This window comes from Novosphingobium sp. 63-713, assembly GCF_001898925.1.
Classification (GTDB): Bacteria; Pseudomonadota; Alphaproteobacteria; order Sphingomonadales; family Sphingomonadaceae; genus Novosphingobium.
This window is the reverse complement of record NZ_MKVS01000027.1, coordinates 168,989-224,624: the sequence shown is the minus strand read 5'-3', so window position 1 is coordinate 224,624 and position 55,636 is coordinate 168,989. Positions and strand designations below refer to the sequence as shown.

Annotated in this window: 53 protein-coding genes and 3 tRNA genes (2 of these 56 cut by a window edge); 30 read left to right on the top strand and 26 right to left on the bottom strand. The window is 64.0% G+C overall.

Annotated elements, in window-relative coordinates; genetic code table 11:
* Positions 1–422: the 3' end of a methyltransferase gene (locus tag BGP00_RS15090; protein ID WP_349237687.1), read on the top strand. The gene continues 856 nt to the left of window position 1, outside the view; the window shows 422 of its 1,278 coding nt (coding positions 857–1,278); its start codon lies beyond the left edge, outside the window; the stop codon is at positions 420–422.
* Here the strand turns inward: BGP00_RS15090 and BGP00_RS15085 are convergent.
* Positions 419–1,789, bottom strand: coding sequence for a glutamate--cysteine ligase (locus BGP00_RS15085; RefSeq protein ID WP_292690995.1), 1,371 nt, complete (start codon positions 1,787–1,789; stop codon positions 419–421). The genes BGP00_RS15090 and BGP00_RS15085 overlap by 4 nt on opposite strands.
* Positions 1,790–1,869: 80 nt before the next feature.
* A complete protein-coding gene (locus BGP00_RS15080; protein WP_292690997.1) occupies positions 1,870–2,631 on the bottom strand; it encodes a 16S rRNA (uracil(1498)-N(3))-methyltransferase in 762 nt (253 codons plus the stop codon).
* Positions 2,632–2,678: 47 nt separating this feature from the next.
* On the opposite strand from BGP00_RS15080, the gene ubiA reads away from it, so the two are divergent.
* On the top strand, positions 2,679–3,590 hold the full coding sequence (gene ubiA, locus BGP00_RS15075) for a 4-hydroxybenzoate octaprenyltransferase (protein WP_292690999.1): 912 nt from the start codon (positions 2,679–2,681) through the stop codon (positions 3,588–3,590).
* 9 nt (positions 3,591–3,599) lie between these two features.
* Here the strand turns inward: ubiA and BGP00_RS15070 are convergent, their stop codons facing one another.
* From BGP00_RS15070 to BGP00_RS15055, 4 genes are read right to left on the bottom strand one after another with little or no spacing between them, the layout of a single operon-like run.
* Positions 3,600–7,016, bottom strand: coding sequence for an AAA family ATPase (locus tag BGP00_RS15070; protein ID WP_292691001.1), 3,417 nt, complete (start codon positions 7,014–7,016; stop codon positions 3,600–3,602).
* A gap of 9 nt (positions 7,017–7,025) precedes the next feature.
* Positions 7,026–7,781, bottom strand: coding sequence for a thioredoxin domain-containing protein (locus tag BGP00_RS15065; protein WP_168603782.1), 756 nt, complete (start codon positions 7,779–7,781; stop codon positions 7,026–7,028).
* 37 nt (positions 7,782–7,818) lie between these two features.
* Complete coding sequence (locus BGP00_RS15060) at positions 7,819–8,538, bottom strand: thioredoxin domain-containing protein (protein WP_292691002.1); 720 nt, start codon at positions 8,536–8,538, stop codon at positions 7,819–7,821.
* 29 nt (positions 8,539–8,567) lie between these two features.
* Positions 8,568–9,149 (bottom strand): DciA family protein, encoded by a 582-nt coding sequence (locus BGP00_RS15055; RefSeq protein WP_292691004.1) that lies wholly within the window; start codon positions 9,147–9,149, stop codon positions 8,568–8,570.
* Positions 9,150–9,177: 28 nt separating this feature from the next.
* Here BGP00_RS15055 and BGP00_RS15050 point away from each other — a divergent pair, with 28 nt between their 5' ends.
* Genes BGP00_RS15050 through BGP00_RS15040 form a run of 3 tightly spaced genes read left to right on the top strand, consistent with a single transcriptional unit; the run spans position 9,178 to position 11,510 of the window.
* A complete protein-coding gene (locus BGP00_RS15050) occupies positions 9,178–10,263 on the top strand; it encodes an A/G-specific adenine glycosylase (RefSeq protein WP_292691005.1) in 1,086 nt (361 codons plus the stop codon).
* Between the two features lie 2 nt (positions 10,264–10,265).
* Complete coding sequence (nudC, locus tag BGP00_RS15045) at positions 10,266–11,147, top strand: NAD(+) diphosphatase (RefSeq protein WP_292691007.1); 882 nt, start codon at positions 10,266–10,268, stop codon at positions 11,145–11,147.
* A 3-nt stretch (positions 11,148–11,150) separates the two neighbouring features.
* Positions 11,151–11,510, top strand: coding sequence for a YciI family protein (locus BGP00_RS15040; RefSeq protein ID WP_292691009.1), 360 nt, complete (start codon positions 11,151–11,153; stop codon positions 11,508–11,510).
* 3 nt (positions 11,511–11,513) lie between these two features.
* Here BGP00_RS15040 and BGP00_RS15035 read toward each other — a convergent pair whose 3' ends face one another.
* Positions 11,514–11,921 carry a DUF1489 domain-containing protein gene (locus BGP00_RS15035; RefSeq protein ID WP_168603776.1) on the bottom strand — a complete coding sequence of 136 codons (408 nt, stop codon included), beginning with the start codon at positions 11,919–11,921 and terminating at the stop codon, positions 11,514–11,516.
* The gene (gene mgtE, locus BGP00_RS15030) at positions 11,921–13,360 is read right to left on the bottom strand and encodes a magnesium transporter (RefSeq protein ID WP_292691011.1); all 1,440 of its coding nucleotides are present in this window, start codon (positions 13,358–13,360) and stop codon (positions 11,921–11,923) included. The genes BGP00_RS15035 and mgtE overlap by 1 nt, the downstream gene beginning before the upstream one ends.
* Positions 13,361–13,527: 167 nt before the next feature.
* Here mgtE and BGP00_RS15025 point away from each other — a divergent pair, with 167 nt between their 5' ends.
* Positions 13,528–13,995 carry a peptidylprolyl isomerase gene (locus BGP00_RS15025; RefSeq protein WP_292691012.1) on the top strand — a complete coding sequence of 156 codons (468 nt, stop codon included), beginning with the start codon at positions 13,528–13,530 and terminating at the stop codon, positions 13,993–13,995.
* 161 nt (positions 13,996–14,156) lie between these two features.
* Complete coding sequence (locus BGP00_RS15020) at positions 14,157–15,917, top strand: methyl-accepting chemotaxis protein (protein WP_292691013.1); 1,761 nt, start codon at positions 14,157–14,159, stop codon at positions 15,915–15,917.
* Here BGP00_RS15020 and BGP00_RS15015 read toward each other — a convergent pair.
* From BGP00_RS15015 to BGP00_RS15000, 4 genes are read right to left on the bottom strand one after another with little or no spacing between them, the layout of a single operon-like run.
* The gene (locus BGP00_RS15015; protein ID WP_168603772.1) at positions 15,914–16,801 is read right to left on the bottom strand and encodes a LysR substrate-binding domain-containing protein; all 888 of its coding nucleotides are present in this window, start codon (positions 16,799–16,801) and stop codon (positions 15,914–15,916) included. The genes BGP00_RS15020 and BGP00_RS15015 overlap by 4 nt on opposite strands.
* Before the next feature lie 6 nt (positions 16,802–16,807).
* On the bottom strand, positions 16,808–17,725 hold the full coding sequence (locus BGP00_RS15010; RefSeq protein ID WP_292691284.1) for a hemolysin family protein: 918 nt from the start codon (positions 17,723–17,725) through the stop codon (positions 16,808–16,810).
* Positions 17,726–17,753: 28 nt separating this feature from the next.
* Positions 17,754–18,248, bottom strand: a complete 495-nt coding sequence (ybeY, locus tag BGP00_RS15005) for an rRNA maturation RNase YbeY (RefSeq protein ID WP_168604089.1) — start codon at positions 18,246–18,248, stop codon at positions 17,754–17,756.
* 44 nt (positions 18,249–18,292) lie between these two features.
* On the bottom strand, positions 18,293–19,345 hold the full coding sequence (locus BGP00_RS15000; RefSeq protein ID WP_168603771.1) for a PhoH family protein: 1,053 nt from the start codon (positions 19,343–19,345) through the stop codon (positions 18,293–18,295).
* A 264-nt stretch (positions 19,346–19,609) separates the two neighbouring features.
* Here BGP00_RS15000 and BGP00_RS14995 point away from each other — a divergent pair, with 264 nt between their 5' ends.
* Entirely contained in the window at positions 19,610–20,086 is a 477-nt protein-coding gene (locus BGP00_RS14995) for an RcnB family protein (protein WP_168603770.1), read from the top strand.
* A 72-nt stretch (positions 20,087–20,158) separates the two neighbouring features.
* On the opposite strand, the gene miaB is transcribed toward BGP00_RS14995, so the two are convergent.
* Positions 20,159–21,517, bottom strand: a complete 1,359-nt coding sequence (miaB, locus tag BGP00_RS14990; protein ID WP_292691016.1) for a tRNA (N6-isopentenyl adenosine(37)-C2)-methylthiotransferase MiaB — start codon at positions 21,515–21,517, stop codon at positions 20,159–20,161.
* Positions 21,518–21,659: 142 nt separating this feature from the next.
* Here miaB and BGP00_RS14985 point away from each other — a divergent pair, with 142 nt between their 5' ends.
* The 9 genes from BGP00_RS14985 (at position 21,660) to BGP00_RS14945 (ending at position 29,419) form a co-directional block, all read left to right on the top strand.
* Positions 21,660–22,640, top strand: coding sequence for an SPFH domain-containing protein (locus BGP00_RS14985; RefSeq protein WP_292691018.1), 981 nt, complete (start codon positions 21,660–21,662; stop codon positions 22,638–22,640).
* Between the two features lie 10 nt (positions 22,641–22,650).
* Positions 22,651–23,304 carry a DUF4178 domain-containing protein gene (locus tag BGP00_RS14980; RefSeq protein WP_292691020.1) on the top strand — a complete coding sequence of 218 codons (654 nt, stop codon included), beginning with the start codon at positions 22,651–22,653 and terminating at the stop codon, positions 23,302–23,304.
* On the top strand, positions 23,301–24,662 hold the full coding sequence (locus BGP00_RS14975) for a DUF4178 domain-containing protein (RefSeq protein ID WP_292691022.1): 1,362 nt from the start codon (positions 23,301–23,303) through the stop codon (positions 24,660–24,662). The genes BGP00_RS14980 and BGP00_RS14975 overlap by 4 nt, the downstream gene beginning before the upstream one ends.
* A complete protein-coding gene (locus tag BGP00_RS14970; protein WP_292691024.1) occupies positions 24,659–24,844 on the top strand; it encodes a hypothetical protein in 186 nt (61 codons plus the stop codon). The genes BGP00_RS14975 and BGP00_RS14970 overlap by 4 nt, the downstream gene beginning before the upstream one ends.
* A 13-nt stretch (positions 24,845–24,857) precedes the next feature.
* Positions 24,858–25,067, top strand: coding sequence for a DUF350 domain-containing protein (locus tag BGP00_RS14965; protein WP_292691026.1), 210 nt, complete (start codon positions 24,858–24,860; stop codon positions 25,065–25,067).
* Positions 25,067–26,599, top strand: a complete 1,533-nt coding sequence (locus BGP00_RS14960) for a polyamine aminopropyltransferase (protein ID WP_292691028.1) — start codon at positions 25,067–25,069, stop codon at positions 26,597–26,599. Before BGP00_RS14965 ends, BGP00_RS14960 begins: the two co-directional genes overlap by 1 nt.
* A complete protein-coding gene (locus BGP00_RS14955; protein WP_292691030.1) occupies positions 26,589–28,223 on the top strand; it encodes an NAD(P)-binding protein in 1,635 nt (544 codons plus the stop codon). Before BGP00_RS14960 ends, BGP00_RS14955 begins: the two co-directional genes overlap by 11 nt.
* Positions 28,220–28,597, top strand: a complete 378-nt coding sequence (speD, locus tag BGP00_RS14950; RefSeq protein WP_292691032.1) for an adenosylmethionine decarboxylase — start codon at positions 28,220–28,222, stop codon at positions 28,595–28,597. The genes BGP00_RS14955 and speD overlap by 4 nt, the downstream gene beginning before the upstream one ends.
* Positions 28,598–28,693: 96 nt before the next feature.
* Positions 28,694–29,419 carry a lysophospholipid acyltransferase family protein gene (locus BGP00_RS14945; protein WP_292922021.1) on the top strand — a complete coding sequence of 242 codons (726 nt, stop codon included), beginning with the start codon at positions 28,694–28,696 and terminating at the stop codon, positions 29,417–29,419.
* Between the two features lie 5 nt (positions 29,420–29,424).
* Here BGP00_RS14945 and BGP00_RS14940 read toward each other — a convergent pair whose 3' ends face one another.
* Complete coding sequence (locus BGP00_RS14940) at positions 29,425–30,249, bottom strand: GNAT family N-acyltransferase (protein WP_292691036.1); 825 nt, start codon at positions 30,247–30,249, stop codon at positions 29,425–29,427.
* A 138-nt stretch (positions 30,250–30,387) separates the two neighbouring features.
* A complete protein-coding gene (locus BGP00_RS14935) occupies positions 30,388–32,766 on the bottom strand; it encodes an autotransporter domain-containing protein (RefSeq protein WP_292691038.1) in 2,379 nt (792 codons plus the stop codon).
* 281 nt (positions 32,767–33,047) lie between these two features.
* Between BGP00_RS14935 and fghA the strand changes: the two genes are divergently transcribed.
* A complete protein-coding gene (gene fghA / locus BGP00_RS14930; RefSeq protein ID WP_292691040.1) occupies positions 33,048–33,887 on the top strand; it encodes an S-formylglutathione hydrolase in 840 nt (279 codons plus the stop codon).
* A 169-nt stretch (positions 33,888–34,056) separates the two neighbouring features.
* Here the strand turns inward: fghA and BGP00_RS14925 are convergent.
* From BGP00_RS14925 to BGP00_RS14915, 3 genes are all read right to left on the bottom strand, one after another.
* Positions 34,057–34,131, bottom strand: a tRNA-Gly gene (locus BGP00_RS14925).
* A 35-nt stretch (positions 34,132–34,166) separates the two neighbouring features.
* A tRNA-Gly gene (locus BGP00_RS14920) sits at positions 34,167–34,241 on the bottom strand.
* A 42-nt stretch (positions 34,242–34,283) separates the two neighbouring features.
* Positions 34,284–34,358 (bottom strand) — tRNA-Gly (locus BGP00_RS14915).
* A gap of 248 nt (positions 34,359–34,606) precedes the next feature.
* Between BGP00_RS14915 and BGP00_RS14910 the strand changes: the two genes are divergently transcribed.
* Positions 34,607–35,515 (top strand): tetratricopeptide repeat protein, encoded by a 909-nt coding sequence (locus tag BGP00_RS14910; protein WP_292691042.1) that lies wholly within the window; start codon positions 34,607–34,609, stop codon positions 35,513–35,515.
* 3 nt (positions 35,516–35,518) lie between these two features.
* Positions 35,519–36,124 carry an LON peptidase substrate-binding domain-containing protein gene (locus BGP00_RS14905; protein ID WP_292691044.1) on the top strand — a complete coding sequence of 202 codons (606 nt, stop codon included), beginning with the start codon at positions 35,519–35,521 and terminating at the stop codon, positions 36,122–36,124.
* Between the two features lie 182 nt (positions 36,125–36,306).
* Here BGP00_RS14905 and BGP00_RS14900 read toward each other — a convergent pair whose 3' ends face one another.
* The gene (locus BGP00_RS14900) at positions 36,307–37,104 is read right to left on the bottom strand and encodes a metallophosphoesterase family protein (RefSeq protein ID WP_292691046.1); all 798 of its coding nucleotides are present in this window, start codon (positions 37,102–37,104) and stop codon (positions 36,307–36,309) included.
* A 187-nt stretch (positions 37,105–37,291) separates the two neighbouring features.
* Here BGP00_RS14900 and BGP00_RS14895 point away from each other — a divergent pair, with 187 nt between their 5' ends.
* Complete coding sequence (locus tag BGP00_RS14895; protein WP_292691048.1) at positions 37,292–37,720, top strand: VOC family protein; 429 nt, start codon at positions 37,292–37,294, stop codon at positions 37,718–37,720.
* Between the two features lie 22 nt (positions 37,721–37,742).
* Here the strand turns inward: BGP00_RS14895 and nhaA are convergent, their stop codons facing one another.
* Positions 37,743–38,942, bottom strand: coding sequence for a Na+/H+ antiporter NhaA (nhaA, locus tag BGP00_RS14890; protein ID WP_292691050.1), 1,200 nt, complete (start codon positions 38,940–38,942; stop codon positions 37,743–37,745).
* Positions 38,943–39,033: 91 nt separating this feature from the next.
* On the opposite strand from nhaA, the gene BGP00_RS14885 reads away from it, so the two are divergent.
* From BGP00_RS14885 to BGP00_RS14865, 5 genes are all read left to right on the top strand, one after another.
* Complete coding sequence (locus BGP00_RS14885; protein ID WP_292691052.1) at positions 39,034–40,482, top strand: glycosyl transferase family protein; 1,449 nt, start codon at positions 39,034–39,036, stop codon at positions 40,480–40,482.
* Positions 40,482–41,771 (top strand): hypothetical protein, encoded by a 1,290-nt coding sequence (locus BGP00_RS14880; RefSeq protein ID WP_292691054.1) that lies wholly within the window; start codon positions 40,482–40,484, stop codon positions 41,769–41,771. The genes BGP00_RS14885 and BGP00_RS14880 overlap by 1 nt, the downstream gene beginning before the upstream one ends.
* A gap of 69 nt (positions 41,772–41,840) precedes the next feature.
* Positions 41,841–42,752: a sulfite exporter TauE/SafE family protein gene (locus BGP00_RS14875; protein WP_168603750.1), complete on the top strand. Its 912-nt coding sequence runs from the start codon at positions 41,841–41,843 to the stop codon at positions 42,750–42,752.
* Positions 42,749–43,528: a TIGR02186 family protein gene (locus tag BGP00_RS14870; protein WP_292691056.1), complete on the top strand. Its 780-nt coding sequence runs from the start codon at positions 42,749–42,751 to the stop codon at positions 43,526–43,528. Before BGP00_RS14875 ends, BGP00_RS14870 begins: the two co-directional genes overlap by 4 nt.
* Positions 43,529–43,628: 100 nt before the next feature.
* On the top strand, positions 43,629–45,317 hold the full coding sequence (locus BGP00_RS14865) for a DUF87 domain-containing protein (RefSeq protein ID WP_292922029.1): 1,689 nt from the start codon (positions 43,629–43,631) through the stop codon (positions 45,315–45,317).
* 11 nt (positions 45,318–45,328) lie between these two features.
* Here the strand turns inward: BGP00_RS14865 and BGP00_RS14860 are convergent, their stop codons facing one another.
* Genes BGP00_RS14860 through BGP00_RS14850 form a run of 3 tightly spaced genes read right to left on the bottom strand, consistent with a single transcriptional unit; the run spans position 45,329 to position 50,218 of the window.
* Positions 45,329–46,768: an MATE family efflux transporter gene (locus tag BGP00_RS14860; RefSeq protein ID WP_292691060.1), complete on the bottom strand. Its 1,440-nt coding sequence runs from the start codon at positions 46,766–46,768 to the stop codon at positions 45,329–45,331.
* Positions 46,765–47,508, bottom strand: a complete 744-nt coding sequence (locus BGP00_RS14855; protein ID WP_292691062.1) for a 7-carboxy-7-deazaguanine synthase QueE — start codon at positions 47,506–47,508, stop codon at positions 46,765–46,767. The genes BGP00_RS14860 and BGP00_RS14855 overlap by 4 nt, the downstream gene beginning before the upstream one ends.
* Positions 47,509–47,518: 10 nt before the next feature.
* The gene (locus tag BGP00_RS14850; protein ID WP_292691064.1) at positions 47,519–50,218 is read right to left on the bottom strand and encodes a valine--tRNA ligase; all 2,700 of its coding nucleotides are present in this window, start codon (positions 50,216–50,218) and stop codon (positions 47,519–47,521) included.
* A 108-nt stretch (positions 50,219–50,326) separates the two neighbouring features.
* Between BGP00_RS14850 and BGP00_RS14845 the strand changes: the two genes are divergently transcribed.
* Genes BGP00_RS14845 through BGP00_RS14830 form a run of 4 tightly spaced genes read left to right on the top strand, consistent with a single transcriptional unit; the run spans position 50,327 to position 53,817 of the window.
* A complete protein-coding gene (locus BGP00_RS14845) occupies positions 50,327–51,466 on the top strand; it encodes an MlaE family lipid ABC transporter permease subunit (RefSeq protein ID WP_246870153.1) in 1,140 nt (379 codons plus the stop codon).
* Positions 51,463–52,296 carry an ABC transporter ATP-binding protein gene (locus tag BGP00_RS14840; protein ID WP_292691066.1) on the top strand — a complete coding sequence of 278 codons (834 nt, stop codon included), beginning with the start codon at positions 51,463–51,465 and terminating at the stop codon, positions 52,294–52,296. The genes BGP00_RS14845 and BGP00_RS14840 overlap by 4 nt, the downstream gene beginning before the upstream one ends.
* Positions 52,297–52,303: 7 nt before the next feature.
* Positions 52,304–53,242, top strand: a complete 939-nt coding sequence (locus tag BGP00_RS14835; protein WP_292691067.1) for an MlaD family protein — start codon at positions 52,304–52,306, stop codon at positions 53,240–53,242.
* The gene (locus BGP00_RS14830) at positions 53,239–53,817 is read left to right on the top strand and encodes an ABC-type transport auxiliary lipoprotein family protein (protein WP_292691068.1); all 579 of its coding nucleotides are present in this window, start codon (positions 53,239–53,241) and stop codon (positions 53,815–53,817) included. Before BGP00_RS14835 ends, BGP00_RS14830 begins: the two co-directional genes overlap by 4 nt.
* Positions 53,818–54,066: 249 nt before the next feature.
* Here BGP00_RS14830 and BGP00_RS14825 read toward each other — a convergent pair whose 3' ends face one another.
* The 3 genes in view from BGP00_RS14825 to BGP00_RS14815 are tightly spaced (each overlapping or abutting the next) and all read right to left on the bottom strand, a layout consistent with a single transcriptional unit that may run on beyond the window.
* Positions 54,067–54,762 (bottom strand): ATP12 family protein, encoded by a 696-nt coding sequence (locus BGP00_RS14825; protein ID WP_292691069.1) that lies wholly within the window; start codon positions 54,760–54,762, stop codon positions 54,067–54,069.
* Complete coding sequence (locus BGP00_RS14820) at positions 54,762–54,983, bottom strand: hypothetical protein (protein WP_292691071.1); 222 nt, start codon at positions 54,981–54,983, stop codon at positions 54,762–54,764. Before BGP00_RS14820 ends, BGP00_RS14825 begins: the two co-directional genes overlap by 1 nt.
* Positions 54,980–55,636, bottom strand: partial view of an HAD-IA family hydrolase gene (locus BGP00_RS14815; protein ID WP_292691073.1) — the 3' portion only. It continues 9 nt past the right edge of the window; only the last 657 of its 666 coding nucleotides appear in the window; its start codon lies beyond the right edge, outside the window; its stop codon occupies positions 54,980–54,982. The genes BGP00_RS14820 and BGP00_RS14815 overlap by 4 nt, the downstream gene beginning before the upstream one ends.

Below are 55,636 nucleotides of genomic sequence, written 5' to 3'. Positions count from 1 at the left end.
GCACGGCCGAATGGTCGCAATGGCTGGCCGGGCATGAATGGGCGCTGTGGGGCTGGGGGGCGTGGCTGGTGGCGTTGACGGGCGTTTATGCCTGGGCCACGGTGGTCTTTGGCCTGCGCTTTTCCAATCTGACCTATCGCGGGGTCATTACTCATGGACCTTATCGGCTGACGCGCCATCCGGCCTATGTGTCGAAAAACCTGTTCTGGTGGTCGGTGACGCTGCCTTTTCTCAGCCCCACCGGATCGCTGGTCGATTGCATCCGCAACACCGCGATTCTGGCGATGGTCAGCGCGGTCTATTGGTGGCGAGCCAAGACCGAGGAGCGGCATCTGTTGGCACAGGACGCCAAATACCGCCAATATTGGGCATGGGCCGAAACAGGCGCGCCGATCACGCGCCTGCTCAAGCGGATAGTTTAGAAACTGGCTTCGTCGTAAACGCGGCTGAGATCGCCGCCCCATTCGCCGTGATAGCGGTCCAGCCAGAGCTGAGCCGGAACCTTGCCGCTGGCCACGATTGCGTCGAGCGGGTCGAGATAGCGGGTTTCATCCGCGCCCTCGCCATTCAACCGTGCGCGCGATTTCAGACCGGCGCGGGCAATCGCCAGTACTTCGCCTGCTATGTCACCCAACCGGCCCCCGGCAATCGGCGCATCCAGCGCCAGCTTGGGCACGCTGGAGCGCAAAGTCTCGCGCTCGTCCATGCTCCAGCCCTTGACCAGATCCCATGCGGCATCGAGCGCGCCCTGATCGTAGAGCAGGCCCACCCACAGCGCGGGCAACGCCACGATCCGTTCGACCGGCCCGCCATCGGCGCCGCGCATTTCAAGAAAGCTCTTGAGGCGAACTTCGGGGAAGGCGGTGGACAGGTGATCCTGCCAGTCGCCAATCGTCGGGCGCTCGCCGGGCAGGGCGGGCAGCTTGCCATCAAGGAAGTCGCGGAAGGACTGGCCCGCAGCATCGATATATTTGCCATCGCGGAACACGAAATACATCGGCACGTCGAGCATATATTCGACATAGCGTTCGTATCCGAAACCATCCTCGAACACGAAGGGCAACATGCCCGTGCGCGCCGGATCGGTGTCCGACCAGATATGGCTGCGATACGAGAGGTAGCCGTTGGGCTTGCCTTCCAGAAACGGCGAATTGGCGAAAAGCGCGGTGGCCAGCGGTTGCAGCGCCAGCGAAACGCGGAACTTCTGCACCATGTCGGCTTCGCTGCTGTAATCCAGATTGGTCTGGATGGTGCAGGTGCGCAGCATCATGTCCAGCCCCATCGACCCCACGCGGGGCATATGGCGCAGCATGATGTCATAGCGACCCTTGGGCATGATCGGCAATTCATCGCGCCGCTTGTCGGGATAAAGGCCAAGGCTGAGGAAGCCCAGATCGCTCTTCGCGCCCACGGCCTTGACCTGATCGATATGGCGGCGTGTTTCCGCGTCGGTCTGGTGCAGGTTTTCCAGCGGCGCGCCCGACAATTCGATCTGTCCCGCCGGTTCCAGGCTGACCGCCCCATCACTGCCCTTGAGGGCGATGACATTCTCGCCCTCCATGATCTCGCTCCAGCCATAGGGCTTCAGTCCCATCAGCAGGTCGCGGATGCCGCCTGCCTCGTCATAGGCGGGGGCGTGCCGGTCGGGGCCGTGATAGACAATCTTTTCATGTTCGGTGCCGATGCGCCATTGGGCGCGCGGCTTCTCACCCTCCTGCATCGGAGAGGCAAGTTGATCCAGCCCGGTAATCAGGGGATCATGCTGGTCGGTCGCTTCGCGAGTGCTCATGGCGCGACTTCCTAGTGGGCCAAACGTCTTTGCGCCAGCGAGAAAATCTATTCACCTTACATTGTCAGTCGGCGTTCTGATTATGCGCCCCAGTCACCCATCCCGCCCATCCACAGCGCGGTGGCCGCGATACAGGCGGTTTCGCCCCGCAAAATGCGCGGGCCCAGTGTAATCGCATGGGCCGATGAATGGGCGCGGATGGCGGCGCGCTCCTCATCGGTAAAGCCGCCCTCTGGCCCGGTCAGCAGCGCAGCGGGGCCGGCATGGGCGGCAAAGGTACCCAGCGCGGGCGCGCCGCCCTGCTCATCGGCAAAGAATAGGGCGCGCGGCGCCTCCCAATCGCGCAGCAAGGCATCTAATCGCATCGGTGCGGCAATCGTGGGCAAGGCGGTGCGCGCGCATTGCTCGGCCGCCTCGATCAGCGTGGCGCGGGCGCGGTCCAAATTCAACTTATCTGCCACGCATCGCCGCGTCAGCACCGGCTGAATATGGCGTACCCCCAATTCGCAGGCCTTTTCCAACACCAGATCGAAGCGGTCCTTTTTGAGCAGCCCCGCGCAAAGCGTGAAATCGGGCACCGCCTCGCGCTCGCGCAACAGGTCCACGCATTCCAGCACCAGATCGCGCTTGCCCACCGAGACGGCCCGCGCCGCCCATTCGCCTGACACATCATCGCACAGGATCACCGCATCGCCCGGCCCCACGCGCATAACGCGGCCCAGATAATGCGCCTGCGGCCCGTCAATGCTGACCTGTGCCCCGGCGGACAGGGGCGTTTCGACGAACAGGCGCGGCGCGCTGCGCGGGGGCCATGCCGGAGTGGCTGGAAGATGATCGCTCATGCCCTGCGCTCTAGCCGATTGCGGTGCGCCACGCTATGGCATGGCGCATGAGCGAAACCGTCCAGATCGTACCCGACAGCGAACATCGCGGGATTATGGGGTTGCTGCCCGCCGCGGCGCGCGATTATGCCTCTCTGGCGCGGCTGGACCGCCCCATCGGCTGGTGGTTGCTGTTCTGGCCTTGCGCTTGGGGCGTGCTTCTGGCGGGCGGCGCGCATCGCTGGGGCCTGCTGCTATGGCTCCTGCTGGGCAGCGTGGTGATGCGCGGGGCGGGCTGCGTCTATAATGACATTGTGGATGTCGATATCGACCGCCGCGTGGCGCGCACGGCTCTGCGCCCGATTGCCAGCGGGCGGGTGAGCAAGAAATCGGCATGGGCCTGGCTGATCGCCCTGTGCCTGGTTGGCCTGCTGGTGCTGTTGCAATTGCGGTGGGAGGCGCAACTGGTCGCGCTGGGTTCGCTGGCGCTGGTGGCTGCCTATCCTTTCATGAAGCGCATCACCGGCTGGCCGCAGGCGTGGCTGGGGCTGGTGTTTACATGGGGGGCGCCGGTCGGCTGGGTCGAGATGCGAGGGTTCGAAGGGCTGGGGCCGCTTGGCCTGCTCTATGCGGGCTGCTGGGCGTGGTGCATGGCCTATGACACGATCTATGCGCTGCAGGACCGTGAGGATGACGCGCTGGTGGGCATCGGTTCTTCGGCGCTGTCGTTCGGTCGCCATGTGCATCAGGGGGTCGGGGCGCTTTACTTGATGGCGCTGGGATGCTGGGCGGGGGCCTTGTGGCTGGTGCGGGTAGATTGGCTGGCCTTACTGGCGCTGCTGCCGGTGGGGCTGCATTTCCTGTGGCAAGTGGGGACGTTGAAGCAGGATGATGGCGGCAATGCGCTGGCGCGGTTTCGGTCGAACCGGTTTGCCGGGTTCCTGATGGCGCTGGCCTGTCTGGTGGTCGGCAATGCCTGATTTCTGGGCTTAACTCGCCTCGGCCAGCAATTGCTCGGCCGCGCTCAGATCCACGCTGACCAGCCGCGACACGCCGCGCTCCACCATGGTCACGCCGAACAGGCGATGCATCCGGCTCATCGTCACGGCATTATGCGTCACGACCAGATAGCGCGTTTCCGTCTCACGCGTCATCGCCTCCAGCAGATCGCAGAACCGCTCGATATTGGCATCGTCGAGCGCCGCGTCCACCTCGTCCAGCACGCAGATCGGCGAGGGATTGGTCAAGAACAGCGCAAAGATCAGCGCCACCGCCGTCAATGCCTGTTCGCCGCCAGACAGCAAAGTCAGTGATTGCAGGCGCTTGCCCGGCGGCTGGGCGAAGATCTCCAGCCCCGCCTCCAGCGGATCGTCCGAATCGACCAGCGCCAGATGCGCCTGCCCGCCCTGAAACAGCGTAGTGAACAGGCGGCGGAAATGGCCATCGACCGCCTCAAACGCCGCGCGCAGCCTCCCGCGCCCTTCGCGGTTCAGATTGCCGATCGAGCCGCGCAGCCGGTTGACCGCTTCGGCCAGCTCGGCCCTTTCGCGGATCGATTCGCCTGCACGTTCCTCGGCGGCGGCCAGTTCCTGCGCGGCAACCAGATTGACCGGCCCCAGCCGCTCGCGATCCGCCGCCCATTGGTCCATGGCGCGGCTTTCCTCGCCCGCCGTACCAGTTTCGGTAAAGCCGAAACGTTCGGTCAGCAGCGGGGGCGGACATTGAAAGCGTTCGCCCGAGGCGCGGTTCAATTCGGCGCGGCGCTGGTTTTCATTTTCTGATCGCGCCAGCGCCCCCGCGCGCGCCTCACGGGCGGCCACAAGTGCTTCCTGCGCGCTGGTTAATTCGCGCTCGGCCTCGGTGGCTTCCTGCGCCGCCTGAGCCATCGTGCTTTCGGCCTTTATCTGGGCTTGGCTCAGCGCCTGCTGCTCTTGCTCCAGCCCATCCATCTCGACACGGATCGCGGCCGGTCTGGCAGCATGGACGGCGCGCTCCTGCGCGATTTCCTCGATCCGCCCCGCCATCTGCGCCAGCCTTTTGGCCGCATCGCTGGCCCGGTTCTGCCAGTTGCGGATCTCGCCCGATTGCGCATGAACCCTTTCGCGAGCGACGGCCATAGTCTGATCCTGCGAGGCCAGCAGAGCGGTGGCCGATTGGTGATGCGCCCGTGCCGCCTCATGCCGCAAACGCGCCGTCTCCAGCATGGCCCGCCCCGTATCGGGCGCGGGCAGGGCGGCGCGGCGCTCCAGCGCGGCCTCCTGCTCGGCGCGGGCCGCATCGCGCTGCTGGGTCAGGTCGAGCGCGGCGGCCTGCAATTCGGCGCGGCGGGCGGCGGCGCGGTCGCGCGCGGCCTCGGCGGCATCCATCGCGCGCAGGGCGGCGCGCTCGGCATCGATGGCGGCGGCTACATCGCGCTCAAGCCCGGCGGCCTCATTCTGCGCCTGTGCCAGCGCCCCGGCCACCGCGCCCGCCTCGACCTCGGCCTGGGCGAGTGCATCGCGCAATGGCGGGATCTGTGCTTCCAGCGCGAGGAAGCGGTTATCCGCCTCCATCCGCGCCGCTTCCGCCGCGCCTTCGCCCCTCGCCACAAAACCATCCCAACGTCGGACATGCCCCGCGCGCGTCACCAACCATTCGCCGGGTGCGAGGGCGCGTCCATCATCCTCATCATCCACCCAGACCAGTGCCAGTCGGGCCGCCAGTTCCTCCGGAGAATCGGGAACATACGCGGCCAGACTCTGCGCCACCGGCACAGGCGGCACGGCCCCGGTCCAAAAGCGTCCCTCAGCACCGGCTTCTCCCAAAGGTGCCTTCGCATCGCGCCCCAGCACGGCGGCCAGTGCGCGCTCATAGCCCGGCGCGGCCCGCACATGATCGAGCGCGAGGCGGCGTCCGGCGGCGTTCTTCTGCGCCTTGGCGCGGGTCTCGCGGTCGCGCTGCAAGGCCTGAAACTCGCGCTCGATCCCGGCCAGATCGGCGCGGGCCGCCGAAAGCGCGCTGGCGGCGGCATCGCGCCGCCCCAGCAAGGCGGCGCGGCGCTCTTGTGCGGTATGCAGCGCCTCCCGGGTCTGTGCCAATCTCGCGCCCGCCTCGTCGCGCCGCGCGGTGGCGGCGGCCAGATCGGCCAGCGGATCGCCCGCCCGGTCCAGCGCGGCCAATGCCTCGCCATTGCGCGCCAGATCGGCCTCCGCGCGGGCGCAGCGGGTGCGGGCCTGCGCGATCTCGGCCTCGGCCACGCGCCACTCGGCCTCGACGCGCGCCTGTTCGGCATTGGCCTGCGCATAGGCGATTTCGGCGGCGCGGGCATTGCTGTCTGCTTCCTGAAGGGCCTGCGCCATGGCGGGCCTTTCGGCCTCTGCCTGCGCCAATCGCGCCCGCGCTTCGTCCAGTTCGAGTTGCAGCCTTTGCAAGGCCTGCGCCGCATCATGAGTAAGCTGGTCGGCCTCGTTGCGGTCGGCCTCCAGTCTTGCCTGTTGCCGGTCCAGGTCGGCCAATTTCGCCTGTGCCGCCTCCCACTGGCTGTTCAAGGCGGCAAGGCGGTGGGTATTGGCGCTGGCAGCCTCGCGCGCGATGCTCAGCGCCTCGCGGGTGGCGATGGCGGCCTGGGCGGCGGCGACCTGCTTGGTTTGGGCGGCATCGGCGCGGGATTGTGCGGCCGTGGCGCGTTCCTCGGCCAGTTTGGCTTCGGCCTTGGCATGGTCTGCTGCCTGCGCCGCCTCGCGCCAGCGGGCAAACAGCACGCGCGCCTCGGCCACGCGGATCTGTTCGGACAGGTGGCGATAGCGCTCGGCCGCGCGCGCCTGCCGCCGCAGCCCGGCGATCCTGCTTTCCAGCCCCGCCATCAGATCTTCAAGACGCGACAGATTGGCCTCGGTCGCGCGCAATTTCTGTTCGGCATCGCGGCGGCGCACATGTAGGCCCGCGATTCCCGCCGCTTCCTCAAGCATGGCGCGGCGTTCGGCAGGGCGGGCGTTGATGACAGCGGCGATCCGCCCTTGACTGACCAAGGCCGGTGAATGCGCGCCGGTTGCCGCGTCGGCAAAGACCAGCGCCACATCCTTTTGCCGCGCATCGCGCCCATTGATGCGATAGGCCGAACCCGCGCCGCGCTCGATCCGGCGCACAACCTCCAGTTCCTCGCCCGCGCTGTCATGGGCGGACAGGATCACTTCTGCAAAGTCGCGCGGCGGGCGGGTGGCCGTGCCCGCAAAGATCACATCCTCCATCCCCCCGCCGCGCAGCGACTTGGGGCTGCTCTCGCCCATCACCCAGCGGATGGCCTCGAGCAGATTGGATTTGCCGCAGCCGTTGGGGCCGACCACCCCGGTCAGCCCCGGCTCTATGCGCAGTTCGGCAGGCTCAACAAAGCTCTTGAAGCCTGAAAGTTTGAGCCGCCGAAAACGCATGAAAGCCTATCAGGCGCCCGCAGCCTTCAGCGCGGCTTCGACATTCTTCCACTCGGCGCCTTCGACCTTGTTGCCGTTGACGAAGACGGTGGGGGTCGAATTGATGCCCTTGGCGCTGATAGCCTCGGACGCCTTGGCCACGGCCTCGGCGCGAGGCAGGTCGGCAAGGCACTGGCGCTGCTGCGCTTCGGGCAGGCCGCGCGCCGAGAAGAAGGCGGTGTAGCCCAGCGCGTCGGCAATCGCCGGATAGCGCTGCGCGGCGGGCAGCTTCATCGCGGCCGAGGCCTGATCATACTGCTCCTTGGTCTGCGAATTCATCGCGTCGAAATTGGTGTAGACCTGTTCGATCAGGCCGAAATAGGCGTCATCCCCGCCGCAGCGTGCCAGAACCGTCAGCGGAATATCCTGCGGGTGGATGGCAAAGCTGCGGAATTCCAGGCTCACCTTGCCGCTGGCGATATAATTGCCGGTCAGCGCGCTCATCCCGTCCTGCGCCAGTTTCGCGCAGTGGGGGCAGGAGAGCGAGCCATATTCCACCATCTTGATGGCGGCCTTGGGATTGCCCACGATGATGCCGTCGCCATCCTCGGTTTTGGCAAAAGTTTCGGCCCATGTCTTGCCCGCGGGCGGGGCCACGGCGGTCACGCTGCCGGCGGGCGCGGTGGCGGCGCCGTTTTCCGACTTGTTGCAGGCGGCAAGACCCAGCGCGAGCGGCGCCATGGCCAGCATGGTCAGGGTACGGGTGGAAAGCGGGGCAAATATCATCTTGCAACCTATCCTTGGGCAAAGAATGAAATGGGTGTTACTTCAGCACGGCGGCCAGCTTGGGCTGCAATCCGGCCCAGTCATGTTCTTCGATCATCTTGCCGTCCAGCGTGAAGGTGGGCGTGCCGGTCGCGCCTAGTTCCTGCGCTTCCTTGGTCTGGGCGATCACGCGGCGCAAGGTGGCTTCGTTGGCGAAACAGGCGTCGGCCTGCGCGTGGCTCAGGCCCGCGCCGGCGGCGATGTCATAGAATTTCAGATCCGAAGCGATCGCGCGCATCCGCTCGGGCATCTGGCCTTCGTTCCAGCGCTTGGTCTGAGCCTCGGTCAGCTTTTGCGCGGTGGCGATCCACTGGTCCTGCTCGGCCAGAAACTTGTGATGCAGCGGGAAGAATTTTACCGGCGGCACACAATTGGTCAGCATGGCGATGGTGATGTCGAGCGGATCGCGGACCAGATGGCGCACCTCGAACGACAATTGCCCGCCGCCCACCGGCCCCATGCGCAGCGGCAGCGCCGTCTCTGCCTCGAAATGGGCGCAATGCGAGCAGGTGTAGCTCATATATTCGATCAGCTTGTGGGCTGCGGCCGGATTGCCCTGAATATGCCCGCCTACCGGGCTGACGGCCACTTTGGCGCCCCATGCGCCGCCCGTTGCCGCAGGCCGGGCCGCATGTTGGGGCGTGGCGGCCAGAACCGGCGCGGCGCTCAGCCCAAGCGTCAGAGCAACGGCGGCCATCATGCGAAGGGGAAGAAGCATCCAGAGTCCTTTGCTGAAAACAGAATTCGTCACGCCTCGTCCTGACGGGCGATGCTGCGGGCCAGCGATTCGAGAACCGCCTTCAATTCGGGATCACCGATATCGCGCAGCGAATCGCCAAGCTCGATCGGGATCGGCTTGAGGCTGGGCGGCGCGGCGCGGGCCGGGCTCTTTGGACGGGCGATCACCTCGCCTTGCCGCATCTTGACCTTGGACACCGCCTGATAGCCAAAGAAGCGGTTCACCCGCTCGATGATTTCGGGGATCACATGGGTGATGATCGGCGCATGGGCGGGCAGCACCACCAATTGCAGGATGCCGTCGCTTTTTTCACCGGGCGGGAAACGGATCGCCTCGGGCATACAGACATTGGCGTGGATCGGCCCGACGATTTCGGGCCAGCGCGTCACCACGCTGGATTGCACAAAGCCGAAGCGGCGAAAGGCGGTGCGGCCGATATCGGGCATCAGTTCGGCAATCGGCCTAGCCTGTCCGCCGCGCGGGCGTTCATAGGGCTGGCCCACGCGCGATTTTCCGCCGCGCGCTTTATCATCACGCGCCGCGACAGGGCTTTTGCTGCCCTTTGGTGTATTTGGCCTATCCCTTTCCATACCTGTCCAGCCATGCCATAGCCGCCCCATGGATGCCAGAGGCCAGAGCGTGAAATGCGGTAAAGTGGATAGCCCGCGCGCAGGATCAGTCGCGCAGGCGCTGCTCGATTGGTATGATGCCCATGCGCGGGCGTTGCCATGGCGCGCGCCGCCCGGTGCCAATTGGGCCGATCCCTACCGCGTCTGGCTGTCCGAAGTGATGCTGCAACAGACCACGGTGGCGGCTGTCATCCCCTATTTCGAACGTTTCACCACGCGCTGGGTTGATGTTGCCGCGCTGGCCGCCGCGCCTGAGGAAGAGGTAATGGCGGCATGGGCGGGCCTTGGCTATTATTCGCGGGCGCGGCGATTGGTGGAATGCGCAAGGGTCGTGGCCGATCGGGGCGGTTTTCCCGAGGATGAGGCGGGATTGCGCGCCTTGCCGGGGCTGGGGGCCTATACGGCGGCGGCGGTGGCGGCGATTGCCTTTGGCCAGCGTGCGGTGGTGGTCGATGCCAATGTCGAGCGGGTGGTGGCCCGCCTGTTTGACATTGAGCAGCCTTTGCCCGCCGCGCGCGCTGCCATCCGCGAGGCCGCCGATGCCATTACTCCCGATGCCCGCAGCGGCGATTTTGCTCAGGCGATGATGGATTTAGGCTCAGGGATTTGCAGCGTTCGTGCGCCGCAATGCCTGATCTGCCCCCTGCGTAGCGATTGCCGGGGGCAGGCGCGGGCCGAGCAATTGCCGGTCAAACCGCCCAAGAAGGCGAAGGCCCAGCGTATCGGTCATGCATGGTGGATCGAGCGCGACGATGCAGTCTGGCTGATCCGCCGCCCGGCCAGCGGGATGCTGGGGGGGATGCGCGCGCTGCCCGATGATGGCTGGAATGCGCGGGCCGACGGGTCGGGCGATCCGCCGCTCGATGGCGGCTGGCGCGAGGTGGGCAGGGTGACGCATGTGTTTACCCATGTCGCGCTCGATCTGGCCGTGATGGTGTCACAGGGCGGTGATAGTCCGGAGGGTGTCAAAGAATTGGAAGAGGGTGAATGGTGGCCGCTGGCCCGGCTTGACGAGGCCGGATTGCCCACGCTCTATGCCCGCGCCGCAGCGGTCGCGATGGCCAGAAAAGGATAGATATGCGTCCCCCCATGACCTTTACGGGCAACCCTCTGGACCGCGCCGATGCAGTGCGTTCTGATCCTGCGCGTCTGGCGGCGCTGTGGGCGCAGGGCGGGCGGCTGTTGCAGATGGAAGGGCTGGAGCCCAGCCTTGCCAGCGGCGCTCTAATCTGGAGCGAGGCGGATGAAGCCCCAGAGGGTGAGGCGGTGCTCCTTGGGCTGGACGGCGCGGGTATCGGCCATTTCGCCCCGGTGCCTGCTCCCGATCAGGCCAGTACGGCACCCGCTAGTTTCAACCTGTGGCAGGCGCTGAACGGCATGGATGGCGGCGAGATCGCGATCTATGGCGCGGCGCGGGCGCTGGTGGGCTGGCATGCGCGGCATCGGTTCTGCGCGCGTTGCGGCGCGGCCACGGCGCTGGCCAAGGGCGGATGGCAGCGCGATTGCGCCGCCTGCGGGGCGCAGCATTTTCCCCGCACCGATCCGGTGGTCATCATGTCGGTTGAGCATGAGGGGCGGCTTCTGCTGGGCCGCCAACCTCGTTTTCCGCCGCATCGCTATTCCGCGCTGGCCGGTTTTATCGAGCCGGGGGAGAGCATTGAGGAGGCCGTCGCCCGCGAGATTTACGAGGAAGCGGGGGTCAAGGTCCGCGATGTGCGCTATGTCGCCAGCCAGCCCTGGCCTTTCCCTTCCAGCCTGATGATCGCGGCCCATGCCTTTGCCGATGATCCGGCGCTGACCATCGACCACAGCGAGTTGGAAGATGCCCGCTGGTTCACCCGTGCCGAAGTGGTCGAGGCCATGCATGCGCGCGACCGGGGCGAGGATGGCGCGGCCTTCAGCGCGCCTTCGCGTACGGCGGTGGCGTGGCATTTGCTGGCGGATTGGCTGGAGGATTAGGTCATGCGCGTTCTGGTGATGGTCAAGGCTACCCAGGAAAGCGAAGCGGGCCGGTTCGAACCGGCGTGGACGCAGGAGATGATGGCCGCGATGGGGCGCTTCAACGATGCGCTGCGCGAGGCGGGCGTGCTGATTATGGCCGAGGGATTGGCGGCATCGGATCAGGGCAAGCTGATCGTGTTTGACGGTGCGAGCCGCGAGATCATCGATGGTCCCTTCACACCCAGCGAAGAACTGGTCGCTGGTTTCTGGCTATGGGAAGTGAAAGATATGGACGAGGCGCTGGATTGGGGGCGCCGTTGCCCCAATCCGATGCCGGTGCCCAGTGTGATCGAGATCCGCCCGATCCACGAGCATCGTTAGGCGTCAGACCAGCCCCAGCTTCGCCAATTCCGCCGCTACATTGGCGGGCAGGACATCGCCATTGTCTCCGCTGGCCAGATCGGCCGGGGCGTCCTTGGCCTCCAGATAGCGCCAGCCCTGATGCGCGCGGCGCGGCGTGGGCACGACATCGATCAGATCGGTTGAAATCAGGATCGCGGTGCGCCCGCCTTCGTCCTCCTCAAAGCCCAGAATTTCGCTGCGCGCCACCAATTGGTGCTTGAAAATCCAGAACAGCGATCCGCCGATCATCTCGGCGGCTCGCTTGGGCCGGTTGCGTGTGGTCAGCCGCGCCACCTTGGCGCCCCCGCGCCGCCCCTCAGGCGAGAACCATTCGTGGATTTCGGCCATGGATTGGGCGCCATAGGCAACTTTGGTCATATTCAGGGGCATCAGGCAAGTCCCGTCAGAACGGCAAGGCCGAGGAAGGAGAAGAAGCCCATGACATCGGTGGCCGTGGTTACAAATACGGCCGAAGAGACGGCTGGATCAACCCGCAGCCGGTCCAGCGTGACGGGCACCAAGATGCCCGCAAGGCCCGCGACCAGATTGTTGATGACCATGGCCGCACCGATCACCGCGCCCAGATGCGGATTGCCGAAAAGCAGCGTCGTGCCCGTGCCGATCATCAGACCCAGCGACAGGCCATTGGCCATCGCGATGCGCAATTCGCGCAGGACCATGCGGACCGTATTCGAGCTGGTCAACTCGTTGGTAGCAATCGCGCGCACCACCACGGCCAGCGTCTGGGTGCCCGCATTGCCGCCCATCCCGGAGACAATCGGCATCAGAACGGCCAGCAGCGCGAATCGCGCAATTGCCCCCTGAAACAGGCCGACCACGGAAGAAGCGATGATCGCCGTGCCCAGATTGACCACCAGCCATGACAGGCGCGTGCGAACCGTCATCAGGATCGGTTCGTTGATGTCACCATCGCCCGCACCAGACAGGCGCAGGATGTCCTCGCTGGCTTCTTCCTGAATGATGTGGACCACGTCGTCGACCGTGATCTGACCAACCAGCCGTCCGCTTTCATCGACCACGGCGGCCGAAATCAGCGCGTATTTCTGAAAGCGCAGCGCCACTTCTTCCTGATCCATGCCCACCGGGATCAGCGTCTGGTCGCGCTTCATCACATTGGATAGCGTCACATGGCGATCGGTGCGCAGGATCCAGGAAAGCTGGCACGTGCCGACCGGATGGTGGCGGGCATCGACGATGAAGATTTCCCAGAATTCGGTGGCCAGATCCTTGTTGTCGCGCAGATAATGGATCAGCTCGCCCACGCTCATATGCTCGCCCACCGCGATATAATCGCGGCTCATCAGGCGGCCTGCGGTTTCCTCGGGATAGGCCAGCGCGGATTCGATGGCCGCGCGTTCTTCCGGCTCCATTTCGGCCAGAACCGCCTGCTGTTCTTCCGGCTCAAGGTCTTCGAGCAGGGCGACCGCGTCGTCGGTCTCCATCTCCTCGGCAATGTCGGCAATGTCTCCGGCCGACAATTCATCGACCAGTGCCTCGCGCACGTGGTCGTTCAGTTCGGCAAAGACCTCGCCGCCCATCAGGTCGGAAATGGCATCGGCCAGCGCCGGGCGCTCATCGGCGTCGATCTGTTCGAACAGGTCGGCCACGTCGGCCGGGTGCAGCGGCTCGACCAGCGCATAGACCGCGTCGACCTCGCCCGCATCAAGGGCCGCGCGGACCCGGCGGACGAATTCCCCCTTCAACTGGTTGTCTTCGTCCAGGCTGTCATGGCGCGTGTTTTCCTCCGCCGCCTCGATTTCGGCGGTGGGGGCATCGGCATAGAGAGGATCGACAGGCTCGACAGTCATGGGGGAAGGGGATTAGGCATTAAGCGAATAAAAGCAACCGTGCAGGATGCGTTTAACGCAAGGGACCGCACAAACTGCTGGCCTTGGGCGCGGGGCCCCTTTATCAGCGCGGCCAGAAAAGGGCGATGATGGCCAATCCTCGCCACGTCCATACAGGAGCTTTACCCATGGCCGACGAAATTCTCACCTTCACCGTGGATACCGGCAACGGCATCGGCGATGTTGTCATCAAGCTGCGCCCCGATCTGGCCCCCGGCCACGTTGAACGCATCAAGGAACTGGTCGGCGAAGGCTTCTATGACGGCATCACCTTCCACCGCGTGATCCCCGGCTTCATGGCGCAGGGCGGCTGCCCCAACGGCACCGGCACCGGCGGCAGCGACAAGCCCGACCTGAAGGCCGAATTCAACAACGAACCGCATGTGCGCGGCGTGTGCTCGATGGCCCGCACCTCCTATCCGCACTCGGCCAACAGCCAGTTCTTCATCTGCTTTGACGATGCCACCTTCCTCGACCGTCAGTACACGGTGTGGGGCGTGGTCCAGTCGGGCATGGAATTCATCGACGCGCTGCCCAAGGGCGAACCGCCGCGCAATCCGGGCAAGATCGTCAAGGCCGTGGTTTCGGAAGCCTGATCCCGTGGTCCGCCCCGCGCTCTCCCAGTTGGAGGGCGCGGGGCGGATCTGCGTTTGCACCAACTGTTAACTCTTCTTCAGGGCTCGTCCCTAGCCATCGGTTCAACCGATCTCCATTGCTTGTGAACGATAGTAAACGGACAGTCTCGAGAGGATAGTCCGTGCTCGCTCGCGCAAAAATCAGCACACTTGTCGCCGCAGGCTCGCTTTCGCTGGCGGCCATCATCGGCTTTGGGGCCACATTGGCCGTTCAGGGCGCGTCGACCATGCGCGCCGATATGGCCTATCTGGCGAGCAATTCGGTCCCCAGCGTGGACAAGCTCAATTCGATCATCGTCGATTTTGAAATCGCGCGCATCCGCATGTCGCGCATGATTCTGGCGCAATCGCCTGATGAGGCCACCAAGCAATCCGCCTCGCTCGACAAGGCTCTGGCCAATGCCGAACAGGGTATTGCCGATTACAAGAAATTGATCAGCGACAAGGAAGATGGGCGGCTTTACGAGGATTTCGTCCAGCGCTGGCAATTGTTCCGACAGGACGTTGAAGCCATTCGCACCGCTGAACTGAGCAATCAGCATGACCGCGCCATTGCGCTGTTCAATGGCGATATCGTGGGCCATTCGCGCGATCTGCAAGGCGCGATCGAGGCCGACAAGGATTACAACGTCAAGCTGGTCAATCAGATTGCGGGCAAGGTGCTGGAACAGGCCGATACCGCGATCCAGCGCAATATTGTGCTGGGTATGCTGGGCGTCGGCATTGGCTTGCTGGTGCTGCTGATGTTCTCGCTGCGGGTGACGCGGCCGGTTTCGCATTTGAAGGATGCGATGGGCGATATGGCTGCGGGCAATCTGGACCGCGACATTCCCGGCATCGACAAGAGCGATGAATTGGGCGACATCGCCCGCGCGCTGGAGGAGATCCGCCAATCGGTTGCCAATCGCAGCCGCGCCGAGGCCGAGACCAAACTGGCCGCCCAGCAGAAGATCACCGGCGCGCTGGAGCGCGGTCTGGCCGCCCTGCGTCAGGGGCGGCTGGATGAGCGGCTGGACGAGGAATTTCCGGCCGAATACGAACAGTTGCGCAATGATTTCAATGCCACGGCCGCCTCGCTGTCCGAACAGATTTCGGCCGTTTCGGTCTCCTCCAACGCGGTGCGTTCCGGGGCTGGCGAGATTTCCTCGGCGGCGCAGGATCTGGCTCATCGTACAGAGCTCCAGGCTGCATCTTTGGGCAACACAGCCAATACCGTGCGCGAACTGGCCCATTCGGTGGCCCAGACCGGGCAGGGCGTGACCAGCGTGGCCGGATCGGCGCATGAGGCCGAGCGGGAGGCCTCGAACAGTGGCGAGTTGATGCAGGGCGCCGTGGCGGCGATGCAATCCATCGCGGCGACCTCGGAAAAGATGCGCTCAATTGTCGAGATCATCGACGGCATTTCGTTCCAGACCAACCTTTTGGCGCTCAACGCCGGGGTCGAGGCCGCGCGGGCAGGGGACGCCGGGCGCGGCTTTGCCGTGGTGGCCACCGAGGTGCGCAATCTGGCCGAGCGCAGCGCGCTGGCGGCCAAGGAGATCGGTGCGCTGATTGTCAATTCGGGCGAGGAGGTGCGCGCGGGCGTCGATATGGTCAGCCGCACCCAGTCGAGCCTTGAACGCATTGTCGAGCGTTCGACCGAGGTCGCGGGCATGCTTTCCACGCTGGCCACCAATGCGGCCCAGCAGTCCGAGGCCATCGCCGGCGTCAATCAGGTTCTGAACGAACTGGATATGGCCACCCAGCAGAATGCCGCGCTGGTCGAGGAATCGACCGCCGCCTCGCGCTCACTGGCCCATGAGGCCGAGCGTCTGTCGGGCGTGGTGCAGCGTTTCACGCTGGCCCGCCGCTCCACTCGCGACGGGTTGCGTCATGCGGCTTAAAGCCCGGCCTTGATCAGCCAATCGTGGAAAATCCGCACCGGGCGCGTTTCCAGCGCGCGCGGGCGGCACACGAACCAATAGCTGTAGGGGCTGTCGATATCGGCGTCGAACAGGCGGACCAGACGGTCATCGCCGGGACGCAAAAAGTGGTCGTCATGGACGATGGCGATGCCCAGCCCCTGAACCGCTGCGGCAATGATAAGCTGGGCCGAATCGAAATGGTCGATCGCGGCCGGTTCCAGTCGCTCCAGTCCCAGCGCACCTTTCCACACATCAAGGCTTTCGGGCAGATCGGTAGAGATCACGAAAGTCTGCTTTGACAGGCGGGCCAGATCGGGTGTCGCGCCAATCTCGGCGGCCAGCGCGGGCGAGGCGAAAGCGTGGATCTTGTTATGATCGAGCCGCACCGAATGGAGCGCGGGGTCAGGCTCCTTGGACAGCACGATGGCCGCATCAATCGAATCGCCCAGTTCCGATTCGAGCTGCGCCCCGGTGTCAAAGTCGATATGCAGCCGCGGATGCAACTTGCGCAATTCGGGCAGGCGCGGAAACAGGCGCGTGCCCGCAAACAGCGCGGGAACGCCCAGATGCAGGCGCATCACATTGCTGGCCTCCATCTGCGATTCGACCGCCTCGGCCAGATCTTCCAGCTTGGGGCTGACGGCGGCGTAAAAGGCATGGCCGTCATCGGTCAGCTTCATTGCCTGATGCTGCCGTGTAAACAGGCGCTTGCCCACGAAATCCTCCAGCGCGCCCACGCGGCGGGACAGCGCAGAAGGGCTCAGGCCCAATTCGCTGGCCGCGGCCTTGGCCGAACCAAGGCGGACCGTGCGGACAAAGGCTTCCAGCGCGCGCAGGGGGGGCAGGCGGCGGGTGGCGGGCATGATCGATCAGTCCTCTTGTGCGCCATGGCTGGCGGGCGGATGCAGGCGAAGGCGAATCACGTGGCGCTCGTCAGCCTCGGTTACTTCGATGATCCAGCCGCTGGCATGCGCGATCCGCGCGCCTACCGGCGGCACATGGCCGGACAGCACAAAGGCCAGCCCGCCCAGAGTATCAATGTCTTCCTCGACTTCGGCGAGGCGCGGATCGACCCGCTTGCCCACTTCGTCAAGTTCGACCTTGGCATCGGCATCCCATAGACCATCGTCGAGGGGGCGCAGCAATTCGGCCGGAGCATCGTCATGCTCATCCTCGATCTCGCCGACGATTTCCTCGACCAGATCCTCAAAAGTGATGATGCCCTCTGTGCCCGAATATTCATCAACCACCACGGCCAGATGCACCCGGCTGGAGCGCATGTCGGCCAGCACGTCGAGCGCACCGCGCGCGGTGGGCACGAACAAGGGCTGGCGCATCATCCGCGTCCAGTTGCCCTGCGGCTCCTCGCCGCGCGCCAGATAGGGGAAGACGTCCTTGATGAGGATCATGCCGATCACCTCATCGAGCGTCTCACGATAGACAGGCATGCGCGAATGGCCATGTTCGGCAAAGGCGGCGACCACATCGGGCCACGGGGCATTATGCGCCAGCGCGATGATCTGGCCGCGCGGGATGCAGACATCGGCCGCGTCCAGTTCGGAAAAATGCAACAGGTTGCGCAGCATCTGCCGCTCAAGCATCGAAAGGTCGCCCGCCTCGCCGGGGCTGCCTTCCTCCTCATGTTCGTCGATGATGTCTTCCAGATGGGCGCGCAGCGACTGATCCTGATCGCCCCCTTCAAAGAAGCGCAGAACCGAGCGCCATAAAGAGCGCTTACTGTCCGGCTCTCCGAGGCCGGAATCCCCTGTTCGGCCCATGTCGGCCACTTTGTGCATTACTCCGATTGCAAGAAATTCAAAGGTGATGGTCGCCATATGGGTCGGCAATGCCGATCAGCGCAAGCGCCTTTATCTCCAAAACTTCCATCTCGCGCGCATCTTCCTCGGAAATCTCGTGATCGAGCCCCGCCAGATGCAGCAAACCATGGATAATCAGGTGCGAGGCATGATCGGCCAGCGCGATGCCCTTATCCATCGCCTCACGCGCGCAGGTTTCATAGGCCAGCGCAATATCGCCCAGCAATTCGGGCGGCCCATCATCGGCCAGATCAAGCAGATCCTCGCGCGCTAGCATGGGAAAGGAGAGCACGTTGGTCGGCTTGTCCTTGCCCCGCCATTCGGCGTTGAGCACCTGCACCTCTGCGTCCGAGGTGAAGATCATGCTGGTGCTCAGGCATTCCTTGGCCAGTTCGGGGGCGACCACGGACAAAGCCCCCGCCGCGCGGGCGGCAAGGGCTTCCCAATCAGTGGATTCCGGCCAGGGAGATTCGATGTCGATTTCAAGCGTCAGCATAGGTCGGCTCCCCTAGGCGCTGGCGGCGGGAATGTCGAAGCCTAATCCTCGTTCTTGCCTTCATAGGCTTCGACAATGCGGCCCACGATCGGGTGGCGCACCACGTCCGATCCCTTGAAGCGCACCGTGGCGATGCCTTCGACACCCTCCAGCCGCACAACGGCATCGTTCAGCCCACTGGCCGCCATGCCGCCGGGCAGGTCGACCTGCTTGGGGTCACCGCAGATGACCATCCGGCTGTTCATGCCAAAGCGGGTCAGGAACATCTTCATCTGGGCCGCCGTGGTGTTCTGCGCCTCGTCAAGGATGACGAAGGCATCGGCCAGCGTGCGACCGCGCATGAAGGCGATGGGCGCCACCTCGATCTCGCCATTGGCCAGACGTCGCTCGACCTGCTCGGGCGGCATGCAGTCAAAGAGCGCATCGTACAAAGGCCGCAGATAGGGATCGACCTTGTCCTTCATATCGCCGGGCAGAAAGCCGAGCTTTTCGCCCGCCTCGACCGCTGGGCGGCTCAGGATCAGGCGCTTGACGCTGCCGGTGATGAGTTGCGACACGGCCTGCGCCACGGCGATATAGGTCTTGCCGGTGCCCGCCGGGCCAAGGGCGAAGATCACATCATTGCGGGTCAGTGCGCGCATATAGTCGATCTGGGTCGGGCTGCGCGGGACGATGGTCTTGCCGCGCGTGCGGATCATGATCGGGGGATGGGTTTCATCCCCGGTGATGATGCCTTCCAGCGTTGGCTCGACCGACATGGCGATCAGCGATTCGACCGCGCCCGCGTCCACTTCCTGCCCCGAGAGCAGGCGGCTGTGCATGCCTTGCAGCACTTCACGCGCGCGGGCGACATTGTCTTCATTGCCTTCGATCAGGATGCGATTGCCACGGGCCGAGATATAAACCCCCAGCCGGTTTTCGATCAGCACCAGATTGGCGTCAAACTGGCCAAAGAGCGCGCCCAATATGGTCGGCTCGTCAAATTCCAGCTCGGTTCGCGCACGTCGGGAAGGATTGGCGCGAGCGTTCGGGCTGCGGAAGGAGGCCACATCTTCGATGGGGTCAAAAGCGGCGCGGATCTGTTTGCGGGCCATGTGCTCCTTGTCTGTGGCCGGAGTCTCAAGACCGGCTCACTAAGTTAAGATATGCCTCCTCATGCCATCCGCCAAGGGGCCCCGCGCGCCGCAGTGGTGGAAAAGCGTAGGCGAGGGCAGGGATGGGCGTACAAATTGATACAAACCTGACTGAGATCTGAGCGTCCAGTTCCAAATGGGTTCATGGCGTCAGGCCCATAAAGGCTTCATCGGGGCCAGTCCTGTTCCTCAGGCGTCCCTCCCGGAGTTTCAAAGGAGAGCAAGATGCGAAAGATCCTGATGCTGGCGCTGGCCGCCGCGACTGTTGTTCCGACCGTTGCCTCGGCCCAGAGCGCCCATGAGCTGCGCCGCGATCAACGCGACATCGCCCGCGAACACCGCGAGATCCATCGCGACATGGCGCGCGGCGATTATCGCGAAGCCCGCCGTGACATGCGTGACCTGCGCAATGCCCGCCAGGAATATCGCGAGGACTGGCGTGATTATCGCCGCGCCCATGGCGATGTGTTCCGTGGTCCCGCCTATGTCGGCCCGCGCGGCTATGCCTATCGCCCCGTCGCGCCGGGTTATCGCTTCGCGCCTGACTATTACCACCGCCGCTACTGGATCGCCGATCCCATGGTTTACCGCCTGCCCCCTCCGGGCATGAACCAGCGCTGGGTGCGTTATGGCCGCGATGTGGTGCGGGTTGACCTGCGCACGGGCCGCGTCCTGCAGGTTTACGGCTCATTCTTCTACTAATTCAGCGCGCTTCGGTCGGGAAGCTGTGCTGGGCCGCCCCTTCCGCAAGGAGGGGGCGGCTTTTTATGCGTTTCAGGCGATCACCCGCCCGGTGAGCGAATTCGGCCCTGCCTGCACGAGTTCGGCGCGCAGGATATCGCCCACGCCGTAATCGCCCTGGAAATGCACCGATTGCAGCCAGGGTGATTTGCCCAGCCATTGGCCCGGCAGCTTGCCCTTGCGTTCGATCAGCACGTCGCAGTTGCGGCCAAGGCTGGCCTGATTGAAGGCATGCTGGTCGCGGTTGAGCGCGGCCTGCAAACGCTGCAACCGGTCGTCCATTACCTCGCCGGGGATCTGATCATCCATCGTGGCCGCAGGCGTGCCGGGGCGCGGCGAATATTTGAAGCTGAAGGCCTGCGCATAGCCAACCGCGTCGATCAGTGCGATGGTTTCGGCGAAATGCTCCTCGCTCTCGCCGGGGAAGCCGACGATGAAATCGCCCGAGAGAGCAATATCGGGCCGCACCTCGCGCACGCGTTCCAGCAGGCGCAGATAGCTTTCGGCCGTATGGCTACGGTTCATGGCCTTCAGGATCGCATTGCTGCCCGATTGCACCGGCAGGTGCAGGAAGGGCATCAGTTTTTCCACCTCACCATGGGCGGCGATCAGGCCATCGGTCATGTCATTGGGATGGCTGGTGGTATAGCGGATGCGCGCCAGACCGTCGATCGCGGCCAGATCGCGGATCAGCCCGTCAAGGCCGACCTTCTGCCCCTTGCCGTTCTCGCCGCCCCAGGCATTCACATTCTGGCCCAGCAGCGTGATTTCCTTCGCGCCCGCTTCGACCAGACGATGCGCCTCGGCAATCAGGTCGGCATAGGGGCGGCTGATTTCCGCGCCGCGCGTATAGGGCACCACGCAATAGGTGCAGAACTTGTCGCAACCCTCCTGCACCGTCAGGAAAGCCGTCGGCCCCACGCTGCGCCGCTTGGGCAGGGCCGCGAATTTGGCATCGGCGGGCATGTCCGTGTCGGTCACGCGTTCGCCATCGACCGCGCGGGCGATCATCTCAGGCAGGCGATGATAGGCCTGCGGCCCCACCACCATGGTCACGGCGGGCGCACGTGCCATGATCTCCTCACCCTCGGCCTGCGCCACGCAACCGGCCACCGCGATCAGCGGTTGCGTGCCATCCTCGCGCCGCGCATCCTTGATGATACGGCCAATGTCGGAATAGACCTTCTCGGCGGCCTTTTCGCGGATATGGCAGGTGTTGAGCACGACCAGATCGGCCTGCTCGCCCTCGGGCGCGGGGGCAATGCCCTGATGGGCCAGCAATTCTTCCATACGCTGGCCGTCATAGACATTCATCTGACAGCCAAAGCTCTTCACGCGATAGGTGCGCGGGGCGGAAACAGGCGAGGTGCGGGGGGTGGAAATGGCAGACATAGCGCGGGCCGTTACGCCAAAACGCGGCAAAAATGAAGGGGCGATGCGGGCGCCTGTCCGGTTATGCTTGCGGTTTCGCTTGCAAGGGCGGTGTCTTACTCTAGAATAACACCTGTTCTCGGAACAATTCAGGATAGTTGCCATGTTTGATTTCCTGCGCAAACAGTTCATCGATGTGATCGAATGGCATGAGGCGCCCGGACAGGTCGCATGGCGTGTGCCTACGGCGGGCAATGAAATCAAGAATGGCGCGCAACTGACCGTGCGCGAGGGCCAGATCGCGGCCTTTATGAACGAGGGGCAGGTGGCCGATTATTTCGGCGCGGGGCTGCATATTCTGGAAACGGCCAATCTGCCGGTCCTGACCAATCTGATGAATTGGGACAAGGGGTTCAACTCGCCCTTCAAATCCGATGTCGTCTTTATCAGCATGAAGGAGCAGGCGGGCCGCAAATGGGGCACGCCCCAACCTGTGACGGTGCGCGATGCTGAATTCGGGGCGATCCGCCTGCGCGCCTTTGGCACCTATTCGTTCAGGATCGCCGATCTCAAGCTCTTTGTCGAAAAGGTGCTGGGAACGATGGGCGAGGTCTGGGCCGATACGCTTGACACCCAATTGCGCAGCGCCATCGTCACCGCCATCGCCACCGCGCTGGGGGGCAGCAAGGTGCCTTTCCTCGATCTGGCCGCCAATCAGCAGGCGATGTCGGACACGATCAAGGCCGAGGTGGACAAGGCCTTTGCCGCATGGGGCCTCTCCTGCCCCAGCTTCTTTGTCGAAAGCATCAGCCTGCCGGATGAGGTCCAGGCCCATCTCGACAAGGGTTCCTCGATGCGCGTGCTGGGCGATATGGCGGGCTACACCCGTTTTCAGGCCGCACAGGCGCTCGACAACCCGGCCTCCGACAGCGGCCTTGCCGGAATCGGCGCGGGCATGGCGGCGGCCAATATGCTGAGCGGGGCAATGAGCGGCGCTTTCGGCCAGAGCGCGCCTGCCAGCGCCGCCCCGGCTGAAGACCCCTTCGCCTTGCTGGAAAAGTTGCACAAGCTGCTGACCATCGGCGCGATCACGCAGGAAGAATTTGACGCCAAAAAGGCCGAAATCCTCTCGCGGGTGAAGTAAGAGAACCTCCATGGCCAATAACACCTGCCCGCAATGCGGCGCGCCGGTGCCGATGCGCTCCGGCGCCATGCCCTATGCCGTGTGCGGCTATTGCCAGACGGTGATCGCGCGCGAGGGTATGCGCGACATCGGCAAGGCTGCGCTGTTGCCCTATGACATTTCCCCGATCCAGCTCGGCACCGGCGGCGCGGTGGATGGCGCGCGCTTTACCGTGGTGGGCCGCGTGCGCTGGGGCTGGGCCGATGGCGCGTGGAACGAATGGCTGCTGCAACTTTCCGACGGCACCTCGCGCTGGCTGGGCGAGGCGATGGGGCAGTTTCAGATATTGGCCGAGCGCGAGGATGTCGCCGCCCGTCTGCCTGCCGACATTGCGCTGGGATTCACCCTCGATGTGGACGGCCAGAGCCTGACCGCCACCGATATCAAAACTGTCACCTGCCTTGGCGCAGAGGGCGATCTGCCTTTCCCCACTCCGGCCGACTGGCAGGTGGAAAGCGTGGATTTCCGCTCCCCCACCGGCGCGGCCCTTTCGGTCCAGCGCGACAAGGTGGGGGTAAGCGCCTATGTCGGGCGCTATGTCGAACTGCCCGAATTGCGCCCCAGCCGCCTGCGCGCGGTTGAGGATTGGGTGATGCCTGACAATCTGGCGGAGAAGGGCCGATGAGTCGGGCGATCCTCTGCCCCTCCTGCGGCGGTTCGATTGAGGTCAAGGCGGCGGGTTATACGGTCACGGTCGCATGTCGCCATTGCGGCAGCGTGCTTGATGTCGCCAATCCTGACGTTGCCGTCATCAAGGAATATCACGAAAAAGCCGCGAAACTGCCCCTGCCGCTGGGCAGCCGGGGCACTTTGTTCGGCACGCAATGGGAGGCCATCGGCTTTCTGGAGCGGCAGGCGGGGGGCTATGCCTGGGGCGAATATCTCCTGTTCAACCCCTATGCGGGCTATCGCTGGCTGGTCCATTCCGATGGGCAATGGCAATTCGGCACGATGCTGACCGATCTGCCGCGCGAAACCGGCGGCTGGGGCGAGGCAGGCTGGCGCGGCGAGGTGTACCGTGGCGAGGACGAGCCTGTCACCATCACCACCACCCGCGTGATCGGCGAATTCTACTGGCGGGTTCAGGCGGGCGAGATGTGGGTGGCGGGCAGCTATGAACGCGGCGGCGCCTCTCTCTCTCGCGAATGGCGCGAGGGCGAGGAGGTGCAATGGACCCATCTGGTCGGCGTGCCGGGGCGGTTGATCGACGCCTTTGTCCGCCCGCAAGGCCCCGATCTGGCCCGGCCAGAACCGGCGCGGCCCACGCCGGGCGACGGAGCATCCGGCTTTGCCCAGCGCGTTTGGGGCACCGGCTTTTCGTCCGGCCGGGCGGGACTTTGGAGCATGGCTTTGGTCGCGATGTTGACCACGATTGCGAGCTTTTTTCTGCTGACGGCTTTTGGATCGGGCGGCGCGGGCGTGCGTGGCGGCGGCGGAGTTGTGGTCGATGGTCCCGTTGCACGCCTGACTGTCGGGCCGGTGCATTTGGTCCGCCGTGCTCAATTCGTCATGGTCAAGGTGTCCGCAACGGATTTCATCAACCGCTGGGTCGATCTGGACTATCTGCTGGTCAACCGCGCGACACAGGCGGCCATCCCGGCCAGCGCCACCATCGAATATTACGCAGGCCGCGATTCCGATGGTGACTGGTCCGAAGGCAGCCATGCGACCGAAACCCGTTTCAGCGGCGTACCGGCCGGTGATTATGATCTGATGATCGAGGCTGAGGCCAAACGCTGGAACGACCCCAGCGCCAGCACCTATGCGACCACCAGCTATACCGGCAACCCTTGGGGCATCGACACATCGCAAAGCGTTGCCGGTCAGGAGCAGGAGGTTATTGGTCTGAGTGTGCTGGTCGAACCGGGCGGTTTTCCCGGTGCCCTCTGGAGCCTGATCGTGGTGCTGGCATGGTTGCCCTGGCTGATCGCCTATGCCTATCGCGCCAGCAAGACGGCGGTGTACGGGGAGAATTACCGATGACCCGCAGATTGTTCCTGCATATCGTTTGGTGCCTTGCGCTGCTGGCCTTTGCCGCATGGGCCGGATGGGCCGCGTGGGACCCATTTGCCGATGGCTCAGCTCAGCACAGCGGCCCGGCCGAGCGCACCCATCACCATGGTGGGGCGGGCGGTTTCTGGGGCTTTGGCCCTTCGCATAAATAGGGGAATGGTGACCATGCTTTCGACTGCGATCATTGTTGCCACGCTGTTTTATGCCTTGCTGGGCATTGTGGTTTTTGTGGCCAGTTTCATTCTGGTCGACAAACTGACCCCCGGCGAATTGTGGAAGGAAATCATCGAGCGGCAGAATATGGCGGTGGCCATTCTGGCGGGCGCGGTGGCTTTGGGGCTGAGCATGATCATCGCGGCGGCGATTCACGGCTGATGGACGATTCCGGCGATTTTGCGGGGCCTGCGCGCGCGCATGCGGCCATCCTGCTGCTCTCGGTGCTGGTGGTGGCCACCTGCGGGCTGATCTATGAATTGCTGGCGGGCACGCTGGCCTCCTATCTGCTGGGCGACAGTGTTACCCAGTTTTCGACCGTGATTGGTTCCTATCTGTTTGCGATGGGGGTGGGGTCTTTCCTCTCGCGCTATGTTCGGCGCGATGAGATCGGCGTGTTTATCCGCGTCGAGATCATGATCGCGGCCATCGGCGGGTGGAGCGCTGCGGGCCTGTTCCTGGCCTTCCCGCTGGCCGCTGATTTCCGGGTGCTGCTCTACGCCATCGTGCTGGTGATCGGGGCGCTGGTGGGGCTGGAAATCCCGCTGCTGATCCGCATCCTGCGCTCGCGCTTTGCCTTTCGCGATCTGGTGTCCAATGTGCTGACCTATGATTATGTCGGCGCGCTGATCGCTTCACTGGCATTCCCGCTGTTTCTGGTGCCGCATCTGGGGATGATCCGTACCGGACTGGTGTTTGGGCTGGCCAATGTGGCGGTGGCGGTGGCGCTGCTGTTTGTGATGCGGCGCGCGCGGCGGGTGGGCGTTGATATGGCAGCCGCGTTGATGGTGGCGTGCAGCCTGATCGCGGGCCTGTTTCTGGCCGAACGCATACAGCGCTTTTCCGAGATCGCCTATTATGGCGAGGGGGTGATCCATGCCCGGTCCACACCCTATCAGCGCATTGTGCTGACCCGCCGGGGCGAGGATCTTCGGCTTTACCTCAATGGTAATTTGCAATTTTCGTCGCGGGACGAGTACCGCTATCACGAGGCGCTGGTCTGGCCGGTGTTGGGGCGGGTGGCCAATCCGGCGCGGGTGCTGATCTTGGGCGGGGGCGATGGGCTGGCCGCGCGTGAGGTGCTGCGCGATGGGCGGGTGCGTTCGGTGCATCTGGTCGATCTGGACCCGGAAATGACGCGGATGTTTCGCGCAACGCCGCAACTGGCCGCGCTCAATCGCGGCTCGCTCTCCAATCCGCGCCTCAGCGTGGAAAATGCCGACGCCTTTCGCTGGGTCCGCGCGGCGCGGGGCACCTATGACGCCATCCTGATCGATTTTCCCGACCCCACCGAATATTCGCTGGGCAAGCTCTACACGGTCAGTTTCTATGCGCAGGTGGCCCGTCTGCTGGCGCCCGATGGCGTGATGGTGGTGCAATCGACCTCGCCGCTGGTGGCGCCGCGATCCTATTGGACCGTGGCGCAGACGCTGGAGGCGGCGGGCCTGCAAACGCGCGGCTATCACACCTATGTGCCCAGCTTTGGCGAATGGGGCTTTACGCTGGCCGCGCATACGCCCCCGGTGGCCCCCGCGCATCTGCCCGTCGGCCTGCGTTATCTCAACCCCGTGTCCGAACCGCTGATGTTCGATTTCCCCCCCGACATGGCGCGCCGCCCAACACCGGTAAACCGCCTCGACAATCAGGCGCTGGTGCGCAGCTTTGCCGAGGAATGGAGCCATTATGAGGGCTGAGGTCCGGCGGCGAGATCTGCTTGCCGGGGCCATGGTCTGCGGGGCATTGGGGGCCTGCGGCGTGCTTGCCGGTTGCGGACCGGCGCAGGCGACGCCTTTTCCCGGCGCTTTGCTGGGGCCGGATATGGTGCGCGGCCATGCGATCCGCGACGGCAAATTACCGGGGCCGACCGGGCCGGAGGAGCATATCCCGCTGGTCATCGCGGGCGGCGGCATTGCAGGGCTTGCGGCGGGCTGGCGTCTGGCCGAGGCGGGTTTTGCCGATTTCGCCCTGTTCGAACTGGAGGACGTTGCGGGCGGCAATGCGCGCGGCGGGGCCAATGGCGTGACGGCTTTCCCATGGGGCGCGCATTACCTGCCCATCCCCAATCGCGAGGCGCGGGCGCTGATCCATATGCTGCGCGGCTTTGGCATGATTACCGGGCAGGACGTGCAGGGCGCGCCGGTCTATGATCCGTTTCAGCTCTGCGCCGATCTTGAGGAGCGTCTGCTCTGGCGCGGCAAGTGGCAGGAGGGTCTGGTGCCCACCACCGGCCTGTCGGCGCAAGATAGCGCGCAATGGCGCCGTTTCGATGCGGCCATGGAGGTGTTTCGCAAAGCCGTGGGACGCGATGGCCGCGCCGCCTTTGCCAGTCCCTCGGCGCTCTCCAGCCGCGACGAGACCTATGCCGCGCTCGACCGCATCAGCTTTGCCGCATGGCTGGCGCAGGAAGCCTACACCGCCGCTCCTTTGCTGGCCTATCTGCGCTATTGCACCCGCGACGATTATGGCAGCGAGCCTGCAGCGATTTCGGCATGGGCGGGGATCCACTATTTCGCAGGCCGCCGCGGCTGGGCCGCCGATGGCGCGGGCGAGAGCGAATTGACATGGCCAGAGGGCAATGCCCGGCTGGCGCGGCTGATGGGCGGGCGGATCGGCGCGCGATTGCGCCCGCGCCACAGCGTCACCCATGTGGCGCGCGATGGCGGCGATGTGCTGGTCGATGTCTTCGATCATCAGGCAGGTGCGGCGCGGCGGATCAGGGCGCAGGCGGTGGTTCTGGCCATGCCCGATTTCGTGGCGCGCCATGTCGCGCCTCAATTCGCCGGTGCCTCACGCTTTTCCTATGCGCCATGGGTGGTGGCCAATGTGGCGGTGTCGCACATGCCATGGGGGCCGGGCGCGGGGCTGGCTTGGGACAATGTATCGAGTACCAGCGCCAGCCTCGGCTATGTCGTGGCCAACCATCAGACATCTTCGGCCGCCGATGGGCCGGGGGTTCTGACATGGTATCAGGCCTTGTCCGAGGGCGATCCGGTGGCGGTGCGCAAGGGCCTGCTGGCGCGGGGACTGGGCGAGTGGCAGGCGATTATCGCGGCGGATCTCCTGTCTATGAACCCGGAACTGGAGGGGCGGATCGAGCGGATCGATGTCTGGCGCTGGGGCCATGCGATGGTGCGGCCAACAGTGGGCTTTCGCAGCGATCCGGCACGGGCGGCGGCGCAGGCGATGAATGGTCCGGTGTTTCGCGCCCATTCCGATCTCTCCGGCCTCTCGCTGTTTGAAGAGGCGCATTATCACGGCGTGCTGGCCGCCGAGCGTGCATTGGCTCATCTGGGGCGGGGCGGGGAGAGCCTGTTGTGACGCTCGCTCCGGCCACGGGCCTGCATCTGATTGCCGATCTGGCGGATTGTCATGGGCTGTGCGACGTGGCCCTGATCGAGGCGGCGCTGCGCGAGGCGGCCGCTGCCGCCCATGTCCATGTCCTCTCGGTCCACCTCCACCCCTTTGGGCCGGAGCAGGGGGTGACGGGCGTGGCTCTTCTGGCCGAATCGCATATCTCGATCCATTCGTGGCCTGAGGAAGGATTGGCCGCGATCGACATTTTCGTCTGCGGGCCGCAGGCCGATGCAGAAGCGGCGCTGGCCGTGATCGCGGCGCGGCTGGGCGGCGCCATTCGCTATCGACAGGCCATCCCCCGTTTGGGCGCCAGAACCGGGGCAGCACTGGCGCCTTAGTCATCACCCTGTCATACGGGGCGGCTTGGGACGCGTTTTGCATCGGGGGATCGGGTGAGTTTGGAAAAGTTGGCGCGTTGGCCGCGATATGGACGGATGGCGGTGGGCGTGGCGCTGTTTCTGGTTCTGGCCTTGCCATGGCTGGTGATGCCTGCCGGGTGGCGGGCTCGGCGCTGTCTGGCGGTGCTGGCATGGCGCCTGCTGCTGCGCAGCTTTGGCATTACCGTCGAGGTGCATGGTACGCCGATGCCTGCAGCGGGCACGCTCTATGTCGCCAACCATATCAGTTGGACTGATATCCCTGTGCTGGGGCTGGTGACACGGGCGGCCTTTGTGGCCAAGGATGATATGCGGGGCTGGCCGTTGATCGGGCGGCTGACGGCGGAATATGGGTGCGTCTTTGTTGAGCGCGAGCGGCGCGGCAAGGTGGGGGCGCAGGCCGCCGAACTGGCCAGCCATCTGGAGGCCGAGCGCGGACTGGTACTGTTTCCCGAAGGGACGACCGGGCTGGGCGATGGCGTGCTGCCGTTCCGCTCCAGCCTGTTTGCGCTGGTGCCTGGCGTGGGCGAGGGGACCGCGCGGGTTCAGCCGATCACCTTGCGCTATGCCCATGCCGATGGCCGCGCATTCAGCCCGCAGGAGCAGCGGCAGATCGCGTGGATCGGCGATGATGAGTTGCTGCCCCATGCGCTTACTTTGGCGGGCATGGGGCGTATCCAGGCCGAGGTGTGGTTTGAAACGCCCATCGAGGCGGGCGACCGCAAGGGGCTGGCCCGCGCCTGTGAGGCCGCCGTGGTGGCGCGTTTAGGCAGCCACCGCTGAAGCGTTTAAGCCGCTGCGCTGAAACGCGAGGCGTAACGGTCCGCGATCAGATCGACGGGCATGACCACAAACACATCGACCGTGTTGAACGCATGGTCGATAAAGGCCCCGTCGCCAAACCGCGCGCCCACCCGCATATAGCCCTTCACCAGCGGGGGAAGCTGGAACATCGCGCGGCGCTCGTCATAGGCGCCGCGTTCCAGCCGCTCCATCGACACGCCCTTGCCGGGCAGCACACGGGGGCGTTGGTCCGGCGCGGCCAGATGGTGATGGTATAGATAGGACAGCGCGGGGGCGTAGAGATCGGGGTCGGTGCCGGGAAAGCTGGCGCAGCCGAACATCAGGCCGATCTGATTGGCCTTGATATAATCGGCAATCCCGCGCCACAGCATCGAGATGGTCGCGCTGGTGCGATATTGCGGCAGCACGCAGGAACGGCCCAATTCGAGCAGTTCCTTGCCCTCATTATCGCGCGCCATCAGGGTGGAGAGGTCATATTCCCCGCTGGAATAAAAGCCCGAATGCGCCCGCGCCACCTTTTCGCGCAGCAGGCGATAGGTGCCCACCACCGCATCGGCAGGCGCCGCGCCCGCATCCAGCAGCGCCTCGTCGATCACCAGCAGATGATCGCACAGCGCGTCATAGGCGTCCCGGTCGCAGCGCAGCGCCGCATTGGCCGGATCGACATCCATGTCTTCCGCCGCGCCCATTTCCTCGAAAAACACCCGCCAGCGCAGATGCTGAACCGCATGGAGATCATCGCCGTCGCGGGCAAGACGGACAGTCAGGCGGCGGGTCATTAACGGCTTCTCAAGCATCTGGGCGGTCATGGCGTCTCCTTCCCGCCTGTTTAGGCGATGGAGGTGACATGGCTGTGGCGATTGCGTGATGCTTGTGTGACAGAAACCCAAACGAAAAGGGCGACGCCGCAGCGCCGCCCTTTCAGGAATTGCAAGGATCGCGAAGGATCAGAATTCGAGGCGAATGCCCAGATTGATGCCATGCGACATGTAATTGCTGCGATAGGTGCCCTGATAACCGATGAACAGCGCGCCCGCATCGTCGAACACAAAGTTGACACCGGCATTGGTATCGACCTGGCTGTTGGCCTGGGCCAGACCCGTCACGGTGAACTGCGTATCGGCCTGACCGTTCATCAGCGCCGTCACGGTGTTGCCCGAACCGGTGATCTTCGAGCGATAGGTCGCGGTCAGATAGGGGCGCAGCATACCCTTCGAGCGGGTGAGCGACAGACCGGCCAGCCATTCGGTGCGATCCGCGCTGATCCCGTTGACGCTCAGATTGGCCGCGCCCGCGCCGGTTTCGGTGAAGGCCTTGATCTTGCCCTTGTTGAAGTCGATCCCGACAAAAGGTTCGGCCGTCCAGCCATTGGCCTTCAGCTCAAACCCGACCTTGCCGGTGGCCTTGAACAGATCCTCGCCCGCCGAGCCGGTGGCCGTGCGCGAGTAGGCGCCGATGGTGATGAGCTTGGTCGTGCTCATCTTGCCCATGTGATAGCTGGCGATACCGGTCAGGTGCAGCGGGCCGAAATTCTTGCCCACATAGGCGGCCACCGCATAATCGCGATTAGTACCGGTCAGATTAGCCAGTGCGTAATGCAGCTTGTCCCAAGACAGGTTGACGGCCAAACCATAGACATGGCTGGGGCCCGAGAAATCATAGCCGGCGGCGATCGCGGTGATTTGATCGCGGGTGCGATAGCCGCCCACGGTCGAGGCCGTCGAGGAGAAGCTGCCCTGCGCCATCGGCGTCAGCCACCAGCCGTCTTCGGGATGGTCGCTGTTCTGATCCTTCAGGCGCATGTCGATGGTGCGATGGAACAGGTTGGCCTGATCGCGCAGCGCCGTGGCATAGGCCAGATAGCCCTCGGGCGAGATTTCATCGAGGAACAGCTTGGCATCGGAGACGCCCAGAATATCGACCGTGCCCAGCAGGGTGGCCGCATCCGAGCCGGTGCTGGCCGTGGCGGTGGCCAGCAGGCCGGTGGTGTCCGCAACCGTGCCGTCGGTATGGCCCAGCGCCTTGGAAACGGCGATCTGGTTGGCGTTGGCGCCATTGGCGGCCATCACCGTGTCATAGGAATTGTGCGTGGCGGTGAACTGATAATCGGTGCCGGTGCTGCTGGTCACCGCGCCCACCTTGGTAAAGGTGGTGAACAACAGGTTGGTGCCGTTGTTGACGGTGAAACTGGAGAAGTCGCCCGTGATGCCGCCATTGGCATGGATCACGTTGAACACCGTGCCGGTGGAATAGAAGCCCGCCGTGACGTTCAGGTTCAGCGTGCCGCTCAGCGATGCGGTGCCGGTGGTGTAGAGCTGGCTGTAGGTGGTGCCGGCCGCAGTGGTCGCGCTGCCCGCCGGATAGATCGGGATGTTGAGCGTGCCGTTGGCGCCCTGAACATAATTGCCGTAAACAGTGACCTTGGCGGGCGCCGAGGCAGTGCCGATCCACAACTGGCTGTTGGTGATCGTCCCGTCGGTGTTGACCGTGGTGTTGTTGTTGTTCAGCGTCGAGGTGCCGCCGGTGGTGTAATAATAGCCAACCGTGCTGCCGTTATACAGGTACATCGTACCCGCATTGCTCAGCGTGGTGTTGTCGCCCGAGGCAAAGACGCCGGTGAACGTGCCGCCAAAGCCATTGGTGAAGGACACCGTATTGGTGCCGACCGTGGCCGAAACCGGCGACTGGCTGAACGTACCGGTGAAGATGCCGGTGTTGACGGCGGTGATGCTGCCGCTGGCCGTCACCGCGCCGGTAAAGCCGTAGGTGGTGTTGTAATTATAGAAATAGGCGCGGTTGCCGTCGGTGTTCGTGCCATAGACGATGTTGCCCGTCACGGCGGCGGTGGCGGCGGTGTTGTTGATGAACGTGCCGTTGACGCCGAAAGTAACCGCAGGCGTGCCCGAATAGGCGGTCAGCGTGCCGTTGTTGGTCACGGTCGAATTGGCGCCCACGGTGATCGCGCCCGCGCCCGACGTGCTGCTGGTCGAGGTGATCGTACCATTGTTGGTGATCGTGGCATTGTCGCCATACTGCACGCCATAGATCGCGCCGGTGTTGGTCACCGTGCCTGCGTTGGTCAGCGTGCCCGAAGTGCCGATCACCAGCGGCGCGGTCACGCTCGATCCCGAGGTGACAGAGACATTCACGCCAGAGGCCGTGTTCGTATAGGCGGCCGAAGTGCCCGAACAGGTGACGGTGGAGCCGCTGGCCGTGCAATCGGCCCAGGCCACACCCGGCGTCATCAACGCGGTGGACGCAAGGGCAATGGGCGCAAAACGGCGCGCGCGGGTGGTGCGGCTGAGCAAGTTAATCGACCGGGCCATGTCCGTGTCTGTCCTTCGTCTTTCGAATGTCTACCCCGAATGGGGCGAGTGGCGCTCGCCGAGTGAACGCCGGATGAATAGGGTGTTGCGGGACGTGCAGGGATTAGCGGCCAAAGGCAAGGGGGAATAAGGTGAACCGAGCCTGTTGACCCCTTGAAGAAGCGCGGAACTGTACAGTATGCCCTATTTTACAAAGTAAGATTCCTTGTGCGGCAACAGTTTTAGGGCATTTTTCCCGCTCGTCGCCAAGGGCGCGCGAACAGGGCAATGAGAGGCATGACATGACATTGGAAATGATCAGCAGCAACCGCAGCTTTGGCGGCACGCAGGGGGTCTATGCCCATGATTCGCAACAGACCAGCACGCGCATGACCTTCTCGGTCTTTGTGCCCGATCATGCGCCGGGCGCGCGGCTGCCGGTGCTGTGGTATCTCTCGGGCCTGACCTGCACCCATGCCAATGTGACCGAGAAGGGCGAGTTCCGCCGGGCCTGCGCCGAGGCGGGGGTGATCTTTGTTGCGCCCGATACGTCGCCGCGCGGCGATGATGTGGCCGATGACGATGCCTATGACTTTGGCAAGGGCGCCGGTTTCTATGTCGATGCAACGCAGCAGCCATGGTCGCCGCATTTCCGCATGCGTTCCTATATCGAGGGCGAATTGCCCGCCTTGCTGGCCGAGCATTTCCCGGCGGACATGGAGCGGCAGGGCATCACCGGCCATTCGATGGGCGGGCATGGCGCGCTGACCATCGCACTGCGCAATGCGGGGCGGTTCCGGTCGGTCTCGGCCTTTGCGCCGATCGTGTCGCCGCTCAACTGCCCCTGGGGCGAAAAGGCGCTGGGGGGCTATCTGGGCGATGATCGCGGGGCGTGGCGCGAATATGACGCCGTAGCGCTGATCGAGGATGGGGCGCGTTTGCCCGATCTGCTGGTCGATCAGGGTGAGGCCGATGGTTTCCTTGAGGGGCAGTTGAAAACGCAACTGTTGGTGGAGGCTTGCGAGAAAGCCGGTCAGCTCACCACGATCCGGATGCAGCCGGGCTATGACCATTCCTATTACTTCATCTCGACCTTTATGGCCGAGCATGTGGCGTGGCATGCCGAGCGGATGAAGGTGTAAAGAGAGAGGGGCGGCGTGCATAAGTGCGCCGCCTTTGATGTTGAGCGCGGCGAAGGGATGCGAACCATTCAGCGAAGCCGCTTGCGACACAGCGCAACGAATGATCCCGGAGGATTCGCCTCGGACAGGCCCTGTACAGGCCTGCATCGTCCTAACTGTCTGGAAAAACTGGAGCGGGCGAAGGGATTCGAACCCTCGACCCCAACCTTGGCAAGGTTGTGCTCTACCCCTGAGCTACGCCCGCTCGGGCGGGTGCGCCAATTGACGACACCGAAAAACTGGAGCGGGCGAAGGGATTCGAACCCTCGACCCCAACCTTGGCAAGGTTGTGCTCTACCCCTGAGCTACGCCCGCTCGGGCTTGGCCAAACCCATAAGGGCGAGGCCGGGTGAAACTTGGAGCGGGCGAAGGGATTCGAACCCTCGACCCCAACCTTGGCAAGGTTGTGCTCTACCCCTGAGCTACGCCCGCTCTGGCGTTTCGGCAATGGAGCGGGGCGCTCCGTTGCGGGGTGAGGCGGCCCTTTAACGAGGCTCTTTCACCTTGCCAAGCACAATCTTCACATCTTTTCATTTTCATGGGCAAAAGATTGCAGGGATCCGTTTCCGCATCACCTCGGCTTTGCGCCGAAACGCGCTTTATCCCTTCACAAACGCCGCGAAAGGTCCACATAGGGGGCAAAGGCGCCGGATGGGGCGCACAGACGGATGGAGTACCGCGTGGCAAGTCTTGGCCTGAGCATCGAAGAACAGAAAGCCGTTGATCGCTTCCGCAAGGCGGTGGTCGAGCCTTCGATGACGCAATTGGTGATTCTCGATTTCTGGGCCGAATGGTGCGGCCCGTGCAAGGCGCTGACCCCGGTGCTGGAAAAGGTGTCGGCCGAATATGCCGACAAGGGCGTCGTGCTGGCCAAGGTCAATGTGGACGAGGAAGGCTTCATCGCCAGCCAGTTTCAGGTCCGCTCGATTCCGACCGTCTATGCGATCTTTCAGGGGCAGCCGATTGCCGACCTGACCAATGCGCGCGGCGAATCGCAATTAAAGGCTATGCTGGACCAGTTGCTCAAGCAATTGCCGATCCAGCCCGCCGGTGATCCCAAGCCCGACCTCGAACCATTGCTGGCGATGGGCGAGGAAGCGCTGGATGCGGGCGATGGTGAGCGCGCGGCCAATATCTTTGGCCAGATTGCCGAAATCGCCCCCGACAGCGCGGCGGCCCATGCCGGACTGATTCGCGCGCTGGTGCTTGGCGGTCAGGTTGAGGAAGCCGAGGCGGTGCTGATCGCGCTTGATCCGGCGCTGGCCGCCGATCCGGCGGTGGAGCGGGCCAAGGCCGCGCTCGAACTGGCCAAGGATGCGCCTGAGGATGGCGAACTGGCCGCGCTGAAGGCGGCGGCCGAGGCCGCGCCCGATGACCATCAGGCCGGGTTTGATTATGCCAGCGCGGCCTTTGCGGCGGGCGACCGCGAGGCGGCGGCGGCCACGCTGCTGCGCCTGATCGCGGCGGACCGGACATGGAACGAAGGCGCCGCCCGCGCCAAGCTGCTCCAGATCTTCGAGGCCATCGGCCTTGAGGACGCATGGGTTTCGGCCCAGCGGCGCAAGCTGTCCACCATCCTGTTTGGCTGATCGATGCGCGTCTCGATCTTTCCTCTTACCGGCGCGATGCTTTATCCGGGCCTCAGCCTGCCGCTGCATATTTTCGAGCCGCGCTATCGGGCCATGGTGTCCGATGCGCTGGCGCGGGATCGGCGTATCGGCATGATCCAGCCGCACAAGGCCGAGGAGGGCGCGCCGCTCTATGAGGTCGGCACGCTGGGCCATATTCAGGAGGTCGAGGCGCTGCCCGACGGCCGCTTCAACATTGTGCTGGTCGGCGAGGCGCGTTTTCGCATCCTGCGTGAGATGACGGTGGTGACGCCGTTCCGTCAGGTCGAGGCCGAATTGCTGCCCGAGGCCGAGCATCAGGTCATCAGCGCGGTCGAACGCGCGATGTTTGAGCGCGAGGCGCGCCACTTTGCCGATGCGCAGGGCTATGCGGTCGATTGGGAACAGGTGACGCGGCTGGACGATCAGTCGCTGATCAATGGCGTGGCCCAGATCGCGCCTTTTGACGCTGCCTCGAAACAGGCGCTGCTGGAATGCGGCGATCTGACCGAGCGCTGCGAATTGCTGGTGCAACTGATGCAGTTCTATGGCCGCCGTGACGGCGATGAGGGCGCGGCCACATTGCAATAGAACGCAGAAGGCGCCGGAGTGATGGTCCCGGCGCCTTCTGCATTTTCGGCAGTTTTTCGCACCGCCAGCGTGTTCTCCGGGAAAGCGCGAACCGCGGAAAAGCCCTGAACCGACTCGCTGCGCATGTTGTTCTTGTTCAACCAACCATCGCGATGACCTCGCGCAGGCTTGCCGCTATTCGTTCATTTTTCGAGACGAATGCTGATTTTTTCTTCGTCGACCACGGTGGAAAGCAACAATTGCTCCTCACCTTCCAGCAACAAGGCGGTCAGGCGTCCCGATTGATAGGCGCCCGTGTCTATGCCGATCCGATTGCGCCGGATTTCGGGGTCATCGGTGATGGTGTGGCCATGCACGATCACGCTGCCATGGGCTTGCTCGCTCGACAGGAATGGTTCGCGGATCCAGCGCAGATCGGCCGGTATCTGCGCCTCAAGCGCAACGCCCGGGCGGATGCCCGCATGGACAAAGGCATAATCGCCGATCTGCAGACACGCCTCAAAGGTGCCAATGAAATCAATCCATTCCTGCGTGATGGCCTGCTGCATCAGGACCTGCAGTTCTTCCCATGAAGCATCGGCATAGGTCTTTTCGTCGATCCCGAAGCTGATGAGCGTTTCGCGCCCGCCATACTGGACGAATTGGCGCAGCACCTCGATCCGTTCCAGCGAGTGGATCAGCATTTCCTCATGATTGCCCATCAGGATATGCATCGCCTTGCCCGCCGCGCGGCGTTCTTGCTGCCATTGGCGGGCCAGCGCCAGCACGCCCAGACTGGCCGGGCCGCGGTCGATCAGATCGCCCAGCAGGATGATCGTGGTCTTGGCCGGGCTGCGCTTCTGATCCTCGGTCATGATCGCGCCCATCAGCGCCTCGAACAGATCGAGACGCCCATGGATGTCGCCAATTGCGAAAACCCTTTCGCCATCGGGAATACGCGGCGCGCTGGCCGAGGCTGTGCCTGCGAACAACTTGCGCAACGCTCCTAGCATAATTCTGTCTGCCCTATATTCGTGAACCCTATGGCCTTACGGGTGGCGCCGATCAGGGTCAAGTTTAAGGGCGGCTGGAACAAGGTGGACGCGCCAGACCGGAAATTCCAGCTTGCCCATCTTGGATTACCGTGGCTTTGCTGATGATGACTGGCGATGAGTGGAGTTTTTAGCCGTGACGAAATTTCTGCACACGATGATCCGCGTGACCGACCCGGACGCGACCATCGCCCTGTTCGGCCTGTTGGGCCTGAGCGAAACGCGCCGCTTTTCCAGCGAGAAGGGCCGTTTCACGCTGATCTATCTGGCCTGTCCCGGGCAGGATTATGAAGTTGAGCTGACCTATAACTGGCCCGCCGAGGATGGCAGCGCCGAGACCTATACCGGCGGCCGCAATTTCGGCCATCTGGCGTTTCAGGTCGAGGATATTTACGCCACGTGCCAGACGCTGGCCGATGCCGGGGTGACGATCAACCGTCCGCCGCGCGACGGCCATATGGCCTTTGTCAAAACGCCCGACGGGATCAGCATCGAATTGCTGCAAAACGGCCGTTTGGAACCCGCCGAGCCCTGGCTTTCCATGCCCAATATCGGCAGTTGGTAAATCGTCCGGGGGGCAGGGTGCTTCAGCCGCTCTGCCCCCGATTGCTCGGGGCCATCTCGCTCTGGCCCAGTCGCAGCAGCAGCGCCCCGATCGCGCCCGAAATCAGCGACCCGGCCAGAATGCCCATGCGTATCGCGTTTTCCCGCAGCGGATCGGGCGCAAAGGCCAGCGTGCTGATAAACATGCTCATGGTAAAGCCGATGCCCGCCAATTGCCCGGCGCCCAGCGCCTGAAGCCAGTTGACGCCTTCGGGTCTGCGCGCAAAGCCGGTGATTTCGGCCAGCCACATCGCCCCCAGCACGCCCACCGGCTTGCCCAGCACCAGCCCCGCGCCAATGGCCAGCGGCAGCGTCATGTCGGCCACGCCGCCATCCAGCCGCACCCCGGCATTCACCAGTCCGAACAGCGGCACGATGACCAGCCCGCTCCATGGCGCCAGCGCATGTTCCAGGCGGAGCAGGGGGCTGTCATGGCGCTCGTCCAGCGCGATGGGCACCGTCAGCGCCGCCAGCACGCCCGCCACCGTGGCATGCACCCCCGAATGCAGAACGCACCACCATAGCGCCACCGCCATCAGGCCATAGGGCCAGACCCGGCTGCAGCCCATCCGGTTGAGCGCTATGCCGACACCCAGCACGCAAGCCCCCGCGCCCAACCACGCCAGATCGACATGCGCGGTATAGCCCAGCGCGATCACGATCACCGCGCCAATGTCATCCACCACCGCCACCGTCAGCAGGAACAGCCGCAAGGATCGCGGCACGCATCGGCCCAGCAGCGCAATCACCCCCATGGCAAAGGCAATATCGGTGGCCGAGGGGATGGCCCAGCCGCGCTGCAGCCCCGGATGGCCGCGCACCACAAGCAGATAGGTCGCCGCCGGCACCGCCATGCCCGCCAGCGCGGCCAGCACCGGCAACCGCCTTTGCCGCGCATCGGCCAGATTGCCGATCAGCACCTCGCGCTTCACCTCCAGCCCGACCGTGAAGAAGAACGCCACCATGATCCCATTGCCCATCACATCGCGCAGCGTGGAGAGATGGGGCAGATCCGGCGTGAATAGCGGTCCATCAAGCATTTTTGTCCATGCCGATGACCATGGCGAATTACTTATCACTATCGCTGCCAGGGTCGCGAAAGCCAGTAAAACGCCCGCGAGAACTTCCTGGTCCCGCGCAAGTTTTTGGACAAAATTGCGCGTTCTAGTGAAAAATGACGTCACATATCCCTCGTGTCGAGAATTGGCATTGCTTCAATAAGTGATTCTTACTACTTATATAACCTTAAGTGCCAACAAGGGGGTTGTCGCGTCGATGTCCTTTGCCGCGTCAGGTGGCTGGACCTTAGTTGAGTGGCTGCTGTTGATCGAGCGGGAATTGCTGCTCTTTGCGCTCTTCTGGTTTGTGATCGGTATGGTGGATGAACTGGCCGTCGACGCCATTTGGTTCTGCATGCGCCTTAAACCGGGTTTCCGTACACCATATCTCTCGCGAGATGTATCGCAAGGGCGTCTGGACGGGCGCCTTGCGGTCTTTGTTGCCTGTTGGCACGAGGCCGACGTGATCGGCGCAACGGTTGCCAATATGCTGCGCTGCTGGAAAGAAAGCGAATATATTTTGTATATAGGCTGCTATTGCAATGACCCGGCCACGGTGGCTGCGGTCACTGCGATCGGCGGCAGCGATCCGCGCCTGCGCATTGTCATCCATGACAAATTCGGCCCCACCACCAAGGCCGATTGTCTCAACCGCATCTATAAGGCGATGTGCGCGGACGAACAAAGGCTGGGTCAGCGTTTCAAGGGCATCGTGCTGCATGACAGCGAGGATATGGTCCATCCGCTCGAACTGATGCTGATCGACAGGGCGTTGTCCGATGTGGAATTCGTGCAATTGCCGGTCCGTCCCGAAATTCCTGAAGGCGCCCATTGGGTGGCTGGGCATTACTGCGACGAATTTGCCGAGGCCCATGCCCGCGCGATGCCGGTGCGCGATGCGCTGGGCGCGGGCCTGCCCGCTGCGGGCGTCAGCTGCGGCTTCTCCCGCGACATGCTTGAACTGATCGGTGAGGTCCGCATGATGGGATCGGCCGACGGTCCCTTTGCCGCCGATTGCCTGACCGAGGATTATGAGCTGGGCATGTTGATCCCGCATCTGGGCGGGCGCGGTTGCTTTCTGCGCTGCCGCGATGCCGATGGCCATCTGATCGGCACGCGCTCCTATTTCCCCGATACGGTGCTGACCTCGGTCCGGCAAAAGACGCGCTGGATGCATGGGATCTGCCTTCAGGGCTGGGACCGCCTGGGGTGGAACGCGCCGCTGGTCGATATCTGGATGTCGATTCGTGACCGGCGCGGGCCGCTGATCGCACTGGTGCTGTTTGCCGCCTATATCCTGCTGCTGGTCGAAGGCGTGCTGGCGGTGGCGCGGCTCTGGCTGGGCAAGGATATGCCGCAATTGGCGCCGCCGCCTGCCTATCTGCATTATGCGATGAACCTGTGCGCGATGGGGCTGGTGTGGCGTTCGTTCATGCGTGCCTTGTTCACCGGGCGTGAATATGGCTGGCGCGAGGGGCTGCTGGCGCCGTTGCGGCTGCCGGTGGCCAATGTGGTGATGATTCTGGCCGCGCGGCGGGCGCTTTGGGCCTATTGCCGCAGTCTGGGCGGCGCGCGCGTGGTGTGGGACAAGACCGAGCATATGGTCCATCCTTCGCTGGTTGCTTCGGTACCGCCGCCGCCTTGCCCGATGGAAAACGCCGCCTGATGCGCCGTCCCGATACTTTGCCGGATCGGTTCCGCCGACCTCGGAAACGGGGCGAACCGCTGGTGATGTTTGCGGCGGTGCTGATGCTGTGGATGGGGGGGCGCACGGCCACCTGGGAAAAACTGTCGATGGCGGTTCGTCCCGATGATCTCCGGGCGGAATTGCCTGCCTTGCCCGGCCTTGTCAGGCAGCCGTGGGGCAAGGGGGGCGATTTTTCGTTCATCGTGGCGGCGCCCGAAAAGGATTCGACCGTGGCGCTGCGAATGGACGGGGCGATGCATCGGATAATTGCCCCTGTTATGGCGGCGCCTTTGCCTTCCTTGCCGGACACGCCTTTGCAGCCTCTTGCGCTGACACCGGTTGATCCTCTGGCCGAGGTGACGGGCGCCAGAGCGATGAACGCGGCCACCCAGCAGGTGCTGTATATGTCCTCCATGGCCAACCTGCCTTTGCCCGCCGGAATGCAGGTCCGGCTGCACCGCCATCGCAGGCTTCAGACCGCGCGCGACGGCATGGGCAATATCAACGCCGTATTGGCCGTGACGCATGAGGACGAGGGCGGCGAACTGGTGGTTCCGCGTGAGAAGCTGCATGGCCAGCCTGCCGGGCGGCGCGTGGCGGAACGGCGTTGGTCGGGCGATGGCTGGCTCTTGATGCGTCAGGGGGGCAACGATCACGCTCTGGCCGGGGGCAGCGCGCCTTATGGGCCGACCTATGGTGCGAACCAGATCGGCGCAGTGCTGCGCTATCGCCTGATCCCCGGCGAGGCGCATAAGCTGACCGCCTATACGCGTGCCTATGGCGCATTGAACGGCACGGGCGAACGCGAGGTGGCCGCAGGCCTGTCGCTGCGCCCCGTTCCGGCCGTGCCGGTGATCGCCATGGCCGAAATTCGCGCCAGCCAGTTTCAGTCGGGTCAGACCCATGCCCGCCCGGCGGTCAGTCTGGTCACCGAAATTCCGCCGGTGTCGCTGGGGCGCCGGATCGAGGCGGAAACCTATGTGCAGGCCGGTTATGTCGGTGGGGCGGCGTCCACCCCCTTCATCGACGGCCAGATCCGGGTGGAGCAGGTGGTCTCGCATGGAGGTGGGGCGGAACTGCGCATGGGGCTTGGCGCATGGGGCGGCGCTCAGCAGGGCGCGAACCGGCTGGATGTCGGCCCTACGCTGCGCCTCGGGATGCGGCAGGGGCAGGTGGGCGCGCGGATCGCCATCGACTATCGGTTGCGGGTGCGGGGCAATGCCATGCCCACCTCGGGCCCGGCGCTCACGCTGTCCGCAGGTTTTTGACGCGGGAAGGACGGGATGAGCCGGGCGGGGCTTTCCCGCGCGGCATTCAGGCGCTAGCGTGGGGACGCTATGGATGTCTATCTTCCCATTGCCAATCTGTCGGTCAACGGCCTGATTATCATCGGGCTTGGGCTGCTCACGGGCATGTTGTCGGGCATCTTCGGCGTGGGCGGGGGGTTTCTGACCACGCCGCTGCTGATCTTCTACGGCATTCCCCCAACGGTTGCGGCGGCCTCGGCTGCCAGCCAGGTGACCGGGGCCAGCGTGTCGGGCATGTTGGCGCATCACCAGCGCGGCGGGGTGGATTACCGCATGGGGCTGGTGCTGGTGGCGGGCGGCGTGTTGGGCACGGGGCTGGGGGCGTTGCTCTTTAGCCTGCTGCAGGCGCTGGGGCAGATCGATACGGTCATCAACCTGCTTTATGTGTCGATGCTGGGCGGCATTGGCGCGATGATGGCGCGCGAGAGCATTCAGACCCTGCGGGCGGGCGGCACGGGCGCGCGCCCGGTGCGCAAGCGTCGGCATCATCCGCTGGTGACGCGTTTGCCGGGGCGGTGGCGGTTCTATCGCTCGGGCCTGTATATTTCGCCGCTGGCGCCTTTGCTGCTGGGCATGTTCACCGGCATTCTGACCATGCTGATGGGGATCGGCGGCGGTTTCGTGCTGGTTCCGGCCATGCTCTACATTCTGGGCATGAGCGCGCAGGTGGTGGTGGGAACCAGCCTGTTTCAGATCCTGTTCGTGACCATGGCCACCACGATGATGCATGCGCTGACCACGCGGGCGGTGGATATTGTGCTGGCTGGACTGCTGCTGATCGGGTCGGTGTCGGGCGCGCAATTGGGCGCGCGTTTCGCCACCACGGCAAGTCCCGTCAAGCTGCGCCTTGCGCTGGCGGCCATCGTGCTGGCGGTCGCGGCGCGCATGGCGCTCGGGCTGACATGGCGGCCGGATGAAATCTTTACGGTGAGCCTGCTGTGAGGCGGCTGTTCGCCTTGCTTGCGCTTTATCTGCTGGCCGGGGCTCCTTGGGCCGCTGCGGCCGAGCCGGTGCTGGTCACCGATATTTCCCAGCATCGCATCGAATTGCGGCAGGGCTTTACCGGGGCGCAATTGCTGCTGTTTGGCGCGATCATGTCGCCCGATGGCGGCGGCCCGGTTGCGGGGGCAGCGCGCGATTATGATGTGGTGGTGGTGCTCGAAGGGCCCGCGCATCAGATGGTCCTGCGCGAAAAGCGCAAGGTGGCGGGCATGTGGGTCAATGCCGAATATACCACGCTGCGCTCGGTACCCAGTTTCTATGCCGTGGTGGCCAATCGCCCGATCCGCCAGATTACCGATCCGCGCACAGCGGCGATTTACCAGCTCGGTCTCGATTCGCTGCAGCTTTCGCCCAGCGACAGCATCGACCCCGCGCGCGAAACCCATTTCGCCAAGGGCCTTGTCGATCTGATGCAGCGGCAGGGCCTGTTTCATCAGGACGACTCGGGCGTGACCATCAATGGGGGCGTGCTTTACTCCGCGCGCATCGATCTGCCCTCAAGTGTGCAACCGGGGGTTTATACCGCCGAAACCTTTGCCGTGCGCAAGGGCCGCGTAGTGGCATCGGCCACGGCGCGGGTTGAGGTGGGCAAGCAGGGTTTTGAAAAAGCCGTCGCCGATTTTTCGCAAAAGGAAGCGTTGGCCTATGGGCTGATGGCCGTGGCGGTGTCGGTGGTGATGGGCTGGGTGGCGGGGCGGTTGTTCGCGCTGTTCTGAGCGGGTGATAATTAAGCCTAATATTAACCTTTTCCGCCCTATTCCCTGATGCAATGATAGGGGTTCGCATCTCGGTAAAGGCCCGATTGGCATGAATGACATGGCCAATCCTGGCTTTGGTGGCGCCTATGGCGCGCCGGGCACAGACCGGGCAGGACTGGGCGATCATGACGATCGCTTGCCCAATTCGGCCCAGCCGATGGGCGTGGTTCTGGAAATTTCGGGGGCGGGCGGGCTCATCGCGCTCGATCTGGAGCGTCTGGCTGAATGCGGCGCGGATGCGGACCCTTCGATTGCGCAATCGGGGCTTGTGGGCAGCCAGATCCGCATCATGGCGGGCCAGACCTGCCTGCTGGCCAGCATTCGTGACCAGAAACAGGGGCGCAGGGCCGATGAAGGCATCATCGCCACCGTGGATTTTCTGGGCGAGGGGACGCTCGATCCGCAAAGCGGGGCGCTGACCGGTTTCCGGCGCGGGGTGACGCAATATCCGTTGCCCGGTGCGATGGTCTATCCGGCCAGCACGCGCGACCTGCGCCATATTTATTCGGGCGACGGGCGCGCGGTGGTCACCATCGGCAAGGTTCACCCGACCACCACGATCCGCGCCAGCCTTTATATCGATTCGCTGCTGGGCAAGCATTTTGCGCTGCTCGGTTCGACCGGTACGGGCAAGTCGACCGCGCTGGCGCTGATTCTGCATCGGATCTGCGAACTGGCGCCTCAGGGCCATATCCTGATGATCGACCCGCATGGCGAATATGCCAGCGCCTTTCGGCAGACGGGGTTGATCCTTGACGTGTCGAACCTGCAATTGCCCTATTGGCTGATGAATTTCGAGGAGCATTGCGAGATCCTCCTTTCCAGCCAGGGAGAGAACCGGCAGGTCGATGCCGAGATCCTGGGCAAATGCCTGTTGGCCGCGCGGCAGAAGAACCGGCTGGCCGAAGCGCTGGGCGGGCGGATCACGGTGGATTCGCCGGTGCCCTATCTGATCAGCGATCTTCAGGCGGTCCTGCACAATGAAATGGGCAAGCTGGAAAAGGCGACGACCACGGCGCCCTATGTCCGGCTGAAAAGCCGCATCGATGAATTGCGGGGCGATCCGCGCTTCAACTTCCTGTTTTCTGGCATGCTGGTGGGCGATACGATGGTGGATGTGCTCTCGCGCATGTTCCGCCTGCCCTCGGCGGGGCAGCCGATTGCGATCATCGACGTGTCAGGCGTGCCCTCGGAAGTCACCTCGACGGTGGTGGCGCTGCTCTCGCGACTGGTGTTCGATTTTTCGATCTGGGCGCGCGAGGAGGATACCCGCCCCATCCTGCTGGTGTGCGAGGAAGCGCATCGCTATGTCCCCAATGAGAAGAACGCCGATGGTTCCTCGGTCGGCCGCATCCTGTCGCGCATTGCCAAGGAAGGGCGCAAATATGGCGTCTCTCTGGGGCTTGTGACCCAGCGGCCCTCCGACCTTGCCGAGGGCGTGCTGAGCCAATGCGGCACGATCCTGTCGATGCGTCTGAACAACGAGCGCGATCAGGCCTTCGTACGCGCAGCCATGCCCGAGGGCGCACGCGGCTTTCTCGATTCGATCCCCGCGCTGCGCAACCGCGAATGCATCATCTGTGGCGAGGGTGTGGGTATTCCAATGCGTGTCTCCTTCGACGATCTGGAGCAAGCCAAGCGACCCGCCTCCTCCGATCCGTCTTTCAGCCAGCTTTGGCGCCAGAGCGGCGATGATCACCAGATGGTGATGCGCACCGTCCAACGCTGGCGCACCCAAGGGCGCTGATTGACGGGGCGTTAGACGGGACGGCCACCCGCCTTGGGCGTCGCCTTGCGCCAGTTTCCGCGCAGATAGATCGCGCTGGTCATCGCCACGGCGATCACCGCGCTGAATGGATAAGCATACCAGAGCGCATTGGCCCCCAGATAGGGAAAGGCGACAAAGTAGAAGCCCACGCGCGCCGGATACATGGCCACAAACATGATGACGAGCGGAAGGATCACCGCGCCATAAGCCCGCATCGTGCCCGTCAGGATCATCATGATGCCAAACAGCACGAAGGACACGCTGACGATCGGCTGCATATGCTGGGCGATCGGGATCGACGGGCTGCCGGGCACAAGGAACATGCGCAAAAGCGGCGCATCGAAGATCACGATCAGCACGGCCAGCGTCACCGTCACGCTCTCGTTCACGATCAGCCCTCGCATCGTGATCTTGCTGACCCGCTTGTGCAGCCCCGCGCCGACATTCTGCGCCACCATGGCCGAAACCGCGCTGGCAATGGCAAAGGCGGGCATTTGCAGATAGTTCCACAATTGCATCGACGCGCCATAGGCCGCAGCGGTCGCCACGCCCTCGCGGTTGACCAGCCCGACCATCACCAAACCGGCCGAGGAGACCAGCAGCATTTGCGCGCCCATCGGCAGACCCTTGGCGATGATGAAGCGCAGCTCATCCCCGCGTGGGCGCAGATAGGCCCATTCCTCACCCCGCAGCCGCAAGGGCAGGTCGCGCGCATAGATCCAGCCCAGCATCAGCGCCGCCCCGGCGAAATTGGCTGCCGCCGTAGACCATGCCGAACCCGAAATCCCCATGGCCGGGATTGGGCCAAAGCCGCGGATCAGCAGCGGGTTCATCGTGATGTCGATCAGCACGGTCAGGATCATCGCGAAAAGCGGCACCTTGGCGTCGCCCACCCCGCGCATACCCATCGAGAGCATGATCGAAATCGACCCGAAAGGCATGGTGATGAACACCACGCGCAGATAATCGAGCGCCTCGATCCGGCTTGCCTCGGGCGTGGCCATCAGATGCAGCAGCTTGGGCGCCAGCACCGAGCCTATGATGCCGATCAGTACCGAGAGCGCCACGCAAAAGCCCATGCCCGAGCCGAAAGTCACCCGTGCGCTGTCCATGTCGCGCGCGCCGAAGGATTGCCCCACGCGCACGGTCGTTGCCATGCCAAAGCCGAACACCGTGGCCATCATCAGGAACATGATGATGTTGACATTGGCCGTGGCCGCCAGCGCGCTTTCCCCGATCAGCTTGCCCACCCAGATCGAGTTGACCGTGCCGTTGAGGGTTTGCAGCAGGTTGGAGAGCAAGGTGGGAATCGAAAACAGCAGCAGCGTTTTCAGGATCGGCCCCTGCGTCAGATCGCCCCGCATCGGGGTGGCGTGGCCATGGGGGCGCGCATCGGAAGGCGGCGCTTCTTCGGTGACAAATTCGCTCATGTGCCTCTGGTGTCGCCGGAAAGATGAATATGCAAGCGGTCTGTCATCGCATAGCCGCGCTGCAGACAAAGATCAGCAATCCATACCATCCGCGCGCGCAGCGTTTCCGGGTCGCGCCCCTCGGGCATCAGGAAGATGCGCTCGGCAGGCAGGTCGTGTTCGGCCGCCAGCGCGGCGACCTCTTCGACATCATCCGGCGTGGCGACAACGAATTTGAAGAAAGCCTTGGGATATTGGGCAAAAAAACGCAAAGCCTCGGGCCGGATGGCCAGATCGCGCGGGTTGCCCGAATGGCCCAGCTTGGGGCTGACATTATATTGCCCGACCTGCGCGGCCAGCGCTTCGGACGGCACAACCGACCCATTGGTCTCGATCTCGACCTGATAATTGCCCAGCGTAAAAAGATGATCGAGCATCCGCACCAGGGCAGGGGCCTGAAGCAAAGGCTCACCCCCGGTGATGACGAGTCGGCTTTGGCCAAAGGCGTGGATGGCCTCGGCAACCGCCGCTTCTTCCCAGACCAGTTGATTGTCGGCCCGGTCAAAGGCGATCCCGTCCTTGTGGGGCCGGTTGTCGCCCTCGAACCGCCAGGTGTAGGCCGTATCGCACCATGCACACGCCAGATTGCAGCGCGACAGGCGCAGGAAGACGCAGGGGCGCCCGATGGACGCCCCTTCACCTTGCAAGGCAGCAAAGATTTCCGGTTTGCCCGGAGTGATCGTTGCGAGTGCCAGAGTCATCGGGCCAGCATCATCCCAAACGCGCCAAGGCGGCGGCAAGGCGCGTGGCCTCGCTCTCGTGATGGGCGTGGTCGGCGCGGGCCTTGTCGATGGCCTCGGGCTTGGCCTTTTCAACAAAGGCCGGGTTCGACAGGCGCTTGGAGAGCGAATCGCGCTCCTTCTCGCTGGCGGCCAAGGCTTTGGCCAGACGCGCCTTTTCCGCCGCCACGTCGATCAGCCCTTCGAGCGGAACGATGATATTGGCGTCCCCTGCGCCCACCTGCATCGCCGCACCCGCAGGGGCCGGGGCAAAGTGGATCGCATCCAGACGCGCCAAACGGTCAATCGCCACCGGGTTGCGGGTGATGATGCCGCGCGTCGCCTCGCTGGGGTCGGGCAAATAGGCGGTGAGGCGCGATCCGGGCGCAAGACCCAGTTCCACCTTGGCCCCGCGCAGATTGCCGATGAGCGCGATCAGCCATTCGACCTCACGCTTGGCCTCGGCGTCCACTTCGGCCTGAGGGGCGGGCCATGCCGCCACGATCAATTCGCCATCGCGCGCGCCCAGCTTGCTCCACAGCTCTTCGGTCACGAAGGGCATGAAGGGGTGGAGCATGACCAGAATCTGATCCAGCACCCAACCGGCCACCGCCTTGGTTTCCTCATCGAACGACCCCTTGATCAGTTCGATGTACCAGTCGCAGAAAGCATTCCACACGAATTGGTAGATCGCGCTGGCCGCGGCATCAAAGCGCAGTTCGGCCATCGCCTTGTCAAGCGCGGCAACGGTTTCGACCACCTCGCCGATGATCCACTTGTTGACTGCGCTGGTGGCCACCGGAGCGGCTACCGAAGTGGATGCCGTGATGCCGTTCGATTGACAGAAACGCGCGGCATTCCAGAGCTTGGTCGCAAAGTTGCGATAACCTTCGACGCGCTTTTCATCCATCTTCACATCGCGGCCCTGCGATTCCATCGCCGCCATGAAGAAGCGCAAGGCGTCTGCGCCATACTGGTCGATCAGGCCCAGCGGATCGACGACATTGCCCTTGGATTTGGACATTTTCGCGCCATCGGCGGCGCGCACCAGTCCGTGCAGATAGAGCTTCTTCCACGGCACTTCCTTCATGAAGTGCATGCCCTGCATCGCCATGCGCGCATCCCAGAAGAACAGGATGTCAAAGCCCGACACCAGCAGATCATTGGGATAGTGCTTCTTGAGCAGCGGCGCGTCCTCATCGGGCCAGCCCAGCGTGGCAAAAGGCCACAGGGCGGAGGAGAACCACGTGTCGAGCACGTCGGAATCGCGGGTCAGCGTCTTGTTGCCCGCCAGAGCCTGCGCCTCTTCCTCGGTCTCGGCCACAAAGACCTGACCATCCTCGGCATACCACGCCGGAATGCGATGCCCCCACCACAGTTGACGCGACACACACCACGGCTGGATATTTTCCATCCAGTTGAAGAAGGTCTTTTCCCAGCTCTTGGGCACGATCTCGATGGCGCCGCTGCGCACCGCCTCAATCGGCTTTTGCACCAGCACGGAGGCATTCACATACCATTGATCGGTCAGCCAAGGCTCGATCACCACCCCGCCGCGGTCGCCATAGGGCGTCTGGATCACGCGAGGTTCGGCGTCATGCTCGACCTCTTCGCCTTCCTTGTTTTTGGTGATGTGCGGCACCAGCAATCCCTCGACCTTCAGCCGCGCCACAACCGCCTTGCGTGCATCAAAGCGCTCCATCCCCACGAACTCGTCCGGGATCAGCCCATCGGCCACCTGCACCACATTGGCATCGGCATCGAGCATGTTGAGCATCTGGTTCGCCGCAATCCCTGCGCGCTTGCCCACTTCAAAGTCATTGAAGTCGTGGCCCGGCGTGATCTTGACCGCGCCCGTGCCGAGCGCCGGATCGGCATGTTCATCGGCCACGATGGGGATCAGACGGCCGGTAATGGGCAGCTTGACGAACTTGCCCACCACGCTCTTGTAGCGCTCGTCATCGGGATGAACCGCCACCGCCATATCGGCCAGCATGGTCTCAGGCCGCGTGGTGGCCACGACGATATGATCGCGCCCATCGGCCAGAGTCACGCCGTCTGCCAGCGGATAGCGGAAGCGCCAGAAATTGCCCTGAACCTCGCGCGTTTCCACCTCAAGGTCGGAAATCGCGGTCTTCAGTTTGGGGTCCCAGTTGACCAGACGCTTGTCGCGATAGATTAGCCCTTGATTATAGAGGTCGACAAACACCTTCACCACCGCCTTGGTGAAATGCGGGTCCATCGTGAACTGCTCGCGGCTCCAGTCCATCGAACAGCCCAGACGGCGCAACTGGCCGGTGATGGTGCCGCCGCTCTCGGCCTTCCATTCCCAGACCTTTTCAATGAAACCTTCGCGCGTGTAATTGGTGCGCTTGTCCTGACGCGCCTCCATCTGGCGCTCGACCACCATCTGGGTTGCGATGCCGGCATGGTCGGTGCCCACCACCCAGAGCGCATCCTTGCCGCGCAGGCGCTCGTAACGGATCACGATGTCCTGAAGCGTATTGTCCAGCGCATGGCCGATATGCAGCGACCCCGTCACGTTGGGCGGCGGGTTGACGATGGTAAAGGGCGCCGCATCGGGGCGCTCGGGGCGGAACAGGTTGTTCGCCTCCCAATGGCCATACCACTTGGCTTCGATCCCGGCCGGATCAAAGGTCTTATCGAGCATCTGGGCGGTTTCTTCGGTCATGTCATTTCCAACTATTTGGCAGCGGCCTTTGCCAGCATGGCCCCCCTTTCGCAAGGGCGCACCGGGGCGGCATGTACTTAGAGGGCGAAACCGCCTCTTGCGAGGGACATGTTTTTCGCCCACAGTGTTGATTACATGGCACCCGATTGCGATTTCCTGTTGGCCACGGATGCCGATGGCACGTCCACGCTGACCCTGTCGGGCGTGTTGACGATTGCCGGCGTCGGCGCGCTCGATCATGCGATGCGCCGGGAAAAGCCGCAATTTACCAATCTCGACATTTCCGGGCTCGAAGAACTTGACACCGCCGGGGCATGGCTGGTGTGGCGTCTGGCGCGCGATGCCGGAGCGCAGGTTGTGGGCGCGGGCGAAAAGGCCGAGCGGCTGATGTCGGCGGTCAAATGTTGCAGCGGCGATGCGCCGATCGCCCCGCCGCGCGCGCCGCCCATGATCCGAATCGTGGAAACGGTCGGGCTGGTGATGATCGGCCTGTGGCAGGGTTCGGGCGCGATCCTGAGCTTCCTGGGCGCGCTGATTTGCGCGCTGGGCAATGTGATCCGCCATCCCTCGCGCATCCGCTGGACCGCACTGGTGCGCCAGACCGAGCTGGTGGGCGTCGATGCGCTGGCGATTGTCGGGCTGATGAGCTTCCTTGTCGGCGTCGTGATCGCCCAGCAGGGCGCGGTCCAGCTTCAACAATTCGGCGCCGAGATTTACACGGTCAATCTGACGGGTCGCATTTCCCTGCGCGAACTGGGCGTGCTGATGACCGCGATCATGGTGGCGGGCCGTTCCGGCAGTGCCTTTGCCGCACAGATCGGCACGATGAAGCTGACCGAGGAAATCGACGCGATGCGCACGATCGGGGTCTCTCCGATGGAGGCGCTGGTGCTGCCGCGCGTGATGGCGGCGGTTTTCATGATGCCCTTGCTGGGGCTGTATTCGGCGTTGATCGCCATTGTCGGGGGCGCCACGATCAGCGCCTTCACGCTCGACATTCCTTTCTTCAACTTCCTTGCGCGCGTGCAGGAGGTCGTGCCGCTGATCGACCTGTGGGTGGGCCTGATCAAGGGGCCGGTGTTCGGCCTGATCGTGGCCATGACGGGCTGCTATCAGGGGATGCAGGTCAAGGGCAGCAGCGAGGAAGTCGGCCTGCGCACGACCCAGGCGGTGGTGCAGGCGATCTTTGCCGTGATCGTGATCGACGCCTTCTTCGCCGTCTTCTTTTCCGAGGTAGGCTGGATATGAACGATCTGGCCATCCGCATCGAGGATCTGGAAAACCGCTTTGGCGATCATGCCGTGCATGAAGGGCTGAGCCTTGACGTGCGCCGGGGCGAGATCATCGGCGTGGTGGGCGGATCGGGGACGGGCAAGTCTGTCTTGATGCGCTCGGTCATCGGTCTTCAGACGCCGAGCCACGGCCGGATCGAGGTGCTGGGCCATGAGATCGGCACGCCCCGCGCGCCCGGCGAGGCCGATATCCGCAGCCGCTGGGGCGTGCTGTTTCAGGGCGGGGCGCTGTTCTCTACGCTGACCGTGGCGGAAAATGTCGAGGTGCCGCTGAAAGAATTCTATCCCGACATGGACCCCGAACTGCGCCACGAAATCGCGCGCTATAAGGTCAGCCTGACGGGATTGCCCGACAATGCGGCGGCGAAATACCCTTCCGAACTGTCGGGCGGCATGAAGAAGCGCGCAGGACTTGCGCGCGCGCTGGCGCTTGACCCGGAGTTGCTGTTTCTGGACGAGCCGACGGCGGGGCTCGATCCCATTGGTGCTGCGGCCTTTGACAGCCTGACGCGCGAATTGCACGAGACGCTGGGGCTGACGGTGTTCCTCATCACCCATGACCTCGACACGCTGCACGAGATTTGCGACCGCGTGGCAGTGCTGGCCGACAAGAAGGTGATCGCGGTGGGCACTATCCCCGAACTGATGGCCAGCGACCATCCGTGGATCCATGAATATTTCGGCGGGCCGCGCGGCCGCTCGGCGCTGATGGCGCGCGGCGGCGAGGCTCAAGGTCTTGGGTCCAAAACCCACGGGCTGGACAGCCCCAATCCGGCAAAGGCATAGTAGAGCGATGGAAACACGCGCCAATCATATCTGGGTAGGGGCGGTAACGCTGATCTTGCTGGGGATGGCGGCGGGCTTTGCGCTCTGGCTGGCGCATCTTTCGCGCCATGAACGCAAACCCTATGACATCTATTTCCGCCAGTCTGTCGACGGCTTGGCCAAGGGAACACAGGTCAATTACAAAGGCGTTCCGGCCGGGCAGATCACCGAGATCGAACTGTCGCCCGATGATCCCAGCGTGGTGCGTGTGCGCATCGCCCTCAACCGCGACATCCCGGTCCTTCAAGGCACCACGGCCACTATTCAGGGCAGCTTTACCGGCGTTTCCAATGTCCAATTGGCCGGAGGCAAGCCGGGGCAACCGCCGATCACGGCCATCGGCCCCGATGGCGCGCCGGTGATCCCCACCAAATTGTCGGGCCTTGGCGATCTGCTCTCCAGTGCGCCGCAATTGCTCGAACGGATCGGCGCGCTGACCGACAAGCTGTCCAACCTTCTGTCGGACAAGAACCAGAAGAATATCGAGGGCATTCTGGCCAATACCAACCGGATGACGGCCAATCTGGCCGATGCCTCGCCCCAGATGAAGCAGGTGGTGAGTGATCTGGATTCCGCGCTGGTGCAGGCCAAGGACTCGATGGCCGAGTTTCAGAAGCTGACCGCCAATTTCAACAGCCAGCTCGACGGCAATGGCAATACGGTGGTGGCCCAATTGAACCAGACTCTGCGTTCCGCGCAAGCGGCGGCCGATGCGCTCAAATCCACGCTGGGCCAGACCGATCCGGCGATCCGCCGCGTGCGCGAGGAAACCTTGCCGCAGGCCGAAGGCGCGGTGCGCGAATTGCGCGCGGCAAGCCGGGCGCTGCGTGAACTGACCGAAAAGATCGACAATCAGGGCGCCGCCGCCGCCCTCTCGCCACCCAAGCTGCCGGAGTATCATCCATGAAGAAGCGCGCTGTTTTGATCGCGGTGTTGCTGCTGGGCGGCTGCGTCAAGGTGGGCGAGGGGGGCAAGCCGCCGCGCCAGCTCTTTACCCTGCCGCCGGTATCGGCGCCTGCCGGGGCGCTGGTCACAGCCACGCCGATCACCACGCTGGCCGTGTCCGAGCCGGATACCGAGCGCGCGCTTGGGCTGACCCGGATTGCGGTGCGGGTGAATGACAGTTCGATCGCCTATATGAAGGAAGGCCTGTGGAGCGAGCGCCCCGCGCGCCTGCTGCGTAATCATATTGCGGAGGTGATCCGTGCACGCGGCATTCGCCTTGTCCTGATTGATGGCGAGGATGGCGCGCAGGCCGGGCAGCACCTTGGCGGGCGCCTGATCTTCATGGGCTATGACGACCGCACTCGTTCGGCGGTGATCCGCTATGACGCGCTGTTGACCAAGCTGGATGGCACGCTGGCCCAACGCCGGTTCGAGGCGGTGGAAAAGGGCGTCGCGCCCAAGCCGGAAGCTGTGGCCGAGGCGCTGGGGCGGATGTCGGACAAGCTGGCGGCCGAGGTTGCCGATTGGGTTGGGTGAGGGGGCGTTAAGATGCCTCCGGCGGGCAAAGGGCGGGGGCCCTTTGCAATCCCGTTATGGGGTTGTGTTTAGTTCGCCAAGGCGCGTGCTGGCCATGGTTTGTAAAGCCTGCGGCGCGGCGAAGTAGCGCTGAATGGCGCCGCAGGCTTTAAATATCGGCGCCCCTTCGCGTGAGGTTGCCCCCATCCGCAACATAGACAATATCTGGATTGCAAAGGGCTTCCGCCCTTTGCCCGCCGGAGGCAAAATCTACCCCCGCACCATCCCAACAAATTCCGCCGACAAAGCAAACGCCTTTGTCCGCTTCTCGCGGCGCTCTTCGGCCTCCCAGTCGCGGCCCCAGAGGTCGGCCTGCCATTCTTCCTCAAGGCTGGCGGCGGCCCAGAGCGCGGCGATATCCGCTCCCGGTTCCGCAGCCTCCAGCGCGATCAGCAGCGATGCCGCCAGACTGGCCATGTTGCGTAAGGCTGCCAGCGTGAACGCATCGGCATCCTCCAGTCGCGCGCGCAAGGCGGCGAGGCTTTCGGCGGGCTGGGGCTTGTGCATGATCCCGCTGATACGCTGCATCCGGATGCCGTGGCGCGCTTCGATGGCGCACAGGATCGGCTCCCACACCTCGTTCTGACGTTCGAACAGCGCGTCCTCGGGATCGGCGCGATAGCACAGCGTGTCCGTTTCGGCATAGGGCAGCAGCGAGGCGATGGCCTCGGCCCGGTCGCGCCCGACCACGTCCAGCGCATAATCGGCCATATCGCGCAGGACAAAACTGGTGGGGTCAATCTCCTCGCCCTGCGCCGCCCATTCGGCGGCCAGCGCTTCGGCCAGAGCCTTGGTCGGCACCTTTTGCGGCTGTCCGCCCACGGTGCGAATCGCGCGCCCGTCCAGTGTTACCTGCCAGGCATCATCCTGACCCTTGACCGAAACTTCCTTGTAAAACCGCTTCATTACGCCCCGTCTTGCTTCTTCCAACGCTTCACCAATAGGCTGGGGAAAATCAGCGCGTAATAGATCCCGCCCAGCAGCACCAGCAGGCCGACCAGACGCGGCAGGTCAACCTTGCCCGCCATGATCGCCGCGCCCACCATCGCCACCAGCACGCCGACAAAGCGCACGACGGTCAGCCGCTTGAACCGCGCCTTGGCCAGCGTTTCGGCGTCGATGCTCATCCCAGTAACTCCCGCAAGTGTTCAGGATCGCGCGCGACCGCATCCGCGCCCGCGGCCATCAATTGCGCCACGCTGTGATAGCCCCATGCCACCCCCAGCGCCCTCACGCCCGCGCTGCGCGCCATAACCATGTCAAAGCTGGTGTCGCCGATCATCACACTGTCCTGCGGCATGGCGGCGGCCTCGAACAGGGCGGCCTCCAGCATGGCGGGATGGGGCTTTGACGGATGGCGATCGGCGGTCTGCAGCGAGACGAAATGGTCGGACAGCCCGTGCATCGCCAGACAATGGTTCAGTCCGCGATCGCTCTTGCCCGTGGCGACCGCCATCGCCCAGCCATCGCTGCGCAGCCCGTCGAGCAGCCCCCGGATGCCGTCATACAAAGGCTCACCGATCCGCCCGGAATCGCGCGCGCTGCGATAGGCGTATTTATATTCCTCGACCAGCGCGGCCTGCTGCTCGGTTTCAAGATCGGGGCGCAGGCGGCGCATGGCAACCGGCAGGCTGAGCCCGACAATCTGGCGCACCGCCTCGCGCGAGGGGGGCGTCAGGCTTTGCGCGCGAAAGGCATCGACCATCGCGGCCTGAATGTCATGCTGACCATCGACCAGCGTGCCATCGCAATCAAACACGGCCAGTCGGGTTGCAATAGG

What these genes read in the sequence shown, in the direction of transcription:
- BGP00_RS15085 (WP_292690995.1), bottom strand. Translation starts at nt 1,789, where the DNA reads ATGAGCACTCGCGAAGCGACCGACCAGCATGATCCCCTGATTACCGGG.
- BGP00_RS15080 (WP_292690997.1), bottom strand. Translation starts at nt 2,631, where the DNA reads ATGAGCGATCATCTTCCAGCCACTCCGGCATGGCCCCCGCGCAGCGCG.
- ubiA (WP_292690999.1), top strand. Translation starts at nt 2,679, where the DNA reads ATGAGCGAAACCGTCCAGATCGTACCCGACAGCGAACATCGCGGGATT.
- BGP00_RS15070 (WP_292691001.1), bottom strand. Translation starts at nt 7,016, where the DNA reads ATGCGTTTTCGGCGGCTCAAACTTTCAGGCTTCAAGAGCTTTGTTGAG.
- BGP00_RS15065 (WP_168603782.1), bottom strand. Translation starts at nt 7,781, where the DNA reads ATGATATTTGCCCCGCTTTCCACCCGTACCCTGACCATGCTGGCCATG.
- BGP00_RS15060 (WP_292691002.1), bottom strand. Translation starts at nt 8,538, where the DNA reads ATGCTTCTTCCCCTTCGCATGATGGCCGCCGTTGCTCTGACGCTTGGG.
- BGP00_RS15055 (WP_292691004.1), bottom strand. Translation starts at nt 9,149, where the DNA reads ATGGAAAGGGATAGGCCAAATACACCAAAGGGCAGCAAAAGCCCTGTC.
- BGP00_RS15050 (WP_292691005.1), top strand. Translation starts at nt 9,178, where the DNA reads ATGGATGCCAGAGGCCAGAGCGTGAAATGCGGTAAAGTGGATAGCCCG.
- nudC (WP_292691007.1), top strand. Translation starts at nt 10,266, where the DNA reads ATGCGTCCCCCCATGACCTTTACGGGCAACCCTCTGGACCGCGCCGAT.
- BGP00_RS15040 (WP_292691009.1), top strand. Translation starts at nt 11,151, where the DNA reads ATGCGCGTTCTGGTGATGGTCAAGGCTACCCAGGAAAGCGAAGCGGGC.
- BGP00_RS15035 (WP_168603776.1), bottom strand. Translation starts at nt 11,921, where the DNA reads ATGCCCCTGAATATGACCAAAGTTGCCTATGGCGCCCAATCCATGGCC.
- mgtE (WP_292691011.1), bottom strand. Translation starts at nt 13,360, where the DNA reads ATGACTGTCGAGCCTGTCGATCCTCTCTATGCCGATGCCCCCACCGCC.
- BGP00_RS15025 (WP_292691012.1), top strand. Translation starts at nt 13,528, where the DNA reads ATGGCCGACGAAATTCTCACCTTCACCGTGGATACCGGCAACGGCATC.
- BGP00_RS15015 (WP_168603772.1), bottom strand. Translation starts at nt 16,801, where the DNA reads ATGCCCGCCACCCGCCGCCTGCCCCCCCTGCGCGCGCTGGAAGCCTTT.
- BGP00_RS15000 (WP_168603771.1), bottom strand. Translation starts at nt 19,345, where the DNA reads ATGGCCCGCAAACAGATCCGCGCCGCTTTTGACCCCATCGAAGATGTG.
- BGP00_RS14995 (WP_168603770.1), top strand. Translation starts at nt 19,610, where the DNA reads ATGCGAAAGATCCTGATGCTGGCGCTGGCCGCCGCGACTGTTGTTCCG.
- miaB (WP_292691016.1), bottom strand. Translation starts at nt 21,517, where the DNA reads ATGTCTGCCATTTCCACCCCCCGCACCTCGCCTGTTTCCGCCCCGCGC.
- BGP00_RS14985 (WP_292691018.1), top strand. Translation starts at nt 21,660, where the DNA reads ATGTTTGATTTCCTGCGCAAACAGTTCATCGATGTGATCGAATGGCAT.
- BGP00_RS14980 (WP_292691020.1), top strand. Translation starts at nt 22,651, where the DNA reads ATGGCCAATAACACCTGCCCGCAATGCGGCGCGCCGGTGCCGATGCGC.
- BGP00_RS14975 (WP_292691022.1), top strand. Translation starts at nt 23,301, where the DNA reads ATGAGTCGGGCGATCCTCTGCCCCTCCTGCGGCGGTTCGATTGAGGTC.
- BGP00_RS14970 (WP_292691024.1), top strand. Translation starts at nt 24,659, where the DNA reads ATGACCCGCAGATTGTTCCTGCATATCGTTTGGTGCCTTGCGCTGCTG.
- BGP00_RS14965 (WP_292691026.1), top strand. Translation starts at nt 24,858, where the DNA reads ATGCTTTCGACTGCGATCATTGTTGCCACGCTGTTTTATGCCTTGCTG.
- BGP00_RS14960 (WP_292691028.1), top strand. Translation starts at nt 25,067, where the DNA reads ATGGACGATTCCGGCGATTTTGCGGGGCCTGCGCGCGCGCATGCGGCC.
- BGP00_RS14955 (WP_292691030.1), top strand. Translation starts at nt 26,589, where the DNA reads ATGAGGGCTGAGGTCCGGCGGCGAGATCTGCTTGCCGGGGCCATGGTC.
- BGP00_RS14945 (WP_292922021.1), top strand. Translation starts at nt 28,694, where the DNA reads ATGGCGGTGGGCGTGGCGCTGTTTCTGGTTCTGGCCTTGCCATGGCTG.
- BGP00_RS14940 (WP_292691036.1), bottom strand. Translation starts at nt 30,249, where the DNA reads ATGACCGCCCAGATGCTTGAGAAGCCGTTAATGACCCGCCGCCTGACT.
- BGP00_RS14935 (WP_292691038.1), bottom strand. Translation starts at nt 32,766, where the DNA reads ATGGCCCGGTCGATTAACTTGCTCAGCCGCACCACCCGCGCGCGCCGT.
- fghA (WP_292691040.1), top strand. Translation starts at nt 33,048, where the DNA reads ATGACATTGGAAATGATCAGCAGCAACCGCAGCTTTGGCGGCACGCAG.
- BGP00_RS14905 (WP_292691044.1), top strand. Translation starts at nt 35,519, where the DNA reads ATGCGCGTCTCGATCTTTCCTCTTACCGGCGCGATGCTTTATCCGGGC.
- BGP00_RS14885 (WP_292691052.1), top strand. Translation starts at nt 39,034, where the DNA reads ATGTCCTTTGCCGCGTCAGGTGGCTGGACCTTAGTTGAGTGGCTGCTG.
- BGP00_RS14880 (WP_292691054.1), top strand. Translation starts at nt 40,482, where the DNA reads ATGCGCCGTCCCGATACTTTGCCGGATCGGTTCCGCCGACCTCGGAAA.
- BGP00_RS14875 (WP_168603750.1), top strand. Translation starts at nt 41,841, where the DNA reads ATGGATGTCTATCTTCCCATTGCCAATCTGTCGGTCAACGGCCTGATT.
- BGP00_RS14865 (WP_292922029.1), top strand. Translation starts at nt 43,629, where the DNA reads ATGGCCAATCCTGGCTTTGGTGGCGCCTATGGCGCGCCGGGCACAGAC.
- BGP00_RS14860 (WP_292691060.1), bottom strand. Translation starts at nt 46,768, where the DNA reads ATGAGCGAATTTGTCACCGAAGAAGCGCCGCCTTCCGATGCGCGCCCC.
- BGP00_RS14855 (WP_292691062.1), bottom strand. Translation starts at nt 47,508, where the DNA reads ATGACTCTGGCACTCGCAACGATCACTCCGGGCAAACCGGAAATCTTT.
- BGP00_RS14850 (WP_292691064.1), bottom strand. Translation starts at nt 50,218, where the DNA reads ATGACCGAAGAAACCGCCCAGATGCTCGATAAGACCTTTGATCCGGCC.
- BGP00_RS14845 (WP_246870153.1), top strand. Translation starts at nt 50,327, where the DNA reads ATGTTTTTCGCCCACAGTGTTGATTACATGGCACCCGATTGCGATTTC.
- BGP00_RS14840 (WP_292691066.1), top strand. Translation starts at nt 51,463, where the DNA reads ATGAACGATCTGGCCATCCGCATCGAGGATCTGGAAAACCGCTTTGGC.
- BGP00_RS14835 (WP_292691067.1), top strand. Translation starts at nt 52,304, where the DNA reads ATGGAAACACGCGCCAATCATATCTGGGTAGGGGCGGTAACGCTGATC.
- BGP00_RS14830 (WP_292691068.1), top strand. Translation starts at nt 53,239, where the DNA reads ATGAAGAAGCGCGCTGTTTTGATCGCGGTGTTGCTGCTGGGCGGCTGC.
- BGP00_RS14825 (WP_292691069.1), bottom strand. Translation starts at nt 54,762, where the DNA reads ATGAAGCGGTTTTACAAGGAAGTTTCGGTCAAGGGTCAGGATGATGCC.
- BGP00_RS14820 (WP_292691071.1), bottom strand. Translation starts at nt 54,983, where the DNA reads ATGAGCATCGACGCCGAAACGCTGGCCAAGGCGCGGTTCAAGCGGCTG.